This is a genomic window from Streptomyces sp. NPDC002463 (assembly GCF_042889835.1).
Classification (GTDB): domain Bacteria; phylum Actinomycetota; class Actinomycetes; order Streptomycetales; family Streptomycetaceae; genus Streptomyces; species Streptomyces nymphaeiformis.
The window spans coordinates 336,374-388,815 of the sequence record NZ_JBIARL010000006.1 but is presented as its reverse complement, the minus strand read 5'-3'; the positions used below and the strand labels follow the sequence as shown (position 1 = coordinate 388,815).

Genomic DNA, 52,442 nt, shown 5'->3' with positions numbered 1-52,442 from the left:
AGTCGGCGATCACGCGGGCGAACTCCGGCGAGGAGTCGAGCAGGGCCGTGGCCATGCCCACCCACTGCGAGCCCTGACCCGGGAAGACGAAGACGGCGCGCGAGGGGGACACACCGTTCTCGCCGTCGACCTCCCGGGCGGCCAGGGCGTCCAGGCCGGCGAGCAGCCCGTCGCGTCCTTCACCGCCGGGCAGCACGGCCCGGGACTCGAAGGCGGAGCGCCCGGTGGCCAGGGACAGCGCCACATCGGCGGGGCTGAGTTCCGGCCGCGCCCGTACGAAGGAGGCCAACTGCCCGGCGGCCTCGGCCAGCGCCTCGGAGGAGCGCGCCGACACCAGCCACGGCAGGCCCGCGCCCTCCGGGCCGGCCACGTCGGCCGGAGCCGCCTCGTCGGCGGGCTGCCCGGCCGGGGCCTCGGCCAGGATGACGTGGGCGTTGGTGCCGCTGATGCCGAAGGACGACACGCCGGCGCGCCGGACCCTGCCCTCCTCGACCGGCCACGGGCGGGGCTCCGTGAGCACCTCGACGCCGCCACCGGCCCAGTCCACGAGCTCACTGGGCTTGCTGACGTTGAGGGAGGCGGGCAGCTCGGCGTGATGGAGCGCCATGACCATCTTGATGACGCCACCGACACCCGCGGCCGCCTGGGAGTGCCCCAGGTTGGACTTGAGGGAGCCGAGCATCAGGGGCCGGTCCTCGCGCGCCTTGCCGTACGTGGCGAGCAGGGCCTGCGCCTCGATCGGGTCGCCGAGGACCGTTCCCGTACCGTGCGCCTCGACCGCGTCGACACCGGACAGGGGCACGCCGGCGTCCTGCACGGCGGCCCGGATGACGCGCTCCTGCGCCGGACCGCTGGGCGCGGAAAGGCCGTTGGAGGCGCCGTCCTGGTTGACGGCCGAACCGGCCACCACGGCAAGGACCTTGTGGCCCAGCCGCCGGGCGTCCGAAAGGCGCTCCACGACGAGCACGCCGACGCCTTCAGCCCAGGCGGTGCCGTCGGCGTCCGCAGAGAAGCTCTTGCAGCGACCGTCCGGCGCGAGGCCCTTCTGCTGCGAGAACTCCACGAAGATGCCGGGCGTCGACATGATCGTCACACCGCCGGCGAGCGCCAGCGAGCACTCGCCGGAGCGCAGCGCGTTGACCGCGAGGTGCAGGGCGACCAGCGACGACGAGCACGCGGTGTCCACGGTCAGGGCCGGGCCCTGGAGGCCGAGGGTGTACGCGACGCGGCCCGAGGCCACGCTCGACGTCGTGCCCGTCAGGCCGAACCCGGTGCCGCCCGCGCCCGCCTCGCCGAGGCGGGGGCCGTACTCCTGGGCGATGGCTCCGAGGAACACGCCCGTCTGCGTGCCGTGCAGCGATCCGGGCGTGATGCCGGCCCGCTCCAGGGCCTCCCACGACACTTCGAGCAGCAGTCGCTGCTGGGGGTCCATCGCCAGCGCCTCGCGCGGCGAGATCCCGAAGAAGGAGGGGTCGAACTCGGCCGCCCCCTGGACGAAGCCGCCGTCGCGGACGTACGACGTGCCGGAGTGGTCCGGGTCGGGGTGGTAGAGGCCCTCGAGGTCCCAGCCACGGTCGGTCGGCAGACCGGAGATCACGTCGCGCCGGTCGGCGACGACCCGCCACAGCGCCTCGGGCGAGTCGACCCCGCCCGGGTAGCGGCATCCCATGCCGACGATCACGATCGGATCGTTGGTGCCCGCCTCCAGTTCACGGACCCGCTGGCGGGACTGGTGGAGGTCGACGGTGAGGCGCTTCAGGTATTCGACGAGTTTGTCGTTGTCCGTTGTTGTCATGGTGATGTTGCCCCCGTAGACGTCGTCGAGCCGTGCGTGCGCGCGCTGCGGGCATGGCTGCCCGGGCGGCGTGCCGGAGCACGCCGCGCGCGTCGAACAGGTGGTGCGGAGTGAGGGGTCCGGCGGTGCGGACCCGGGATCAGAGTTCGGAGTCGATGAACGCGAGGAGTTCGTCGACCGAGGCCGACTCGACGCGTGCGGACAGATCGTCGGTGTCGGCCGGGGTCCGCTGGGCGGGCACCCGGGCCACGAGTGCCTGGAGTCGCTGGACGATCTCGGCCCGGACCTCGTCCCGGGTGTCGTCCGGCATCCCGGTGAGCGCCGCCTCCAGGCGGTCGAGTTCGGCCAGGCCGGGCAAGGCCGCCACGCCGGCGGAGTCCCCTGCGGATTCCTCTTCGGCCGGAGCCAGTTCGGTGTGCAGGTGGGCCACGACCGCCTGCGGAGTCGGGCAGTTGAAGAGGAAGGTGGCGGGCAGCCGCAGACCGGAGCCGGTCTGCAGTCGGTTGCGCAGCTCCACGAGGGTGAGCGAGTCGCAGCCCATGTCCTTGAAGGGCCGGTCGGCGGGGATGCCGGCCGCGGAGGACCGGCCGAGCACGGCGGCCGTCTGCACCCGGACCAGGTCGAGGAGCAGTTCCTCCCGCTCGGCCGGGTTCAGCACCGCGAGCCGGTCGCGCAGGGTCTCGGTCGCCCGGGGCGCTGCCGCCGCCGGCGAGACCTCCGCCGGGCGCGGGGCGGCCGGGGCCAGGTCCCGCAGCACGGTGGGCAGTTGGGCGCCGAGCGCGCCGAGAGCGGCACGGTCGAGAGGAGCGGGAACGAGCGTGGGGGAGCCCACGCGCAGTGCCGCGTCGAGCAGGGCCAGACCCTCGGCCCGGTCGATCGGCGCGAGGCCGGTCCGGGCGATGCGCACCCGGTCGGCTTCGGACAGCGAGCCCGCCATTCCGGCGGCGCCAGGCCTGCCCGCGGTGTCCGCCCACATGCCCCAGGCCAGGGAGACCGCGGTCAGCCCCTGGGCCTGGCGGTGCTGGGCCAGGGCGTCGAGGGAGGCGTTGGCCGCGGCGTAGTTGCCCTGGCCGGCGCCGCCGATGACACCCATGACGGAGGAGAAGAGGACGAAGGCCGCGAGATCCTGATCGGCCGTCAGCTCGTGCAGGTTCCGGGCCGCGAGGGCCTTGGCGGCGAGCACGGTGTCGAGACGCTCGGGGGTGAGCGCCGTGATCACGCCGTCGTCGAGCACTCCCGCCGCATGGACGACGGCCGTGAGCCGTACGCCGGCGAGCAGCTTCGCGAGCGCGTCGCGGTCGGCGGTGTCACAGGCCGCGAGGGTGACCTCGGCGCCCGACCCGGTGAGTTCGGCGGCGAGTTCCTCCGAACCCGGCGCGTCGGCGCCGCGGCGGCTGACCAGGAGCAGACGGCGGGCGCCGTGCTCGGTGACCAGGTGCCGCGCGACGAGGCCGCCCAGGGCGCCGGTGGCGCCGGTGATCAGGACCGTGCCCTCCGGGTCGAGGGCCGCGGGGAGCGTGAGGACGACCTTGCCGATGTGGCGCGCCTGGCTGACGTACCGGAAGGCATCCGGCGCCCGGCGGACGTCCCAGGTGCTCACCGGCAGCGGCTTGAGGGCCCCCGACGACAGCAGGGCCATGACCGCCGTGAGCATCTCGCCGATCCGCTCGGTCGGCTCCTGGAGCAGGTCGAAGAAGCGGTAGTCGACGCCGGGGTGCTCGGCCGCGACGAGGGCCGGGTCGCGCAGATCGGTCTTGCCCATCTCCACGAAGCGGCCGCCGTGCGGCAGGAGCCGCAGGGAGGCGTCCACGTACTCGCCGGCGAGGGAGTTCAGGACGACGTCCATGCCGGCGCGCTCGGTGGCCGCGCCGAACGCGGCCTCGAAGTCCAGCGTGCGGGACGACGCCAGGTGCTTCCCGTCCAGGCCGAGGGCGCGCAGGGCGTCCCACTTGCCGGGGCCCGCCGTGCCGTACACCTCGGCACCCAGGTGCCGGGCCAGCTGCACGGCGGCCATGCCGACACCGCCGGCGGCGGCGTGGATCAGGACGCGCTCGCCCGAGGTCAGACCGGCGAGGTCGACCAGGGCGTGGTACGCGGTGAGGAACACGATCGGCGCGGACGCCGCCTCGGCGAAGGTCCAGTCGGCGGGCATGACGGCGACCCGCCGGTGGTCGGTGACGGCCATCGGGCCGAACGCCCCGGAGAACAGGCCCATGACCCGGTCGCCGACGGCGAGTCCCGTGACCTTCGGGCCGACCTCCGTGACCACACCGGCCCCTTCGAGGCCGAGCGGGCCGGGATCGCCGGGGTAGAGCCCCAGCGTGCCCAGGACGTCGCGGAAGTTGACGCCCGCGGCGCGCACCGCGACGCGCACCTCGCCGTCGGCCAGCGGCGCCAGGGCCTCCGGGAAGGGTTCGAGGGCCAGGTGGTCCAGGGTCCCGCGCTCCCGCACCACCATCCGCCAGGCGGCGGTGTCGGCCGGGGGGACCAGGGCTCCGGCGGCCGTCACCGGGCCGAGCCGGGGCACGAACGGGGCCCCGTCCCGTACGGCGAGCTGCGGCTCGGTGACGATCAGCGGCAGTGCGGTACGGCAGTCCTGCGCCGTCTCCACGTCGAGGAGCCCGACGCGCCCGGGGTTCTCGGTCTGCGCCGAGCGTGCCAGACCCCATACGGCGGCGGTGTCCGGGTCCGCGTCGGCGTCCGGCGTCGTGGCCACGGCGTCCCGGGTGACGAGCACCAGGCGCGAGTCGGCGAGCCGGTCGTCGGCCAGCCAGGCCTGGAGGAGGGCGAGGGCACGGTGCACGGCGGGCGCGGTGCCGGACGTCGTACCCTCCGCGGTCTCCCCGAGCGGCGCGAAGACCACGTCGGGGGCGAGCAGCCCCTTGTCGACGGCCTCGCCCAGGGCCGCGAGGTCGGCGTAGAGCGGCCCGACGCCCAGGTCTGCGGAGCCGAGCGAGACGGCGCGCGGGGACGTTTCCGGGGCAGCCGCGGCCGGCTTCCAGTCCAGGCGGTGGAGCGAGCGCGGCACGGCCACGGAGTCGCTCACCGGGCGCAGGACGAGCTCCTCGACCTCGGCGACCACCGCGTGGGCCTCGTCGAGCAGAGTCAGCGACACCGCGTCCGGCCCGGTGGCCCGGATCAGTACGCGGGTGGAGCGGACGCCGGGCTGGTGGACGGTCACGCCGCGCCAGGAGAAGGGCAGCAGACGGCGACCGCCGCCGTCGAGCTCCGTGATGACGATCGGGTGCAGGGCCGCGTCGAGCAGCGCCGGGTGCAGCCCGTAGGAGGCGGCGTCGGTGACGGAGGCCGGCAGGGCGACCTCGGCGACCAGGTCGGTGCCGTGCCGCCGGGCGGCGCGCAGGCCCTGGAAGACCGGGCCGTAGGCGTAGCCCGAGGCGGCCAGCTCGGCGTAGCAGCCGTCGACGGGCAGCGGTTCGCCCTCGCCGACGGGCCGGGCCGCGGCGGGCGCGGCGGCACCGTCGTGCGGGGCGAGCGCGCCGGTGGCGTGCAGCGTCCACGGCTCGACGGCGCCGTCCGGCGTCTCGGTGCGGGCGTGCACGGTCACCGCGCGCTGGCCGTCCTCGCCGGGTGCGGCCACGACGACCTGCACCTCGGTGCGGCCCTCGTCGGGGATCACCAGGGGGGCGAGGAGCGTGAGCTCGGCGACCCGGGGCGTGCCCGTCTGCGAACCGGCGCGGGCGGCCAGTTCGAGGAACGCGGTGCCGGGCAGCAGGACCGAGCCGAGGACGGCGTGGTCGGCGAGCCAGGGGTGGGTACGGCGGCCGAGCCGGGCGGTCAGGACGGTCTGCCCGGATTCGGCGAGCTCGACGGCCGGGCCGAGCAGCGGGTGACCGGCCGCGCCCTCGGTGCCGCGCGCGGTCAGCCAGTACCGCTCCCGCTGGAAGGCGTACGTCGGCAGGGCGGGCGTCCGCCCCGGGCCGAACACGGCCTGCCACTCGGGGCTCCGGCCGCGGACGTGCAGGGCGCCGAGCGCGGACGCCAGGGTGCGGCGCTCGGGCCGGCCGCGGCGCAGCACCGGCACGAACGCGAGCCCCTCGTCGTCCAGGCAGTCCTGGCCCAGGGCCGACAGCACGCCGTCCGGGCCGAGTTCGAGGAAGGTCCGCATCCCGAGCTCGTGGAGCGCGGCGAGACCGTCGGACATCCGCACTTCCCGGCGGACCTGGCGCACCCAGTAGTCGGCGGTGATCTCGACGGGCCCGCCGGTGACGGTGGACACCATCGGGACGCGCGGCTCCGCGTACCGGACCGTCGAGGTGACGGCGGCGAACGCGTCGAGCATCCCGTCCATGCGGTGGGAGTGGAAGGCGTGGCTGACGACGAGCCGGCGGGTCTTGCGGCCGTCGGCGGCGAACGCGGCGGCGACCTCCTCGACGGCCTCGACGTCGCCGGACACGACGACGGCCAGCGGGCCGTTGACGGCGGCGATGCTCACCTCGTGCTCGCGGCCCACGAGAAGCGGGGCGACCTCCTCCTGCGAGGCCTGGACGGCCGTCATGGCGCCGCCGGACGGCAGGGCCTGCATGAGCCGGCCGCGCGCGGTGACCAGGGCGCAGGCGTCGGGCAGGGTGAGGATCCCGGCGACGTGCGCGGCCGCGAACTCGCCGATGGAGTGGCCGAGTACGGCGTCCGGGGTCAGTCCCCGGTGTTCCAGGAGGCGGAACAGCGCGACCTGGAGGGCGAAGAGGGCGCACTGGGTGTTCTCGGTGCGGTCGAGCGCCTCGCCGTCGTGGAACATCACCTCGCGGATCGGCGGCGTGCCGGGCACGGAGCCCCGGCAGGCGTCGAGTTCGGCGCACACGGCGTCGAGGGCGGCGGCGAAGACGGGCTCGGACTCGTACAGCTCGCGGCCCATGCCGACGCGCTGGCTGCCCTGCCCGGTGAAGAGGTACGCGAGACCCTCGTCGGTGCGCGCCGTGCCGAGGGCGAGCGCGGAGTGCGGCTCGCCGCGGCCCAGCGCGGTCAGGGCGGCGACGGCCTCCGTGCGGTCCTCGGCGGCGACGACCGCGCGGTGGTCGAGGGCGGTACGGGTGGTGGCCAGGGCGCGGCCGAGGTCACGGTCCGACACCCCGTCGAGGCCGTGGTCGCCGAGGGCGTCGACGAGTGCGGTGGCCTGGGCGCGCAGCGCCGGTTCGGTGCGTCCGGACAGCACCCACAGCGGTTCGGTTCCGCCGCCCTCGACGTCGGTCCCGGACGTGGAGGTCCCGACCTCGGGAGTCTCGGACGCGGGGGCCTCGGCGGGGGCTTCCGCGAGGACGACGTGGGCGTTGGTGCCGCTGATGCCGAAGGAGGAGACGCCGGCGCGGCGGGTCCTGCCGTCGGTGGCGGGCCAGGGGCGGGGCTCGGTGAGCAGTTCGAGGCCGCCGTTGTCCCAGTCGACGAGCTCACTGGGCGTGCCGACGTTGAGGGAGGCGGGGAGCTCGCCGTGGCGCAGGGCCATGACCATCTTGATGACGCCGCCGACACCGGCGGCCGCCTGGGCGTGGCCCAGGTTGGACTTGAGGGAGCCGAGCATCAGCGGCAGGCCGTCGCGCTCGCTGCCGTACGTGGCGAGCAGGGCCTGCGCCTCGATCGGGTCGCCGAGGACCGTTCCCGTACCGTGCGCCTCGACCGCGTCGACACCGGACAGGGGCACGCCGGCGTCCTGCACGGCGGCGCGGATGACGCGCTCCTGCGCCGGACCGCTGGGCGCGGTGAGGCCGTTGGAGGCGCCGTCCTGGTTCACGGCCGTGCCCGCCACGACGGCGAGCACCTCGTGCCCGAGCCGCCGGGCATCCGAGAGCCGCTCCACGACGAGGACGCCGACGCCCTCGGCCCAGGCCGTGCCGTCCGCCTCCGCCGAGAAGCTCTTGCACCGGCCGTCGGTGGCGAGCCCCCGCTGACGCGAGAACTCGACGAAGATGCCGGGCGTCGACATGATCGCCACACCGCCGGCGAGCGCGAGGGAGCACTCGCCCGACCGGATGGCGCGGACCGCCAGGTGCAGGGCGACCAGCGACGACGAGCACGCGGTGTCCACGGTCAGGGCCGGGCCCTGGAGGCCGAGGGTGTACGCGACGCGGCCCGAGGCCACGCTCGACGTCGTGCCCGTCAGGCCGAACCCGGCGGCACCCGCGCCCGCCTCGCCGAGCCGCGGACCGTATTCCTGGGCCATCACACCGGCGAACACGCCCGTCTGCGTGCCGCGCAGGGAGTCCGGGGCGATTCCGGCCCGCTCCAGGGCCTCCCAGCACACCTCGAGGTAGGCGCGCTGCTGCGGGTCCATCGCCAGCGCCTCGCGCGGCGAGATCCCGAACAGCTCGGCGTCGAACTCCGCGGCGCCTTCGAGGAAGCCGCCGTTGCGCACGTACGTCGTGCCGACGTGGGCCGGGTCCGGGTGGTAGAGGCCGTCGAGGTCCCAGCCGCGGTCGGCCGGGAAGCCCGAGATCACGTCGCGCTGCTCGGCGACGACCCGCCACAGCGCCTCGGGGGAGTCCACCCCGCCCGGGAAGCGGCAGCCCATGCCGACGATCACGACGGGGTCGTCCTGATCCCGTTCCTGATCCCGCGGCGCTTCGGGGGCCGAGGCCTCCTGCTGCGCGTCCGCGAGCTGTGCGGCGAGCGCGGCCGGGCTCGGGTGGTCGTAGACGACGGTGGTGGGGAGCTTGCGCCCGGTGGCGGTGACGAGCCGGTTGCGCAGCTCGACGACCATCGCCGAGTCGATGCCCAACTCCTTGAACGTACGCCGGGGTTCGATCTCGCCGACGGATTCGTAGCCGAGGACGGCGGCGGTGTGCGCCCGCACGAGCTCCAGGGCGGCCGGCCCGGTCAGCGAGCGGTTCGGCTCGGTCTCGGGGGAGTCGTCGGTGTCCTCCGGCAGCACCGCGGCCCGCGGCGCCGGCGTCAGGGCCCGGGCGGCGTGGGGCTGCCCGGAGATCCAGTGGCGGCGGCGCTGGAAGGCGTACGTCGGCAGTTCGGCGCGGGTGGTGCCGGCGGGCAGGACGGCGGACCAGTCCACCTCCGCGCCGTGGCAGAACGCTTCGCCGAACGCGAGCAGCAGCCGCTGCGGTCCGCCCTCGCCTCGGCGCAGGGTGCCGAGCGCGGCGACCGGCAGATCGGCGGCCTCCGCCGTCTGCTGGACGGCGAGCGCCAGGACGGGGTGCGGGCTCATCTCGATGAACAGCTCGTGGCCCGCGTCGAGGAGCGCGCGCACGGCGGGCTCGAAGCCCACGGGCTCCCGCAGGTTGCGGTACCAGTAGTCGACGTCCAGTTCGGAGCCGTCGAGGGCCGTGCCGGTGACGGTGGAGTGGAGCGGCACGTTCCCGGCGCGCGGCGCGATCCCGGCGAGCTCGGCGGGCAGCGTCTCGCGCACGGCGTCGACGTGCGGGCTGTGCGAGGCGTACGCGACGGGGATGCGGCGGGTACGGACGTCCTCGCCGTACCGCGCGGCCAGCCGGTCCAGGGCGTCACCGTCACCGGCCACCACGGTCATGCCGGGCGAGTTCACGGCGGCCACGCTCAGGCCCGGGAATCCGGCCAGGTCCTCGCGGACCCGGTCGGCGGGCAGCGCCACGGTGAGCATGCCGCCGCCGCGTCCGGCGAGCGCGCCGAGGGCGGTGCTGCGGACGGCGATCAGGCGGGCCGCGTCGTCCACGGTGAGGGCGCCGCTGACGGTGGCGGCGGCGATCTCGCCCTGCGAGTGGCCGACGACCGCGGCCGGTTCGACGCCCGCAGCCCGCCACAGCGCGGCGAGGCCGACCATCACGGCCCACAGGGCGGGCTGCACGACGTCGTCGCGGTCGAGGTCGGGCGCGCCGTCTCGGCCGCGCAGGACGTCGGTCAGCGACCAGTCGCGGTACGGGCGCAGTGCGCGCTCGCAGTCCGCCACGACCTCGGCGAACACGGGGGAGCTGTCGAGGAGTTCGGCGGCCATGCCGGCCCACTGCGAACCCTGACCGGGGAAGACGAACACGGCCTCGCGGACGGCCCGGTGGCTGCTGCCCTCGACCGCGGACGGGGCGACCCGGGCGTCGGCGACCGCGTCCAGGGCGGACAGCAGGTCGTCGCGTCCTGAGCCGGTCAGCACGGCGCGGTGGGTGAAGGCCGTGCGGTCGTGGGCGAGGGCCCGGGCGACCTCGGCGACGTCGAATTCCGGCCGTTCGGCGAGGTGCGCGCGGAGTCGGGCGGCCTGGGCGCGGAGCGCCTTGTCGCCGCGTCCGGAAAGCACCCACGCGACGGCGTCGGAGGCGACCGACGCCTTTGCCTCCGGCTTTGTCTCCGGCTCGTTCTCGACGGTCGTGGACGTCTCGCCCCGCCATTCGCCGAGGACCAGATGGCAGTTCGTACCGCCCATTCCGACCGAAGTGACACCCGCGACGAGTGGAACGTCGGGATTCGGCCACGGGCCGGTTTCGGTGGAGGCGGCGATCCGCAGTTCCTCGAACGGGATCTCCGGATTGGGGGTCTGATAGTTGAGCGTTGGAACGAGTTCCCGTTCCTTGAGGCAGAGAATCGTCTTGACGAGCCCCGCTATGCCGGCGGCGCCTTCGAGGTGGCCGATGTTCGTCTTGACGGATCCGAGCCGGAGCGGATTATCCGGCGTGCGGGAGGAGGAGAAAACGGCGCCCAGAGCAGAGGCTTCGATGGGATCGCCGACCCGGGTGCCCGACCCGTGTATTTCGACGTACTGCGCTTGTTCCAGCGGTATACCAGAATTCTTCCAGGCGTCGCGTATGACGCGTTCCTGGGCTTTTCCGTCGGGGGTGGGGAGGGTGGCGCTCGCGCCGTCGCTGCCGACGGCTCCGCCGTGCAGCAGACAGTGGATGCGGTCCCCGTCGGCGAGGGCCCGGCTGAGGAGTTTGAGCGCCACCACGCCGCCGCCCTCACCGCGGACGTAGCCGTTCGCCCGTGCGTCGAGGCTATGACATCGACCGTCGGGCGAGAGGCTGCCGAAGGCCGCGAGGGCCTGGGTGCTCTCCGGCGCGAGGTTGAGGTTGACGCCGCCGGCCAGCGCCGTCACGGACTCGCCGCGCCGCAGGCTCTCGCAGGCCAGATGCACCGCGACCAGCGAGGACGACTGCGCGCTGTCGATCACCATGCTCGGTCCCTGGAGCCCGAGGGCGTACGAGACGCGGTTGGCGATGATGCCGCGGTGCAGGCCGGTCACCGTGTGCGCGGAGGTGGCCTCGGGGCCGGCCGCGTGGGTGAGGGTCGTGTAGTCGTCGGTGATCGCGCCGACGAAGACGCCGGTGGCGGAGTCCGCGAGCGCGGCCGGGACGATGCCGGCGTCCTCGAGGGCCTCCCAGGCGAGTTCGAGGACGAGCCGCTGCTGCGGATCCATCGCCGCGGCCTCGCGCGGAGAAATACCGAAGAACTCGGCATCGAAGGTGTCGACACGGGGCAGAAAACCACCGGGGCGCGGCGAACCGTCGTCCCGGACGCCGAGGTGTGCGCGATCCGCAGGCGGTTCCGCTATGGCGTCGCGGCCATTCCTGAGGAGATTCCAGAATTCGGCGGGGTTCGACCCGCCGGGAAAGCGACAGGAGACGCCGACGACCGCGACGGTCCGGTCATCCATCACATGGGGCACTGCGTCGCCCGATGGACATTCCGTGTCGATCTGTGGTGGTGCCGCCTCAATCTGGGCATGGCGGATCATGGTGTTCTGCTCCCCCCGTAGAAGCACGATCAACGGCGTCGCCGACTCAGCAGCCCTGCCCGTCTCAATCTCGATTCGGACCCTAGCACCGAGGCGGCGCTCCGTAAACCAATGGCCAGAGTGGCGAGTTGGCAGGGAAAACGAATGTGACGGATAATCTGGACGACACTTGCGTGTGCTACAGCGGGGGATCTGTTTCACGCCATGTCGCAGGACGGCAGAAGACTTCCGGCCCGGTGACACCACCCCCGACAGGAGGGTGGCGTCAGGCCGGGCGGAAGCCGGGAGCGGCGGGGACTACTTGCCCTTCGCCGCCGGGTCGGCCTTGGTGAGCGTGCAGACGCCGTCCACGCACTGGCGCTCCAGGCGGCCCCGGGAGATGGTCTGCACGAGGCCGACCATCCAGCAGGTGGGGCAGCCGCGGAAGGCGATCAGGGCCAGCGGGGCCGCGAGCAGGGTGATCGGGCCGTAGGCGGGCACCAGCGCGATCGAGCCGATGATCAGCCCGAAGCCGATGACGCCGCGCGCCAGGTGGCGCGGGACGGACTTGCTGGCGAAGTTCGGCGCCGCGGGCGGGGTCTTGACCTCCGTCGGTGCGATGACCGGGGACTTCACGCCCTGAGGGGGCTTCACGATCTTCACGGTGTTCATGGTGAGTCTCCTTCGACTGGCTGGTCGATGGCTTGATCTGATGCCTGGTCGGTCGCTTCCAGCGCGTGACGCAGTGACGCGCGTGCCCTGTGCAGCCGTGACTTCATCGCGGCGGTGCTCAGGCCGAGCGTCTGGGCGACGGTCCTGCCCGGCAGGCCCTGCACGTCCCGCATGATCAGGACCTGCCGCTGCTCGCGGGGAAGGGCGCTGACCGCGGCCGCGATCCGCTCCACCTCCAGCCGGTACAGCACGGCCTCCTCGGCGGAAGGTTCCGCACACGCCTCCGGCTCGGCCGACCCCTCGTCGCGCATGGCGATGAGCAGCCGTACCTGCCGGAGGCACTCGTTGCGCACGATCCGGAACATCCATGAGGCAAGCGCGCCGGTGGCCCGCAAGGTGCCGATCTTCCGGTACAGGATGATCAGCGCCTCCTGTGCGGCGTCCTCCGCGTCCTGCGGCGAGGCGCACAGCGATATGGCGAACTTGCGCACATGCGGCTGCGATTCCATGACGACGGTGGTGAGCGACGTGACGTCGCCGTCCTGAGCGGCCTTGATCAGCCGCTCGTCGGGCCAGGGGAAGCGTTGGTTCATGTGCTACTCATACCGGAAGGCGCCCCGCGCGCAGGCGCTGGTCAGGTGCGGCTCTTGTTGAAGCGGCGCATCAGGTGCCAGCTGCACATACCCACGAGCACGACGCCGACCACGATGATGGCAGTCCACATAGTTCCTGTTCCCTCCGTGTTCCTCCGGCCCGTTCGGCCGGTACACACATAAGAGACGGGGAGGTGCCGAGAGGATTCGCGGTTCCGGGAAGTTTTTTTCGGGACCTGGTCAGGGGCCGGCCCGGACCCGGTCCGGAGCAGGTCAGGACCCCGGACCGGGTCCGGTCCCGGGCGCCGGCCGGCGCTCTCAGAGGAAGCCGCCGACCGCCCGGCCCCCTAGCGTCGTCCGTGTGACCAAGATGCTCAACTCCCAAGCGGAGGGCGCCGGTTCACGGCCGCCCCTGGTGACGCGGCCCCTGCTGCTGCGCTTCGTCTCGATCATCGGCGCCTCGACGAGCTTCTATCTGCTCCTGTCGGCCGTCCCCCTCTACGCCGAGGTGAGCGGAGGCGGCCACGGCGGCGCCGCCGGCCTCACCACCGGCACCCTGATGCTGGCCACGGTCGGCGGCGAGCTCGCGACGCCCCGGCTCGTCGCCCGGTTCGGCTACCGCCTGACGCTGGTGGCGGGGCTGTTCCTCCTCGGCGCGCCCGCGTTCGCGCTCGCCGCCTCCGGGAGCGCGGTCTGGATCGCGGCGGTCTGTGTGCTGCGCGGCCTGGGCTTCGCGTTCGCCGTCGTCGCGGGCGGCGCCCTGACGGCCTCGCTCATCCCGGCCGAGCGCCGCGGCGAGGGCCTCGCGCTCGTCGGCATCGTGACGGGGATACCATCGCTGGTGGCGCTGCCGCTGGGGGTGTGGCTGGTGGACCACGTGGGGTACGGGCCGGTGTTCGCCGCCGGGGCCGTGGCCGCGCTGGCCGCCATCGTCTCGGTACCGGGCCTGCCGGACCGCGAGGCCGGGTCGCCCGACCGCGAGACGGACCCGGAGCGGCCGATCGGGGTCACGGCAGGGTTCCGCACGCCCGCCCTTGCGCGGCCCGCTCTCGTCTTCGCGGCCACCGCGCTCGCCGCCGGAATCCTCGTCACCTTCCTCCCGCTCGCCGTGCCGTCGGCCTCCGCGGGCGTCGTCGCCACGGCCCTGTTCGCCCAGACGGCCGCGGCGACCGCGGCCCGCTGGGTCGCCGGCCGGCACGGCGACCGGCACGGACCGGCCGCGCTCCTCCTGCCCGGCCTCGCCGTCGCGGCCGGCGGAGTGCTGCTCACCGCCCTGACCCACAGCCCGGTCGCCGTCGTCGTCGGCACGGCCCTGTTCGGGATGGGCTTCGGCATCACCCAGAACGCCACCCTGACGCTGATGTACGCGCGCGTCCCCGCCTCCGGTTACGGCACGGTCAGCGCTCTGTGGAACTTCGCCTTCGACGCGGGCATGGGCGTCGGGGCCGTCGGCTTCGGAATCCTCGCCGGCCGGACCGGCTACCCCTGGGCCTTCGCCCTCACGGCCGTCCTGATGCTCACAGCGCTCGCCCCGGCCTGGCGCGACCGCCGGACGGAGGGCGCCCGCGCGTGACGCTCACATGTGCGGCTGGCCGTAGTACCGGGCGAACTGCTCCAGATAGCCGGGCTCTCCGTACTTCGCCTCATCGAAGTCGGGGGCACCCCTGATCTGGTCCTTCGTGCGGTCGACGTACACCTTCTCCTCGGCGGTGTCGATCAGTTCGATCGTCCCGGCGGGGAGGAGCACCCGCCTGCCGAAGATCCAGGCTCCGACGTCGACGACGAGGTGGGACGAGTCGACGTCCTCGGAGTGCCTGTCGATCTTCCCGATGGTGCCGTCGGTGGCCTCGACCTTGTAGCCGACGAGATCGGCGCCCTGCCGGTAGCCGGTGCTCGGTCGGTAGTTCCAGATGTCGAACTCGCTCATGGCGGCACCTCTCGTCCCTCCCCATCCTCCCGTGGCCGACCGGCGCACGCACGTCGTCACCCGCGGTGACCCGCACGGGCGAGGCGCGCCGGTGGCGATGGGGGTCAGAGACCTCGGCGTGACGGGCTGTGCACGGCGTCGACGACCAGGGCGAGCAGCCGGTCGGGCTGTCCGGAGTGCTCGTCGCGCGCCGTGGACAGGGCGATCCCGACGACCAGCTGGAGCAGGTCCTCGGCGGTGAGGTCGGCGCGCGCCGACCCGTGCCGCTGGGCCCGGGTGAGCAGGCCGGTCGCCGCGTCCAGGATCAGCCGGTGGCAGTCGAGGCCGGGCCCCGCGGCCTCCTCGACGAGGAGCGCGCCGCCCATGCCCTGGTTGACCCGGGCATGGGTGAGGAAGGCGCCCAGCCATTCGGCGAGGGCGTCGTCGGGGGAGTCCGCGGCGCGCAACGCCTCGGCCCGCGCGCACAGCGTCTCGATGCGGTCCCTGAGCAGTGCGGTCAGCAGGGCCGGGCGGTTCGGGAAGTGGCGGTAGAGGGTCCCGGGTCCGACCCCGGCCCGGCGGGCGATCTCGTTGAGGGAGGCGCCGGGGCCGGCCTCGGCGAACACCTCGGCCGCCGCCGCCAGCAGGCGCTCCCGGTTGGCGCGCGCGTCGGTGCGCCGGGCGTGCCCGGCGGGGGCTGGGGTGTCGGTCATCGTCCTGTCCTCCGTGATCTCCGGGGTGGCCAAGCGGAGAACCTCTCCGTATCATAGCGGGCGTCGAAGCGGAGAACCTCTCCGTTTCGTCTTTCCGTTGTGCTGCCCGAGGGGTACGGATGACTGTCGAAGCGCGGACCGGGCTCGGCCGGGTCGGAATCTGGACCTTCGCCTACGAAGGGCAGCCCGCCGGGCGCGTGCGGGAATCGGCCGCGGAACTGGAGGAGTTGGGATACGGAGCCATCTGGTTCGGGGAGGCCTACGGTCGCGACACCTTCGGCCAGGCCTGGCTGCTGCTCTCGGCGACCCGCCGGATCACCGTCGCGTCCGGCATCGCCAACATCGCCTTCCGTGAGCCGATCGCCACCGCCGGCGCGGCCCGCACGCTCGGCGAGGCCTTCCCCGGGCGGTACGTCCTGGGGCTGGGTGGCCACCGGGTCGACGACACCGTCCACGAGGTGGACGGCTACCCGGTGCCGACCCGGGGCAGGGCGCTGCACACGATGCGCGGCTACCTGGACGCGATGGACGCGGCACCCGCCCACGGGCCCGCGCCCGACCCGGCGCCGCGCCGGGTCCTGGCCGCGCTCGGCCCGAAGATGCTGGAACTGGCGGCCGAGCGCACCTGGGGCGCGCACCCCTACTTCGTCCCCGTCGAGCACACCGAGCGGGCGCGCCGGATCCTCGGGCCGCAGGCGTTCCTCGGGGTGGAGCAGGCCGTCGTCCTGGACGCCGACCGCGGCAGGGCCCGGGAGGTGGCCACCGCGCACGTCGCCGGATACGTCGCCGCCGCGGCGCACCAGGTGGCGAGCCTGCGCAGGCTCGGCTTCGGCGACGAGGACCTCGTGGGCGGACCGAGCCGCCGCCTGGTCGACGCGATCGTCGCGTACGGGGACGTGGACGCGATCCGTCGGCGCGTCGTGCAGCACCTGGACGCGGGTGCCGACCACGTCTGCCTCCAGGTGCTGACCGCCGATCCGCTCGCGCTGCCGGACCGGGAGTGGCGCGAGCTCGCCCCGGCCCTGCTCTGAAACCGGACAACTCCCCCGTGTGCAAGGGTGGTTGACGAAAGGTCTGGACCAACCTACGGTCTCCTGGAGCGCGCGCCATGCCCAGGATCCCCCACGTCCCCAGGAGCACACGCATGCCAGGCCCTCGGATCACCCGTGTCCTCGGAGCGGGGTTCGTCACCCTGCTCGCCGCCGCCGTCCTCGCCGGCCCCGCCGCCGCCCAAGGCGCGAAGGCCGCCGCCCCGTCCCCGTCGTCCGCCGCCGCGGACACCTGCGCCCTCAAGCCGAAGCCCGCCGGGAAGGTGCTCCAGGGGTACTGGGAGAACTGGGACGGCTCGGCGAACGGCGTGCACCCGCCGTTCGGCTGGGCGCCCATCGACGACCCCCGTTTCGCCGCCCACGGCTACAACGTCATCAACGCCGCTTTCCCGGTGATCCGTTCGGACGGGACCGTTCTCTGGGAGGACGGCATGGACAGCGGCGTCCGCGTCGCCACCCCGGCGGAGATGTGCCGGGCCAAGGCGGCCGGGGCGACGATCCTCATGTCGATCGGGGGCGCCGCGGCCGGGATCGACCTGAGCTCCCGCGCCGTCGCCGACCGGTTCGTCGAGACCATCGTCCCGATCCTGACCGCGTACAACTTCGACGGGATCGACATCGACATCGAGACCGGCCTCGTCGGCAGCGGCAGCATCGGCACGCTGTCCGCCTCGCAGGCCAACCTGGTCCGCATCATCGACGGAGTGCTGGCCCGCATGCCCGCAGGGTTCGGGCTGACGATGGCGCCGGAGACCGCGTACGTCACCGGCGGCAGCGTGGCCTACGGGTCGATCTGGGGCGCGTACCTGCCGATCGTCAAGAAGTACGCGGACAACGGGCGGCTGTGGTGGCTGAACATGCAGTACTACAACGGCAGCATGTACGGCTGCTCCGGTGACTCCTACTCCGCCGGCACGGTCGCCGGGTTCGTCGCCCAGACCGACTGCCTGAACCGCGGGCTCGTCGTCCAGGGCACCACGATCAAGGTCCCGTACGACAAGCAGGTCCCCGGCCTCCCGGCCCAGCCCGGCGCCGGCGGCGGATACATGGCGCCGACGGCCGTCGCCCAGGCCTGGAACCACTACGGCGGCTCGCTCAAGGGCCTGATGACCTGGTCGGCCAACTGGGACGGCTCGAAGAACTGGACCTTCGGCAACAACGTCAAGGCCCTCCAGGGCCGCTAGGTCCTGTCTTCCGGATCACGCCGGTGGCCTCGGACCCCTCGCCTGTTACTTGCCGGTAGGCAATGATGGTGGACGACCATCCACACGGCCGGGGGCTGAGGCAACGGTGAAGACTTTCGACGAACGGACCAGGGTGCACGTCTTCCGGGACGACGCCCTGGGGGAGCACGACGCCGTCGGGCTCGCCGAGGCGATCCGGCGCGGCGAGGTCGGCGCCGCCGAGGCGGCGCGGGACGCGGCCGCGCGGGTGCGGGCCGTCGAGGAGCGGCTCCACGCCGTCCAGACGCACGTCGACACCCCCGCGCCCGGCGCCGTGCCCGACGGCGCCTTCGCGGGCGTCCCGAGCTTCGTCAAGGACAACACCGACCACCAGGGCCTGCCCACCGGCCACGGCAGCGCGGCCTTCACCCCGAGGCCGGCGCGACGGCACGCACCCTTCGCCCGGCAGTTCCTGAGCAGCGGCGTCACGGTGCTCGGCAAGACCCGCCTGCCCGAGTTCGGCTTCAGCCCCTCCACGGAGTACGAGAACGCCGAGCCCGTCCGCAACCCGTGGAACACCGGCCACTCCGCGGGCGGTTCCTCGGGCGGCAGCGCGGCGCTCGTCGCCTCCGGAGCCGTGCCCATCGCCCACGCCAACGACGGCGGCGGCTCCATCCGGATCCCCGCCGCCTGCTGCGGGCTCGTCGGCCTCAAGCCGACCCGGGGCAGGGTCGTGCCGAACGCCCAGAGCCGCCGACTTCCCCTGGACCTCGTCGCCGACGGCATCGTCAGCCGTTCCGTGCGGGACACCGCGGCCTTCCTCGCCGCCGCCGAGACGTACTGGCGCAACCCGAAACTGCCGCCCCTCGGCCTGGTCGAAGGCCCCTCCGGGAAGCGGCTGCGCATAGGCCTCCTCCTCGACTCGCCGAACGGCGTCGCCTCCGACACCGCCACCCGCGAGGCCGTCACGGAGACCGCGACGAGGCTCGAACGCCTCGGCCACACCGTCGAGCCGGTCGAGATGACCATCGACCCGCGCTTCACCGAGGACTTCCTCACCTACTGGGGGATGCTCTCCTTCCTCCTCGGCGCCACCGGCCGGACCCTCGGCCCGGACTTCGACCGGCACCGCATGGACGGCCTCAGCCGCGGGCTGCGCGAGACGTACGTGGAGAACTGGCGGCGCACCCCGGGCGTCCTGCGCCGGCTGAAGCGCACCAAGGTGGCGTACGCGGCGGCGTTCCGCGGACTCGACCTCCTCCTCACCCCCGTCCTCGCCCACCCCGCGCCGCCGATCGGCCGGCTGGCACCGACCGTCCCCTACCCGGAGCTCGTCGAACGGATCCTCGCGTACGTCGCCTTCACCCCGGTCGACAACGTCGTCGGCACCCCGTCGATCTCGCTGCCCAGCACCCGGGCCACGGACGAAGGGCTGCCCATCGGCGTCATGTTCTCCGGCCGGCCCGGAAGCGAACGGACCCTCCTGGACGTGGCGTTCACCCTGGAGGCGGACCGCCCCTTCCGCCGGATCCAGGACCTCTGAGCGCGGAGGGCCGGATGCCGGCACCGTCGACCCGTTCGGCGAGGCGCGCCATGGCCCGCTCCAGTTCACGGCGCGCCCCGAACGGGACGATCGCGGCGCGCCCCGGGACGCGCACGCCGCCGGTGAGCGCCACCCTGGTCCGGCCGCCCTCGTCCACCGCCGCCATCCCGATGACCAGGAACCGGCTCTGCAGCCAGCACCAGCCCGGCCGCAGCACGCCGTGGAGACGGGCCCGGAGACCGTAACGGCTGCGGGCGAGGGCCTCCACCCGGTCGCCGTCCCTGCGCACGATCCGCACCGACCGCATGTCCGGCTGGAACTCCCCGAAGCCGCCCTCCAGATCCCCCATGACGGCCCACACCGCGTCCAGCGGCGCGGGCAGCACCCGCTCCACGATCCGCGCGCCCCGGACACCGGCGCCCATCACCCGGAGCCGCCGCACGTCGTCGATCATCGCCTCGTCACCGTTCACGCGGACCACGCCTTCCGGAAGCTCTTCCGTGCCCGGTGCAACCGGGACTTCGCCGTGCCGGCCGGCACCCCGAGGAGCGCCGCCGCGGCCTCCTCGTCCATCCCCTCGACGTCCCGCAGCACCAGCACCGCCCGGTGCCCGGGCGACAGCCGGGCCAGGACGTCGCCGATGTCGGCGGCCAGCTGCGGATCGCCCCGCTCCGGCACGTCCGGGAGCTCCGCGGGCCGCGCCCGCGCCGCCCGCTTGGCGACCCGCACCGCCTCCCGTACGGAGATCGCCCGCACCCACCCGTACAACGCCTCGGGCTCCCGCAGCGATCTGAGCGAGGTGAAGACGGCGACCAGGGCCTCCTGGGTGGCGTCCGGCCCGTCGTCGAGGGCGATGGGGCCGCAGATCCGGGCGATGTACGGGGTGAGGTGGTCGAGCAGGTCGTGCAGGGCCAGGGTGTCGCCCCGCCGCGCGGCCCGGACGAGCGCGACGCCCCGGTCGACGGGACCGGCGGCCTCAGCGGGCGGCACGCAGGGCCGTCCAGCCGAAGACCAGGGACAGCGGCGTGTACAGCAGGGCGTTCAGCCAGGGGAAGGCCGCCCCGGATCCGTCCCGGCCGATCACGATCCACACCAGACCGGCCGCCCCGCGCAGCAGCATCCCGCCCGCCACGGCGTACGTGACCAGGCGCGGGATCCGGCGGCCGCGGACACCCCGCGCGTGGGCCGCCACGGCGACCGCGGCGCACCCTTCGAGGACGGCCAGCGGCAGCACCACCGCGGGACCGAAGGACACGACACCGCCGAGGACGGCGAGCGAGAGGCTCCGCTCGTCGGCGGCGGGCCAGGTCAGGCCGGTCGCCCAGTAGACGTGCACGAGCGCGAGGACGGCGAGCAGCACGGCGACCGCACGCCCGCCGCCGGCCGTACGAGGCCGCTCGATGTCGATGACCGCCATGAGGTCCCCTCCGTATCGGGGTCGGAATGCCGCCGCCGAGGGGCGCCGACACCTGAAGGAGGACCCGGACCGGGCAGGGGTTCCCTGTGATCCGGATCACGTGCGACGGGCGGGCTGGTCACCGATCTCGACCACACGGGCCCACTCCGGCGGTCCGGCCGGCACGTGGTCGGGGTCGTCCTCGCTCCACGAACGGAACCTCCGCGCGCGGGGGAAGAGTCCCACCACCGTTCGGCAGGCGGGACGCGTGGCCGGCCACGGCGTCTGACCGTCGGTCAGGACCACGAGCACGTCGGGGCGCGGGCGCGCCCGCAGCGCCGCGGCGAAACCCGTGCGGAGATCCGTACCGCCGCCGCCCATCAGCGGGATGCCCTCCGCCTTGCACAGCGGGTGGACGATCCGCGCCGCCGCGTCGCACGGCAGCACGGTCACCAGATCGCGCCGGCCACCCAGCGCCCGGGAGATCGCCGTCACCTCCAGGAGCGCGCTGCCCAGTTCGGCGTCGCTCACCGAGCCCGAGGTGTCGATGACGACGGAGACCCGGGGCGGGCTGCGCCGCAGACTCGGCAGCACCGCCCCGGGCACCGATGCCGAGCGCCGCGACGGACGCCCGTACGAGTGGTCGTCCCCGGCACCGGAACCGTAGGCCGCCGACCTGACGGCCGCCCCGAGCAACTCCCGCCACGCCTGCGGCGGATGGAACGCCTCCTCCGCCCACCGCCGCCACCCCGCCGGGATGCTGCCCGGCCGGCCGGTGATGGCCTGGGTCACCCGGAACCGCACGGCGTCCTGCTCCTGGGTGCTCAGCCCGTCGGCGCCGTCCGCGCCGAGGTCCCAGGCCCGTTCGAGACCGTCGGCTCCGCTGCCGCAGTCCAGCCAGCCCGCGTCCCTGGTCCGCGAACCGAGCCGGAACTGCCGCAGGTACTCCTCCATCAGCTTTCCCTCGGGAAGGCCGAGGAGCCCGGGATGCACGGCCCCCTCCGGCATGGGGAGGCCGTCGCCGAACACGTCGTCGTTGATCTCGCAGTCCGCGGCGATGTTCATCCGCAGCCGCTCGCCCGAACCCGTCAGACCCCGCTCCCGCGCCACCCGGTCGCTGCGCCCGTGGTGGTCGCGGAGCAGATGCGTCACCTCGTGCACCCACACCCCGGCGAGCTCCTCCACCGGGGTCCGGTCGACGAAGCCCGGCGAGACGTAGCAGCGCCAGTGACGGTCCACCGCCATCGTCGGCACCTCCCGCGACTCCACGGTGTGCAGGGCGAACAGCGCCGTCGCCAGATACGGCCGGACCCGCACGGCGTGCAGCCGGGCCGCGTACAGCTTCTCCAGATCGAGCGCCGGGGCGCCCCGTGTCTCCGGACTCATCGCCCCGCACCCGCACCCGCGCCGGCCGCGACGCGGTCGCCCGCCCGGTCCGCGCGCCGGGACAGGGACACGACGCCGGCCAGCCGCTCGATCGACTCCGGAACGTCCCAGTCCTCCCGGCGCAGCCCCGCCAGCGTCGTCGCCGGTACGACCACCAGATCCGGAGCACCCGACTCGAGCGCGCGGACGAGCAGCGCCCAGGCCGCGTCCCAACGGGACTTCTCCGGGCGCCGGGAGACCGCCGCGACGACCCCCTCCAGAGCAGCCAGGCGGCGGTCGCCGCGCTCGGGCAGCTCGGCACCCTCGGGGTCGGCGAGGAGCAGTTCGGGATCGGGGAGGTCCATCCGGTCGAGCCAGGCGAGGAGTTCGAGCCCCGGCCCGTCCCCGACGACCCCGCGCACCAGCTGCGAGAGCACGTCCCGGGACACCCCCGCGGCGGTCGCGAAGGCGATGAGCCGCAGCGCCATCTCCCAGCTCCGGGGCGAGGGCCAGGCGCCGCCGCGCGGCGCCTCACCGCCGGGCAGCCGGTGCACGAGCGCCGGACGGGCCGTCAGCAGACCGCAGACCGCCCGCCGGGCGACGTCCACGGCCTCCGTCAGCCTCGCCGGGTCGAGGCGGGGGAGCGTGGCGCGCGGCCAGACACCCCCGAGGCCGCGGACCACGACCTCGGCGTCGTGCGTCCACCGCAGATGGACGAAACGGTTCGCGAGCGGCGGGCTCAGCTCCCAGCCGTCGGCGGCCGAGGACCGCGGATTGGCGGCGGCGACGATCCGTACGTCGGGCGGGAGGACGAGCGTCCCGATCCGCCGCTCCAGGACGAGCCGGAGCAGGGCCGCCTGGACGGCCGGGGGAGCGGTGGACAGCTCGTCCAGGAACAGCAGGCCCCGGCCGGCCCGTACCAGCCGCACGGCCCACTCGGGCGGTGCCATCGGCACGCCCTGTTCCGCGGGGTCGTCGCCGACGATCGGCAGTCCGGAGAAGTCGGTGGGCTCGTGCACGCTCGCGATGACGGTGGTCAGCGGCAGGTCGAGCGAGGCGGCGAGCTGCGTCAGGGCCGCGGTCTTGCCGATGCCCGGCTCGCCCCACAGGAGCACCGGAAGATCGGCGGCGACCGCCAGGGTCAGCGCCTCCAGCTGGGGGTCGGGCCGGGGCTCGGTGTCGGTGTCGCGCAGAAGGGACAACAGGGCGCCTGCGAGGTCGAGTTCGGCGGTGGGGGCAGGAGAGGAGGGCATGACTGTGGGCACGGGAGATCACCTGAGGAGAGGAGAGGAGAGGAGAGGAGAGGAGAGGAGAAGGAAGGGGAAGGGAGGGAACCGGGGGTCACACCGGCGGGAACGTGGCCTGCCGCGGGCGCGGGCCACGCGTGCGCGTGCGGCGGCTGTCCGGACGTGTGCGGAGGGTGGTCACGGAAGGGGGCGCGAGTTTCCGGCCGGGCGCGGGGCCGGCCAGCCCGGCCCGGTAGAGCCCGTACGTGACGCGGCGCCGCGCCGCCGTGTCCAGCGCGTCCCGGAGAGCGCCGTCGCGCAGCAGCGCGGCGGGCCCGAGGAGGCCTTCGACGACGGCCAGCGCACCGGCGATGTCGCCGTGGTCGAGCCGCTCGCGGACACCGGTGAGACAGTCCGGACGCCGGTGCGCCTCGTCGACGGCCCGTACGCAGGGGAGCGCCGTGCCGGTCAGGGCGACGAGGAGCTCCTCGCGCCGCAGCTCGGCCGGGTCGTGGTCGAGCGGTGTCAGCACGCCGTCGACCAGGCCGATCCGGTGCCGGGCGCCCCGGCAGTCGACGAGGCGCGGCGCGCCCGCCCGCTCGGGTGGCCGCGGCGGGCCGCTCGGCACGTGACCGGGTACGAGCGCGGCGGCGACCAGCGGGTGCAGTTGCCCGGCCTCGACGAGACCGGCGCGCAGCAGCTCCAGGTCGGGCGGCAGCCAGGTGGCCGCGTCCGGCAGGACGGGCGCCGAGGTGAGCGCCCGCCGCGCGGACGCGTCCCCGACGAGTGCCCCCGACGGGTCGGCGTCCAGGAGGAACCGCCGCCCCCTGCCGAGGCGTACGGCCACCGGGCCCGCCGGCCGGCCCTCGGCGCGCAGCAGGATCGCCGCCTCGGCCGTCCATCGGTCCACGGCACAGTGGAGTCCGCCTTGCGGCAGATCCGGCCGGGGGAGGTGCGAGGGCGGTCCGTCGGCCCCGGAACGGGTGCGCAGTTCGGCGGCCCGGCTCGCGTCCCAGAGATGGCGGTGCAGGTCGAGCCGGAACCGTGGGTGCGGGTGGGGATGCGGGTGGGAAGGCGCCGGGCCGGTGCCGGGCGCGTCCGGGCCCCGGAGCGCGAGGCTGATGCGCTGTCCGGCGTCCGCCCAGGCGGGCGCGGTCCGGGCCACCAGGTGCACGGGCCCCGTACCGTCGCGTCCCCCGGTGTCGTACCGGGCGAGGGCGACGGTGAGGCCCGGGCGCAGCAGCCCGTACGGGGCGATCCTCGGCATGTGCCAGCGCAGCAGGTCCGGGGCCAGGCGGCGCAGATCGGCCCGCACGCGGGACGCGAGTTCCGTGCCGTGACCGCGAGCCAGGGCGCGGAGGTCGAGATCGACGTCGACGTGGGCGGCGGCGCAGGCCCCCGCCCAGTCCCCGGCCTCACGGCGGGCGGTCGCGGTCTCGATCATGGAGGGCGGCACGGCGAACTCGCGCACGCGCAGCCAGCGGGAGAGGTGGGAATCCTCGTACGCGAAGGGAGTGGCCATCAGCACTCACCTGTTGCGGACGGGACCCCCGATCTGAGAGAGGAGTGAGTCGTCATCGCGAGCACCATACGACGTTTCCGCGGGTGGGGCCACGCTCTTTTCCTCAGGGGGCGGTGCTCAGAGGCCACCCGTCCCGTCCAGTCCGTCGCGCGCCCGGCCGTACTGCTCGGGATGGTCCGCGGCGTCGGGCAGGGACAGGGCGGTCCGGAACTCCTCGTGGGCCTCGGCTCGACGGCCCGCCGCCGCGTAGGTGCTGCCGAGACGGATACGGATCTCCATCTCCAGCCAGGTACTGGTGTGTTCGGTGAGCGTGGACAGGGCCTCGTGGTGGGTCTCGACGGCGGCGCTCAGCCGCCCCTGTCCGTGCTCGGCGGCGGCCAGCTGGGACAGCGCCGCCGCACGCAGCGTCATGTCACCCGCCTGGTCGGCGAGTTCGACGGCCCGTCGCAGCAGCCGGGCGCTCTCCGCGGGGCGGCCGAGCGCGTGGTGGGCGCCGGCGACGAAGCACAGGGACTGGGCGATCGTCCTGGGCCGGCCGTTCTTCTCGGCCAGGGCGAGGGCGGCGCCGTACTGGTCGAGGGCCTCCTCGTGCCGTCCGCGCAGGGCGTGGATCGCGCCGAGGTTGCAGGTCGAGACCCCGGTCAGCCAGTCGTCGCCGAGCCCGGCGGCCAGCTCCAGGGCCCTGCTCAGCAGGCCGACGGCCTCCTCGACCCGGCCCAGCGGCCACAGCGCGACGCCCGTCCCCGCGATCGCGCGGGCCTCGTTCCGCGGGTCCCCCTGGTCGCGGGCGTGCCGCAGGGCCTCGGCGAACCAGGCGTGCGCCTGCCGGAACCGGCCCCGGTGGACGTCGACGATCCCCATGCACGCGCGCAGCGCCGAGGCGAGGCGCCGGTCGTCGGCCGAGTCCGCGCACGGCAGCGCGAGTTCAAGGGCCGCGCGGGCCTCGTGGTGCAGGCCTCGGCAGAGCTGGTGGTCCACCAGGGCCTCGGCGAGCAGGCAGGCGTGGTCGTACTCGCCCGAGGCGGCCGCGGAGGCCACCACGTCGAGCAGCTCTCCGCCCGCCGCGTCCAGCCACTCCGAGGCCTCCCGCCGGCCGCCGAAGGGAGACCCGGTGATGCCCGGCTCGGTCGGGAAGGTCTCCGGGCCCCAGTCGCCCGCCATCCGGCCGGCCGCCGTGTAGAGACGCAGGAGGGCCCGTCGGTCCGCGGCCGCCTCCTCGGGTGCGGCGGCGGCGAGCCGCCGTGCATGGGCCCGGACGAGATCGTGCAGCCTGTACCGGCCGGGATGCGGCTCCTGGAGCAGGCTCGCGTCGACCAGGTCCTCAAGGACCGCATCGGCCTCCGCACGGGGGCGGCCGAGGACGGCGGCCAGACCGAGCCCGTCGAAACGGACCGTCGGGACGACCCCCAACGCCCTGAACCCGCGCCTCAGTTCCGGTTCGAGGCGATCGTACGAGAGTCGGAAGGCGGCCTCCACGCTCCGGTCCTCCACCCGCAGCTCGCCGAGGCCCCGGAGGTCGTCGGACATCCGGCCGGCCAGGAACGCCAGGGTCCAGGACGGGCGGCTCTGCAGCCGGGCGCTCGCGATCCGCAGCGCGAGCGGGAGACCGGCGCACCGCCGCGCGAGCTCCAGGGAGGCCTCGGGCTCACGGTCCGCCCGGGACGCCCCGAGGAGCGTGCGGAGCAGGCCGACCGCGTCGTCGGTGTCCAGCGGTTCCACGGTGAGCCGCGCATCGGCGTCGAGGCCGGGCAGACGCTGCCGGCCCGCCACCAGGACGCGGCTGCCGGGCCCCGCGGGCAGCAGCGGACGGACCTGCTCGGCGCTCCGGGCCCCGTCCACGACCAGCAGCAGCCGCAGCCCGCTCGTGGCCGCGCGCCAGGCCGTGACGAGGTCGGTCAACTCGTCCGCCTCTGTGGGCGGTTCCTCGTCGCCGCCGCCCCGCACCGTGCGGAGCAGCCTGCGCAGGGCCCGGTGCGGGCCGGCGGCGCCGTAGGCCTCCAGGTCCACGAACAGGCACCCGTCGGGATGGTCGCCGGCGAGCGTCCAGGCGGCGCGCACGACGAGAGCGGTCTTGCCGACCCCCGCCGTCCCGTCCACGGTCATCACGGACACCGCTCCGGGGTGGACGGGACCGGTGAGGACGGCGAGTTCCGCCTCGCGCCCGACCAGGCAGGCGGTGTCGCCGGGGAGTTCGTTGTGTCGGGGGAGAGGGACGCCGGCACCGGGGCGAACGAGTCCGTCGCCCTCGCCGGCCCGCACGGGTCCGCCGGTGTGGCCGGCCCCGCTCGCGAGCACCGCCTCGTCGTCGTCACCGGCCCCGCCGGGGTGCCCCGGCCCGTCACCCGCGTCGCCGCCCTCACGTCCCCGGCGTTCGGGCTCCGCCGCCCGCACCGCCCCCCGGCCGAGCAGCAGAGCGTCGTCCCGGCGCAGGACGGCCTGGTGGACGCGGCGGAGGTCCTCGCCGGGTTCCACACCCAGTTCGTCGAGGAGCCGGTCGCGGGTCTCGTGGTAGACGGCGAGCGCCTCGGCCTGCCGGCCGCTGCCGTAGAGCGCGCGCATCCGGAGCGCGGCGAGGGGTTCGTCGTACGGCAGGGCCAGCGGCGCCGCCATGAGGCCGTCGAGGGCCTCCGGGTGGCGTCCGAGCAGGACGAGGCACTCCGCGTGCTCCTGGTGCAGGGCCCGGCGCAGCCGGGTGAGCCGCTGCCGCTCGGTGTCGGCGAGGGGCCCCGGCAGGCCGGGCAGGGGCTCGCCGTGCAGCAGCGCGAGGGCCCGGCCGCCCGCGTCGAGGGCGGTGGCGAGGTCGCCCGAGGCCTTCGCCCGCCGGGCGCGGGCCGCCTGCTCGGCGAGCTCGGCGAGGTCGGTGCGGGTGCCGGCGGGCTCGAAGCGGTAGCCGCCGCGACCGCCGTCGATCACCGACCGGCCGGGGCCGGCGTCCGGCGCGTCCAGTGCCCTGCGGAGCGCGTACACGTAGCTGGGCAGGACGCGGTGGCCCGTGCCGGGCGGTTCGGCGCCCCAGACGTCGTCGAGGAGCTGCCGGTAGGTGACGAAGCCCGGTGCGCGCAGGACCAGGGCGGCGAGCACCGCCTGCCGCCGGACCGGGCCGAGGACGACCGGGACGTCGCCGCGCAGGGCCCGGACGGGCCCGAGCAGGTCGATCCGCAAGGGCCCGCCCCGGCCCGCCGGCTCTCCACTCACGTCCCCGCCCCCACGTCCCCGTACGTCCGGTGCCCGCACCGCTGCCCATGACCTTCGCTTCAGCAGCATTTCATCGGCCTTGCAGCGGGCCGCGCCAGGGTGGCCGCGTCGGGCCGGCTGCCGCCGTGGGGGCGGCAGCCGGCCCGCGTCGTCGCACAGTGGAGGAGACACCGTCATGTCACAGGCCGGCAGCCCGCCCGGCGCGCGGCCTACCCGCCGCGCGGGCCGATGGGAGAGCTACCGCGTGACGCACCCGTTCTCCGCGCGGGACCAGGCGGGTCTGTGGGGTGCGATCGTGGGCACCGTCGGCCTCGCCGTCCTGCTGGGCTGGGCGCTCGACATGAAGGGCGGCGTCGTCCTCGTCGCGGCGGTCCCCTTCATCGTCTCCTGGTACGAGAACCGGCGTACGGCCTTCCGGTTCGACGCGGCAGGCGTCCGGTTCGGCACCGTGCCGCTGCCGTGGAGCGACGTCGCCCAGCTCGTGGTGGCCACACCGGACGGCGGCGCGCACGCTCTGATCGGCGCGCGGCTGCGTCCCAGTGTCTCCGTCCCGGCGGGCGCGGACCTCCCGGCGCCCGACCCGGCCATGCCCGCGCCGGTGCATGTCGCCGTCCTCCGTGACACGTTCGACCTGCGGAGGATGGTGGACAAGTCGCGCAGGTACGCGCCCTCGCACCTCCGGATCGTCGTCGCGGACCCGTCCGGCGAACGCGTCGCCTCCTAGGCCACCGTGAACGACAGCCGTGACGACCGTGGTTCGGGTGATCCCGCGCGGGACCCCGACCGCCCCAACTATGGTACTGACGTGGACCAGTTGATCACCGAAGACCCGACCCGCATCGGCCCGTACCGTCTCATCGCCCGCCTGGGCGCCGGCGGGATGGGACTGGTGTACCTCGGCCGGTCCGAGGCCGGCCGGACGGTCGCCGTGAAGGTGGTGCAGGCCGAGCACGCGCAGCACCCCGAGTTCCGCCGGCGCTTCGCGCGCGAGGTGGAGGCCGCCCGGCGGGTGGGCGGGGAGTGGACGGCGGCCGTGCTCGACGCCGACACCGAGGCGCCGGTGCCGTGGGTGGCGACGCAGTACATCCCCGGGCCCGACCTCACGACCGTCGTCGCGAAGGACTTCGGCCCGCTGCCCGAGCACTCGGTCCGCGTCCTCGCCAACCGGCTCGCCGTGGCGCTGCAGTCCGTTCACGCGGCGGGACTGATCCACCGTGACCTGAAGCCGTCCAACGTCCTCGTGACCGTGGACGGGCCGCGCGTGATCGACTTCGGCATCGCGCGGGCCATGGACGGCCTCGGCGGGGACAGCCTGCACACCCGCACGGGCATGCTGATCGGCTCTCCCGGCTTCATGTCGCCCGAGCAGGTGCGCGGCCTCGAACTGACCCCGGCCAGCGACGTGTTCTGCCTGGGTGCGGTCCTCGTGTACGCCTCCACCGGCCGACTCCTCTTCGGTGCCGCCGACACCGGGCTGAGCGCGCACCTCTTCCGGATCGCGGAGGACGAGCCGGACCTGACGGGCGTGCCGGACTCGCTGATCGATCTCGTACGGGCCTGTCTGCACAAGGACCCCGCCCGGCGGCCGACACCCGCGGACGTGGCGGCGCGCACGGCGGCGGACCTCTCCGAGGAGTGGCTGCCGGGGGCCGTACTCGCTCAACTCGGGCGTCACGCGGCCCGGTTGCTGGACTTCGCGCCCGAGACGCGGGCCACACCGCAGGATCCGAGGATCCCGGCCCAGTACGCCGCCGGTCCCCAGCCGTTCCCTCCGCCCCCGGCGTACACCCCGACGGCGCCGGTGGGCCAGGGCCCGGTGCCTCCGGGCTTCGGACCGGCCCTCGGCACCGTGCCCGGCGCCTGGGGGGTGCCCACCGCCCCGGCCGGCCCGTCGGGCCCGTCGCCCCGGCGGTGGTGGGGCCTGGTCGCTGCCGTCCTCGCGCAGTTCCTGGTCGTCGTCGGGGCGATGAGCACGAACGTCGCGCTGCCCATCATCCAGGCCGACCTGCAACTCTCGTTCGACGACCTCCAGCTGATGTCGTTCTCCTACGTCATCGCCTTCGGTGCCCTGTTGCTGCTCGGCGGACACCTCGCCGATCTCCTGGGCCGCAAACGGATGGTGATCATCGGCCTTGCGGGCTTCGCCGTGGTCTCCGCGGTCGGTGGAGCCGCCCCGGCGGCCGGTGTGCTCATCGCGGCGCACGGCCTCCAGGGCGTGTTCGCCGCGCTGCTCTCCTCGGCCGCGCTCTCCCTGGTGGCCGGCGGCTTCACCGACCCCAAGGCGCGCGGCACGGCCTTCGGGATCTACGCCGTGTTCGCTGGCGGCGGCCTGGCCTTCGGCGGGTTCGTGGGCAGCTGGCTGGCCTACTACGTGAGCTGGCGCTGGAGCCTGTACGCCGCGGTCCCGCTCGCCCTGATGGCCGTGGTCCCCGCCGCCCTGGTCGAGGACGACCGGTCGGCCCGTGCCCCCGCCCGCCCCGACGTACCGGGCCTCCTGCTCGGCACCGGCGCACTGGCCGCCCTCGTCTTCGGCTTCCACCAAGTCGAGGAGCCCGACGGCTTCTTCGGCCCGGCCGGTGGCGGCTGGTCCTCACCCCTGGCCGTGCTGCTCCTGCTCACCGGCGCCGCCCTCCTGGCGACCTTCGCGTGGCGGCAGACCCGGACGAGCAGCCCCCTGGTCCGTCCCGGGCTCTTCCGGGACCGTGACCGCGTGGGCTCCCTCCTCGCGCTCCTGCTCGCCGGCGTGGGCACGCCCACCCTGTTCCTGACCCTGTCCCTCTACCTCCAGAACGACCTCGACTACACCCCGTACGACCTGGGCCTGGCCCTGCTCCCCCTGGGCGGCGCCGTCCTCGTCGCCACCCAGGTCGCCGGCCACCTCCAGGGCCGGGTCGCGCCCCGGCTCCTCGCCGTCCCGGGCCTCGTCCTCGCCGCCGCCGGCATGGGACTCCTGGCTGGCCTGGAGCTCGACGGCTCGTACGCCTCCGTCGTCCTGCCCGGCACCGTCCTCCTCGGCCTGGGTATCGGCACGGCCCTCGGGCCCCTGCTGGCCACCGCGACCGGAACGAGCGGCTTCCAGGGCTCCGGCGGCACGGCCGCGACCGTGCTCGCGGCCCAGGGCTTCGGCGGCTGGCTGGCCTTCCCGCTCCTCGTGGGCATCGCGCCCCTGGGCGGCTACGCCGCCGTCCTCTGGACCGTCGCCGGATTCCTGCTCCTCGCGAGCCTCCTGGTGGGTCTGATGGTCAGGACGAGCGCCCCGTAGCGGGACCGCTGAGGGTGAGGCCGCCGTCGGCGAGGTCGTACGCCGCGACCTCGCCGAGTCAGCGGCCCGGTCCCGGGAGGAACTTCGCCGACTTCTCCGCGAGGACGCCGGCGAGGAACTCGGCGGCGTCCTCCGGCCGCATCCGGGCCAGCGTGACCATGCCCGTGATCACCGCGTCGGCGACCTCCTCCTGGACGTCCTCCCAGCTGTGGCTGCGGCCCTTCCGGGGGTTCGTCGCCCGGACGCCGATGACGGCCTGCGCGGCCTCGCCGACCTCCTCGGAGAGCTTGAGGACCTGAAGGGTCCACTGCTCCTCCGACGGCAACCCGCGCTCGGAGTCCAGGCGCGTGAACAGCGCGGCGAGCGAACCGATCGTGTCCCACGGGGTGTTGTCCTTCATGAGCCCTCACGTACCCCGAAGGACGGCTCCTCACCGGGCCACGACGGCGAGGCGCCGGGAGCCGCCCGCTCAGCCGCCGCGGCGGATCTTCGCCGCCCGGCGTGCCTCGGCCGTCTTGCGGGCCTCGGCGGCGCGCCGGGACTCGTTCTTCGCGCGTCCCGGACGTCCCGGGACGGTGCCGATGCCGCGGAAGGCCGCGCCTCCGCGCTTGACGCCCTCCTGGCTCGGCGCGTTGCCGGCGACCGGCACGCCCGAGGGCTTGCGGGCGCCGGTGATACGGGTCAGCTCGGCCTCGCCGGAGCGGACCCTGGTGACGCGGGGCCTGATGCCCGCCTCCGCCATGAGGCGGGCCACGTCCTGGCGTTCGTCCGGCGTGACCAGCGTGACGACGACGCCCGACTCGCCGGCGCGCGCCGTGCGGCCGCCGCGGTGCAGGTAGTCCTTGCCGTCGGCGGGCGGGTCGACGTTCACGACGAGGTCGAGCTCGTCGACGTGGATGCCGCGCGCCGCCACGTCCGTGGCGACCAGCACGTTGACCTCGCCGGTCCTGAACCGGTCCAGGGTCCGGGTCCGCAGCGGCTGCGACTTGCCGCCGTGCAGCGCCGCGGCCCGTACGCCACTGCCGAGGAGGTGCTTGGTGAAGCGGTCCACGGAGGCCTTCGTGTGCAGGAACATGATCACGCGTCCGTCGCGGGCGGCGATCTCCGTGGCGGTGGCGAACTTGTCCGGCCCGTGCACGTGCAGCACGTGGTGCTCCATCGTGGACACGGCGGCGGCCGGGGGGTCGACGGAGTGCTCGGCCGGGTCCTGGAGGTAGCGCTCGACCAGCGCGTCGACGTCACGGTCGAGCGTGGCCGAGAACAGCATCCGCTGGCCGCCCTGCGGCACCAGGTCGAGGAGCTCCGTGACCTGGGGCAGGAAGCCCATGTCGGCCATCCGGTCGGCCTCGTCGAGGACGGTGACGGCCACCCGGTCGAGACGGCAGTCCTTGCGCTCGACGAGGTCCATGAGCCGGCCCGGGGTGGCGATCAGGACCTCGGACCCGTCGCGCAGCGCCGTCGCCTGCCGTCCGATCGACATGCCGCCGACCACCGTCGCCAGGCGCAGCCTCAGGACCTCGGCGTACGGGGCGAGGGCGTCGGTGACCTGCTGGGCCAGCTCGCGGGTGGGGACCAGGACCAGGGCGAGCGGCCTGCGCGCCTCGGCCCGGCGCCCGGCGGTGCGCGCGAGGAGCGGCAGGCCGAACGCGAGCGTCTTGCCGGATCCGGTCTGCCCGCGGCCGAGGACGTCGCGGCCCGCGAGGGCGTCCGGCAGGGTCGCGGCCTGGATCGGGAAGGGCGTCTCGACACCCTGGCGGGTGAGCTCCGCGAGCAGCGCGGCGGGCAGGTCGAATCCGGCGAAGGTCACGGCCTCGGCGGCGGCGTCCTTGGGGGGCGTGGTGGTCATGCGGCACCTGGTCCGTGGAGAAGTCTGGGAAAAGCGACGGGCCGGTGTCCCCACCACAAGGGTGGGGACACCGGCCGCGTCGGACGTGTCAACGTCAGGCGGGGAGGATGTTCTCCGCCTGCGGGCCCTTCTGGCCCTGCGTGACGTCGAAGGTCACCTTCTGGCCTTCCTGGAGCTCACGGAAGCCGGAGGTGGCGATGTTGGAGTAGTGGGCGAACACGTCCGGGCCGCCACCCTCCTGCTCGATGAAGCCGAAGCCCTTTTCCGAGTTGAACCACTTGACGGTGCCGTTGGCCATGACATATCTCCTTCGGGGCGTAGCCCTGGAAGTCGCACTGTGCGACTCCCGGCGTCGCCGTGATGATTGCCCCGTCCGGAAAACTGCACCGAAAACACATCAAGTGCCTGACGATGTCGAATCGCCGAAGGCACTTGTAAGTTCAATGGGAACCACGACTGCAACTGAGGTCGACTGTAGCACGGCATCGGCGGCCATGCATGAAAAATGTCCGATTCTCCCGATTCTCGTGTCGGGCCGTCAGGACGAACATGACCGTGATGAGCAGCGCCCAGGCGCCGAACTTCGCCAGGGAGACCGGCCGCCAGCCGTCCAGCTGGTCCGGATAGCTCCAGGCGCCGACGTAGGTGGCGGCGTTCTCGGCGACCCAGAGGAAGAAGCCGATCAGGACGAAGGAGAGGGCCAGCGGCATCCGCAGGTCGCTCTCGCCGACCCGGAAGCGCACCCAGGTCCCCGCCGTCGCGGCGAGCAGCAGCGCGGCGAGCGCCCAGCGGGCGTCGGGCAGCCAGTGGTGGCTGAGGAAGTTCAGGTACACCGCCGCGGCGAGGACCGCCGTGATCCGGGGCCGGTAGCCGGTGAGCCGCAGGTCGAACAGGTGCCAGGCCCGGCAGATGTAGCTGCCGACCGCCGCGTACAGGAATCCGCCGTACAGCGGCACGCCGCCGATCTTCGTCAGGGCGTCCTCCGGGTAGCTCCACGAGCCCATCCGCACCTTGACCAGCTCGAAGAGGAGGCCGATGGCATGGCATCCGGCGATCACGGCGACGTCCCGGCCGGTGTCCCAGCCGAGCCGCCACGACAGGACCGTGAGCCCGACGCCGTACAGGAGCAGCAGGTCGTAGCGGGCGACCGGCAGGTCGGGCAGGAGGGTCGAGGCGGCGATGCCGCCGACGAGCGCGACCGCGAAGGCGCAGCAGCGCGCCTCCAGGACCGCGAAGCGCAGCAGCTGGCGTATCCCGTGGGTGAGCGTGTCCATGGCGGAAGGGACGCCGGCGGGCCGTGAGCGGTTCGCGGGCGGTGCCCACCGCGAACGGCGGAGCGCCGCGTCCCCGGACGGAAACGGCGGAGCGCCGCACTCCCCGTCCGGGAAGTGCGGCGCTCCGCCGTGCTGTCGCTGCTCGCGGGAGGATCAGACCGCCGGAACCGGGAAGGTCGGGTACTCCACGCCGGAGACGTGCTGGACGACCCGGATGACCTGGCACGAGTAGCCGAACTCGTTGTCGTACCACAGGTACAGGATCGCGTTGTCGCCGTCGACCTTGGTCGCACCGGCGTCGACGATGGACGCGTGGCGCGAGCCGACGAAGTCCATCGAGACGGCGTCGGGGGCCGTGGTGAAGTCGATCTGGCGCTTCAGCGGCGAGTGCAGCGAGACGTCGCGGAGGTACTCGAGGACCTCGTCGCGGGTGGTCTCGCGGCCCAGGCGCAGGCTCAGGATGGCGATCGAGACGTCCGGGACGGGGACGCGGATCGAGCTGCCGGTGATCGGCGCCTTCAGGTCGGGCAGTGCCTTGGCCACGGCGGAGGCGGCACCCGTCTCCGTGATGACCATGTTGAGCGGCGCGGAACGGCCGCGGCGGTCGGCCTTGTGGTAGTTGTCGAGCAGGTTCTGGTCGTTCGTGAACGAGTGGACCGTCTCGACGTGACCGCGCAGCACGCCGTACTCGTCGTCCATGGCCTTCAGCGGCGGGACGATGGCGTTGGTGGTGCAGGAGGCGCAGGACAGGACGCGCTCGTCCGGCTTGATCGTGTCGTGGTTGACGCCGTGCACGATGTTCGGCACGTCACCCTTGCCGGGCGCGGTCAGGACGACCTTGTCGATGCCGGGGCGCAGGTGCTTGGAGAGGCCCTCGCGGTCGCGCCACTTGCCGGTGTTGTCGATCAGGATGGCGTCGTTGATGCCGTACGCCGTGTAGTCGACCTCGGAGGGGTCGTTGGCGTAGATCACCTTGATCGTGTTGCCGTTGGCGACGATGGTGCTGTTCGCCTCGTCGACCGTGATCGTGCCCTGGAACTGGCCGTGGATGGAGTCGCGGCGCAGCAGCGAGGCGCGCTTCACGAGGTCCTGCTCGCCACCGCCGCGGACGACGATCGCGCGCAGGCGCAGACCGTTGCCCGAACCGGCCTTCTCGATGAGGAGGCGGGCGACGAGGCGGCCGATGCGGCCGAAGCCGTAGAGGACGACGTCGCGTCCGTCACGGCGCTCGATCTTGTTCTCACCGGTGGCGCCGGCGACGGCCTGGGCGGTGAACTCCGCCACCGACAGACCGCGGTCGTCGGTCTTGTAGTCCGCGGCCAGCACACCGATGTCGATCTGGCAGGGGCCCAGGTCGAGGGTGGTGAGCGTCTCGAGGAACGGCAGGGTCTCGGTGACCGAGAGCTCCTCGCCGTCGATCTGCCGGGCGAAGCGGTGGGTCTTGAGGATGCTGACCACCGACTTGTTCACCAGGGAGCGGCTGTGGACCAGGACGGTGACGTCCTGCTCCCGGTGCAGCTTCCCGATGATCGGGATCATCGACTCCGCGATCTCCTCGCGGTTCTTCCAACTGGTGAACGAGTCGTCATTGACAGTCACAAGATTATCTTTCGAGCTAGGCGGCGCTCATATGGTAACCCGCGGCCGGTTTGATCAATCAAGGGGTCCCGAACCGTACGATGGGACACGTCGGGATCCGCCGTAGGCGGGCGGGCCCGCCTACCTTGAGCGGGGGCATGGTGGTGAAGTTCGGGCTGCTCGGACCACTCGTCGTCCACGACGGGACGGAACTGCGGCCGGTGACCGGCCCCAAGGTCCGCGTCCTCCTCGCCGCACTGCTGCTCCGGGCCAATCGCACGGTGTCCCGGGACACCCTCAAGGAAGCCCTCTGGGGCGCCTCGGTCCCCGCCAGCGCCGACGCCTCCCTCGCCAACCACCTCACCCGGCTCCGCCGCGTCCTCGCCGCCGCCGACGGCGGGACCGAGGAGCGGCTGCGCACGGTCGCCCCCGGCTACCAGCTGACCGTCCACGAGGGCGAACTCGACGCCGACGTCTTCGAGGCCCGGGTCCTGGCCGTCCAGCAGGCGCACCGGCGGGGCGACTGGGAGGCGGTCCGCCGGGAGACCGGCCTCGCCAGGACCCTGTGGCGCGGCACCCCCCTCGCGGACCTCGCCCCCTTCTCGGACACCGAGGCGCCCGCGCTCCGCGTCCACCAGCTCGCGGAGGCGCGCCTCCAGGTCCTCGAATGGAGCTTCGACGCCGAGCTCGGCCTCGGCCACCACCACGAGGCCGTCGCCCCGCTCACCGCCCTGGCGGGGGAGCACCCGCTGCGCGAGGGGTTCCACCGGCGCCTCATGCTCGCCCTGCACCGCTCCGGCCGCCGGGCCGAGGCCTTCGCCGTCTTCCACCGGCTGCGCCGGGACCTGGTCGACGAACTCGGCACGGAACCCGGCGCAGCCGTCCACGAGGCCTACGCGGAGGTACTCGCCGGAGAACCCGCGCCGGGCCCCGCGCCCCGCGCCGCCTCGGTCCCCGCGCCCTTCCAACTCCCCTGCGAGGGCGAGGCCTTCACGGGCCGCGAGGCCGAGGCCGCGACCGTACGGGCGCTGCTCGGGGTGCCGCACGAGGCCCCGGGAGAGGCCGCGGGCGCCGACGCGGCACCCGGGAGCGGGCCCGCCCACGCGCGGGCCGTCGTGATCTCCGGCATGGGCGGCGTCGGGAAGACCGCGCTCGCGATGCACGTGGCCCACCGGGTGCGCGACGCCTTCCCCGACGGCGCCCTCTACGCCGACCTGCGCGGCTACTGCTCCGGCGGGGCGCGCACGGCCCACGAACTGCTCGCCCGGTTCCTGTCCGACCTGGGCGTCCACCAGGACGCCCTGCCCGAGGACACCGACGACCGAGCCACCCTCTTCCGCTCGGCGCTCGCCGAGCGCCGGGTGCTCCTGGTCCTCGACAACGCGCGGAACGCCGCCCACGTCGCGCCCCTGCTCCCGGCCGGCGGGCACAGCGCCGCCCTGATCACCAGCCGCCAGCTGCTCGCCGACCTGCCGCGCTCCGCGAAGGTCCCGCTGTCCCCGCTGCCCGAGTCCGACCAGCACGCGCTGCTCGCCAGACTCGCCGGCGCCGAGCGCGTACGGAGCGAGCCCGAGGCCCTGGCCGACATCATGGCCGCCTGCGGGGGCCTGCCGCTCGCCCTGCACATCGTCGGCGGCCGGCTGGCCTCCCGGCCCTCCTGGCCCCTCGCGCTCCTGGCGAAGCGGCTCACCCCTCACCAGGGCCGGCTCGACACCCTCGCCATGGGGCACTTCGACGTACGCCGCACCTTCGCCATGAGCTACGTGGCCATACGGGACAGCGAGCAGCCGCTGGAACGCGAGGCCGCGCGGGCCTTCCGGCTCCTCGGCCGGGTGTGGTCGGCCCACGCGGTCACCCCGCAGTCCGCCGCCGCGCTCCTCGACGTCACGGAGGCGCGGGCCGCCGCCGTCCTCGACGTCCTCGCCGACGCCCACCTCCTCCTCAACCCCGAGCCCGACCGCTACCAGCTGCACGACCTGCTCGGCGAGTACGCGGCGCAGCGGGACGACGAGGACACCGAGGAGGAGCGGACGGCAGCCCTGCTCCGGCTGCTCTCCTGGTACGTCGCGGCCCTCGCGGCCGCGACGGTGGCCGCCACCCGCGAGACGCAGTCCCCGCCGTTGCTCGGCGGGGACGCGGTGAAGAACATGTCGCTGCCCGAGTTCGCGGACGACGACGAGGCGATCCGGTGGACCGCGCGGGAACTGCCGGCCGTCCGGGACGCCCTCACCCGCGCCGGGGAGCTGGGCCGCTCCGACATCGCCTGGCGGCTCGCCGTGGGCCTCTTCGGCCACGCGAGCACGCACTGGTGGACGGGGGAGTGGGACGCCTGCCTGGAGCAGGCCATGGACATCGCCCGGAGGCACGACGACCGGCTCGGGCAGGCCTGGCTGCACCGGCGCACGGCCGTCGCCCACGGCATGGCCTACCGCAACGAGGCCTGCCTGGAGCACCTCCGGATCGCCCTGGACCTGTTCACCGAACGCGCGGACCTCGCCGCCCAGGCGTCGATCCTCGGCAACATGTCGGCGGTGTACCTGCAGATCGAGGACTCCGAGCAGGCGCTCGCCCACGCCGAGCGCTCCCGCGACCTCTACCGCGCCACCCGGAACACGAAGGGCGAGGCGCTGCTCCTCAGCCGGATCGCGGACGTCCACAAGATGCGCGGCGAACCGGATCGGGCGGCCGCGGACTACCGGCGGGTCATCGACCTGATCAGGGGGAGCGGCCACGGGGTCTTCCTCGCCACCGCCCTCACCAACTACGGCGACACGCTGCGCGTCCTCGGCGACCGCGACAAGGCCTTCGAGGTCCTCGCGGAGGCGCTCTCCATCCGGCTCCGGATGAACGACCAGGGAGGCACGGCCGACTGCCTCGTCTTCACGGCCCGGGCCCACCACCACTTCGGGGAGTGGGACGCGGCCCGCGAGACCTGGGAGTCGTGCCTGGAGCTCGCCCGCCGGCACAACCTCGGCATGCGGATCGACGAGTGCCTGGAAGGCCTGAAGGCCCTGGCGTCCCAGGTCCTGACGGAAGAGAAGCCCTGAGGTCCCGTCACCCGGCGCCCGTCCGGTGGATCACGACCGGGTCCGCGAGGGCCCGGGCGTCCCGCCGGACGCGCGGCGCTCCCGGACGCCCGCCAGGCGCGCTTCGAGTGCCGTCCGGCGCTCGGGCCACTCCTCGGCGATGACGGAGAAGACGGCGGTGTCCCGGAGGCGGCCCTCCTCGCCCGGGACCCAGGAGCCGGCGGAGTTGCGCAGGACGCCCTCGAAGCTCGCGCCGACGCTCGCGATCGCGGCCCGCGAGCGGGCGTTGCGGGCGTCGGTCGTGAGGTCGACGCGGGCCACGCCCCAGTTCTCGAAGGCGTGCCGGAAGAGCAGGTACTTGGCCTCGGTGTTCACCCCGGTGCCCTGGGCGGACGCCGCGAGCCAGGTGAAGCCGATCTCGATCGCGCACAGACCCTCCCCGGAGGGCCAGGGGCGCGGCTCCCAGAAGGAGGTCGCGCCGACGATCCGGCCCTTCACCCGGTCCACCTGGACGTACGGGGCGAGCCTGCCGTCGGCGGCGCGGCCGAGCTGGGTGTCGATGTACGCCCCGACCTGCTCCCGGCGCGGCACCCACGTGTAGCGGTACGAGTCGCGGTCCTCCTCCGCCGCCTCGGCGAGACCGTCGGCGTGGTGGTGTCCCAGCGGCTCCAGGCGTACGAACGCGCCCTCCAGAACCGGCCCTTCCAGCGTGAATCCCATGGCGTGCAGGGTCGCAGAGCAGGGGTCGGGCCCGCACCTCGATTCCTCACGGCGGTCAGCCGAAGGCAAGGGTCCGGAACACGTCCCTGACCCGCGCCAGCGGCCCGGGGTCCCGGGTCAGCCGGAGCCGGTTGGTGAGCAGGACGGCCCACCGGCCGTGCGCGGGCGACACCCACAGGGCCGTGCCGGTGAAGCCGAAGTGCGCCCAGACGTCCTCCGCCGGTTCCGTGCCCGGCGCCGGATGCCAGAACAGCCCGCGCGGCGGGACGAGCGGGCCCGTGTGGACGCGCAGCGACGCGGCGGTCCAGTCGGCGGAGAAGGCGCCCGGCTCCGGGAGGAGCAGATGGCGCAGGAAGCGGCCGACGTCGGCGGTGGTGGTGAAGACCCCCGCGATCCCGCAGGCCCCGCCGAGGAGCCGGGTCGAGAAGTCGTGGACGGTGCCCCGCAGCGGGGCACCGCTCTCCTCGTCGCGCTCGGTGGGCGCGCACCGCTCCCCGAGCTCGGCGGGCAGCGGCCCGTACCGGGTCTCCGTCATGCCGAGGGGCGTCCAGATCCGGTCCGCGGCGAGCCGGCGGAGCGGCTGCCGGGTGAGGTGCTCGGCGAGGTAGCCGAGGATCAGCGCCGCCCGGTCGGTGTACGCGACGGCCTCCCCTGGCCGGTGCCGCAGCGGTTCGGCGAGGACGCCGTCGCGGACGTCCTGCGGGTCGGAGCCGTACAGGTGCCGGAGGTTGGCGCGCAGCGGCAGGCCCGCGGTGTGGGTGAGGAGGTGGTGGGCGGTCGCCCCGGCGAGCGGCCGGCCCGCGGCCTCGGGCCAGTACGAGCCGAGCGGGGCGGTCAGGTCGAGCTTCCCGGCCTCGACGAGGGTGCCGGTGACCGCCCAGACCACGAGGATCTTGGTCAGGCTCGCCACGTCGAAGAGCGTGTCGGGGAGCGTCGGTTCACCCGGGCGCTCCGGGTCGAGCACCCCGACCGCCCCGGACGAGAGGGTCGTACGGGCGTCGCCCACGGCCCATGCGGCGCCCGGGTACGTGCCCGCGCGGGCGGCCTCGCCGAGGAGCCGCTCGAAGGGGTCGCTGCGATGGGCCAAGGCGTGCCTCCGACGGTCCGGGGAGGTTCGGGGGCGGACCGTCGGATTGCCGGCGGACCGCCCTCCGAAGACATGCCCCGGCCGAACGGGAAGACACCCTTCCGTCAGCTGTGGCCGTCGCCCTTCTCGCCGGTCGGCTTGCAGGTCACCTCGTCGCGCGGGGTGTAGTGGGTCTTGTACGTCTCCCGCTTGACCTCGACGCCGTTGTTCTTGAACACGCGGTCCACCGTGGTGTCGAAGCCCTCCAGGGGCGGCTGCGGCACACAGGCCTCACCGGTGCCCTCGCGCTTCACGGGCTGCGTGATGTTGGTGCGCGGTCCGGCGACCGCCTCCACGGAGTCGTACTTCTTCGTGCCGAGGAAGCTCACCGTGACCGAGTGGTCGGTGGCGCTCGCCTTGATGTAGATCGGCTTGCCCGTGTCGTTGCGGAACTTCAGGTCGAGCTGGCCCCAGGCGACGGTCGCCTCCCGGCCGGCCGGGTAGCGCTCGATGTAGAAGGAGTGGGCGCCGTGCTCGACGGGCTGCACCCCCGCGAAGAACATGGCGTTGTAGACGGTGGTGGCCATCGCCGACACGCCGCCGCCGGGCGCCGAGCGGTACGAGCCGTCGAGGATCATCGTGCCGTCGACGAAGCCGTTGTCCGGGGTCCGCTCGCCGACCGTCTTGTTGAAGCTCCACACCTCGCCCGGCTGCACCAGCGAGCCGTTGATGAGCTCGGCCGCCCGGCCGATGTTCGTCGTCCGGTACGGAGCGGTGGGGAAGTTCACCGTGAACGTCGACATCTGCTCGGTGATGCCCAGGCGGGCCAGCGAGGCGGAGGACAGCCCCGGCTCCGTCACCTTGGTCGCCACCGGAGCCGTACGGGCCGCGTCGCCCGACTTCGTGAGCAGCGGGCGCACGGCGTCGCCCAGGGCCTTCGCGGTCACCTCGTGGCCCGGCCGGCCCTCCGACTCCACGACGACCTTGCCGTCGCGCACCCCGAGGGACGCCTCCACCGGCGCGCCCGTCAGCGAGGCGAGGGGACGCGCCACGTCCGGGTCGCGCAGCAGGGCGTCCTGGTCGAGGGAGGCGGTGAGGCGGCCGCCGTCGTTCTTCACGGTGAGGTGGTCGGAGAGCGTGGCGGCGGAGATCCGCAGCCGCTCGCCGCCGGCCGTGAGCGTCACGGGGCCGGAGACGGCGGGCTTCGCGTACGTGTCGAGGAAGCGGGACACCTCGGCGGCGGGCAGCCTGGGCTCGGTCACCTGGACGGGGAGCGTGACCGCGGCGGCGCCGGTGGCGGCGGGGTAGGCCGCGCGCAGCGACTCGGCGGCGCGGCCGGTGTCCAGCTTGCTGCCCGTGACGGGCTGGGTCGCGACGGCCTTGCCGTCGCGGAAGGCGACGGACCCCTCGCGGACCGCGCGGTCGTTCTGCTCGGCCAGCTCCGCCACGGCGGTCCTGGTCTTGGCCTCGTCGTAGGCGTACACCGGCCGGACCTCGCGCTCACCGGGGGAGAAGAGCCGTCCGATGACGGTGACGGGGTCACGGGACGGGTCGGCCGCCCGGTCGGCGGTCTTCGCGACGTCCACGGTCAGACCGGCGGAGGCCGGGTCCACGGTGGCGGCCCGGTCGCCGACCTTCACGGGTATCGGCGCCTTCCAGGCGGCCGGGGCGGCGGCCGTCAGCCTGGCCTCGGCCTCGGAGCGGCTCATGCCGCCGATGTCCACGCCGTCGACCCGGGTGCCGGCGGATATGTCGTCCCCGGTGGCGACGAGACCCGCCACGTACAGTCCGCCCGCGGCGACGGCGACCACACCCGTCGCGATCGCCGCCGTCCGAAGACGCGGACGGCGCCCCTCGCGGGGCGTCGGGTCAAGGTCGGTCGTGGAGCGGGGCACACGCTCTCCCGGGGCGTCGAGGGAATGGGCAACCACACGACCGTACGCCGAAAGAGTGTCTTATGGACATAAAGGTGATATCCCCTACAGGGCTACGGAGCGGGGTTGAACAGACGCACAGTGTGCGGCCGTGCAGGTCCCGCCGTCCCGCCTAAGCTGGACCGATGCCCCACACCCCCGGCCCCCAGTCCGTCGACCGCGCCCTCGCCGTGCTCGACCTCATAGTCGACGCGGACCGGCCCGTCGGGGCGAAGACGCTGGCGCGTCGGCTCGGGTGCGCGCTCTCGACCGTCTACCACCTCACCGGACCCCTCCTCGCCCGCGGCTACCTCGTCCGTACCGCCGAGGGGTACGCCCCCGGCCCCCGCGTCCCGGCCCTGCACCGCTCCCACCAGCGGCACCACGGGCTCGGCGCCGGGACCGGCGAGCTCCTGGGCCGGCTGCGGCGGGCGACCGGCGCGGAGGCATACCACACCGCGTACCGCGACGGCCTGATCACGGTCGTCGACACCACCGCCCCGGTCACCGACGCCGACCACCCCTTCACCCCGGGCCCCGAGGCCCGCGCCCACGCCACCGCCCACGGCAAGGCGCTGCTCGCCGCGCTGCCGCGCCCGCTGCGCCGCCGCTATCTGGCGGAGCACGGCATGGCCCGCTTCACCGAGCGGACGATCACCAGCGCGGAGCGCTTCGAGGCCGAGGTGGACCGGGTGCGGGGCCAGGGCTTCGCCGTGTCCGTCGGGGAGGCCGACCTCGCGTACACCTGTCTCGCCGTCGCCCTGCCCGAGCGCGGCGACGGCATCGTGCACGCCCTGTCGGTCTCGCTCCCCACCGCCGAGTTCGGGCGGCGGCAGGGCGAGATCCGGGCCGCGCTGCACCGCTCCGTACCGGCGTTTCCGGCCCTGCCGGAATCCTGAGCCGTCCCGCTCGCCCACCGGGACCGGCGGCCGTGAGGGTGGACGCATGATCTTCATCGCCGTCCGCTTCACCGTCCGCCCCGACCACGCCGACCGCTGGCTCGACCTGGTCGACGACTTCACCCGCGCCACCCGCGCGGAGCCCGGCAACCTCTTCTTCGACTGGTCCCGCAGCGTCGACGACCCGAACGTCTTCGTCCTCCTGGAGGCCTTCGCCGACGCCGCCGCGGGCGCCGTCCACGTCGCCTCCGACCACTTCGCGGCCGGCCTCTCCGCCATGGCCGGTGCCATCGCCGCCACCCCCGAGATCATCAACGTCGAGGTCCCGCAGCAGGGCTGGGGCGCCATGGCCGAGCTGGCCCCGACCGGCGCCTGACCCGTCCCGCCACGGCCCCCGGCGCGCCCGGCCCCGCCTGATAGGTTCGCGTCAGACGCAGGCGGGGGCGGCGCCCCGAGGGGAGAGGCGGCACATGGCGGCGAGCGGACGGCAGACCGGCAGGCCCACCCTGGAGGAGGTCGCGGCCCGGGCCGGAGTCGGGCGCGGCACGGTCTCCCGGGTCATCAACGGCTCCCCGAAGGTGAGCGAACAGGCCAAGGCCGCCGTCGAACGGGCCGTCGCCGAACTCGGCTACGTCCCCAACCGGGCCGCCCGCGCCCTCGCCGGCAGCCGCACCGACGCCGTCGCCCTCGTGATCCCCGAGACCGAGGCGCGGCTCTTCGCGGAGCCGTACTTCCTCGACATCATCCGCGGGGTCAGCGCCGAACTCGCCGACGCCGACAAGCAGCTGCTGCTGACCCTCATCCGCAGCGAGCAGGAGCGGCAGCGCTTCGAGCAGTACCTCGCGGCGCAGCGCGTCGACGGCGTCCTCCTCGTCTCCGTGCACGCCGACGACCCGCTGCCCGACCAGGTCCGCGCCCTCGGCCTGCCCGCCGTCCTCAACGGCCGACGCACCCAGGACGAGCGCGTCGCCTTCGTCGACTCCGACAACACCGGCGCGGGCCGGGCCGCCGTCGCCCACCTCGCCGCCCGCGGCCGGCGCACGATCGCCACCGTCACCGGACCCCTCGACATGTACGTGGCCCGCTGCCGCCTCGACGGCTACCGCGAGGGCCTGACGGAGGCCGGACTCGCCCCCGACGAGACCCTCGCCGCCGACGGAGACTTCACCGAGGAGGGCGGCCGGCGGGCCATGCGGGAGCTCCTCGACCGCCGGCCCGACCTGGACGCCGTCTTCGCCGCCTCCGACGTGATGGCGGCCGGCGCACGGAGCGTGCTGCGCGAGGCGGGCCGCCGCGTCCCCGAGGACGTCGCCCTCGTCGGCGTCGACGACTCGGCGATCGCCCGGCACATGGACCCGCCGCTGACCAGCGTGCGCCAGCCCATCGAGGAGATGGGCCGCACCATGGCACGGATGCTCCTGGCGGAGATCGCCTCGCCCGGCGACCCGGACGAGCAGCCCCGCCGGATGCTGCCCGTCGAACTCGTGGTCCGCGCCTCCTCCTGACACCGGCCCCCGGCCCCCGGGCGCCCCGCCGGTGCCGAGATGCAGCCCTCCCGGGTGCCCCGGAGAATGGACACTCACAGGGCCCGTATCCGCGAACAGGGCGCTCCCGGCGGCGTCCGACCCGGCAAGGGGGCGGTGGACGATGTCGTTGAGCCGGCTCAACCGGCCGCCCACCGCGTCCGCGAAACTGCGCTTCTGGACCCTGATCTACGTTCTCGTCGTGACCCTGCTGACCGTCGCGTACCTGGAGGTCCCCTCCCGGCACACCACCCTGTGGGCGCTCATCGGGCTCAGCGGCGTCATCGCGATCCTCGTCGGCGTCCATCTGCACCGGCCGTCCCGGCGCTGGCCCTGGCTGGTGCTCGCCGCGGCCAACCTCACCTTCGTGAGCGGCGACACCGCGTACAACGCCCTGGAGGCCTTCTTCGGCCAGACCAGACCCTTCCCGTCCGTCGCCGACGCCCTCTACCTGGCCACCTATCCGCTCTTCGCGATCGGCCTCTTCGGATTCATCCGCTACCGGGCCGTCGGCCGCGACCTCGGCGTCGTCCTCGACGCGCTGATCCTCACCTCGGGGCTCGCGCTGCTCTGCTGGGTCAACCTCATCACCCCGCTCGCCAGGAGCGAGGGCATGACCTGGGCCGAGAAAGCCATCTCCATCGCGTACCCCCTCGGTGACGTGCTGATGCTCGCGATGCTCGCCCGACTCCTCGTCCCCGGCGGGCTGAGATCCAGATCCGTACAGCTCCTCACCCTCGGCACCTGCGGCATCCTCGCGTCCGACGTCATCTACGGCATCCTCCAGCTCAGGGGCACCTGGCAGGTCGGCACCCCCCTGGACCTCGGCTGGGTCGTCTTCTTCACCGCCTGGGGCCTCGCCGCCCTCCACCCCTCCATGACCGGCCTCACCGAGCCCGTCCCCGAGCCGCCCCCGCGCGTCGCCGAGCGGCGGCTCGCGCTGCTCGCCGGGGCCTCCCTCGTCGCCCCCGGCCTGCTGCTCCTCCAGTCGCTGCGCCACATCCAGAACAAGGACATCGCCGTCATCGCGATCTTCTCGGCCCTGATGTTCCTGCTGGTCCTCGCCCGGCTCTGGGGCATGATGAGCGACCACGGCAAGGCCGAGGCCCGCGAGCGCAGCCTCCGGCTCGCCGCCGCCTCCCTCGTCGCCGCCCTCAGCCCCCGCGAGGTCGCCGGAGCGGTCGAGACGGCCGCCGCCACCCTCTTCGGCCCCGGCACCTCCCACCAGGTCCTCCTGCTCACCCGGGACCGCCGCGGCGGCCTCACCGCCGTGGCCACCGCGGAGCACCCCTGGAGCTGCCGCACCGACGAACTGATCCGGCCCCGCGGCACCTCCTGGTCCGAGCTGGTCGCCGAGGGCGCCCGGCTGCTGCCCCTGACCCGGCTCGACCCGTCCGTCGCCGCCGAGATCACGCCCGAGACCCACGTCCTGCTCTGCCCCCTGGAGCTCCAGGCCCCCTCCGGCGGCGAACCGCTGCTCGGCGTGCTGCTCTTCGCGGGAGCCGAACGCAAGCTCGCCGAGATATCGGGCCCCGCCCAGTCCCTCGCCTCCCAGGCGGCCCTGGCCCTCGAACGCTTCGGGCTCAGCGAGGAGGTCAACCGCCGCACCAGCGAGGCCTACTTCCGCACCCTCGTGCACAACACCTCGGACGTCATCCTGATCCTGGACGACGACGACACCATCCGGTACGCCAGCCCCTCGGCCGAGTCCATGTTCGGCCGCTCCCTGCTCCCCGGCACCCCGCTCACCGACCTCCTCGCCCCCGCCGACACGACGACCGCGCTGCGTCTCGTCGCCGACGCGCGCGCCCGCGGCGCCGCCGACGCCCGGGACGACTGGAAGCTGCTGCGCGGCGGCTCCGGGGAGCTGGAGGCCGAGGTCCGGTGCAGCAACCTGCGCGACGAGCGCACCGTCCACGGCCTCGTCCTGACCCTCCGCGACGTGACCGAGCAGCGGAAGCTGGAACGGGAACTGACCCACCGGGCGTTCCACGACTCCCTCACCGGCCTCCCCAACCGGGTCCTGCTCCTCGAACGCATCGAGCGGGCGCTGCTCCGCGGCCGCCGCGAGTCCACCCTGACCTGCATGCTCTTCGTCGACCTCGACGACTTCAAGGTCGTCAACGACACGATGGGGCACTCCGTCGGCGACGAGCTCCTCGTCGCCGTCGCCCGCCGCCTCACCTCGGTCCTGCGGCTCACCGACACCGCCGCCCGGCTCGGCGGCGACGAGTTCGCCGTCCTCATCGAGGGGGCGCGCGAGCCCCGCGACGCGGAGGCCCTCGCGGCCGAGATCGTGCACACCCTCAGCCAGCCCTTCCACCTCACCGACGGCGCCGTCTCCGTATCGACCAGCGTCGGCATCGCGACCGTGCTCGACAGCGCCCACGCAGAGGAGCTCCTCGGCCACGCCGACCTCGCCCTGTACGCGGCCAAGGCCGCCGGCAAGAAGCGGTGGCGGCTCTTCCGCCCCGAGCTCCACTCCCGGCTCGTCGCCCGCCACGAACTCCAGGCGGGCATGGACAAGGCCATCGCCGACCACGCCTTCGCCCTGCGCTACCAGCCGATCGTCGAGGTGGACGGCGGCGCGCCGGCCGGTCTCGAAGCGCTCATCCGCTGGCCGCACGCCCGCCGGGGCATGGTGCCGCCCGACCAGTTCATCACCCTGGCCGAGGAGAGCGGCCACATCATGCCGCTGGGCGCATGGGTCCTGGAGCACGCGGCCCTCGACATCGCCCGCTGGCAGCGCGCCCACCCCGGCCGCGCGCCCCTGCGGGCCAATGTGAACGTCTCCGCCCGGCAGTTCCGCGACCCCGGCTTCCTCGAAGAGGTACGGCGCGCCCTGCACTCCTCCGGGCTCGCGCCCGGCTCGCTCTGCCTGGAGCTCACCGAGACCGTCCTCATGCGCAAGGACGTGCAGATCAGGACCACCATGGCCGCCCTCAAGGAACTGGGCGTCGCCATCGCCATCGACGACTTCGGCACCGGATTCTCCTCGCTCAGCTACCTCCGCGAGTTCCCCATCGACGTCCTCAAGGTCGACAAGTCGTTCATCGACGACATCACCACCGACCCGCAGCAGGTGGCGCTCGTGGAGGGCATCGTGCGCATCGCCGACGTCCTCGGCCTCCAGGTCGTCGCCGAGGGCATCGAGCACGAGGAGCAGCGGGCGCTGCTCGCCGGGATGGGCTGCCGGTACGGGCAGGGCTACCTCTTCGCCCGCCCCATGACCGCCCACCAGGCCGAGTCCTATCTGCACCGCGCCCCGCCCGCCGCAAGCCGGCCCGCGGCCCGGCCGCCCGCCCGCCAGGCCGTACGGATGGCAGGGCCCGTCCCCGCCGTGCGCACCACCGGGCCCCCGCGCGAGTCCCGGTGGCGGGACCTGGAGCACCTCCAGCGGACCAGCCTCATGTGCGACGCCGTCATCGACGAGGTCGACGGCCGCCGCATCCGGGTCGGCGACGACTGGCTCGTCGACTTCGCCTCCTGCAACTACCTCGGCTTCGACCTCGAACCCGAGATCATCGAAGCCATCGAACCCGAGGTCCGGCGCTGGGGCACCCACCCCAGCTGGTCCCGGCTCATCGGCAGCCCCCGGATCTACCCCCGCATCGAGGAGCGGCTCACCGAACTCCTCGGCGCCCCCGACACCCTCCTGCTGCCCACCATCACCCTCATCCACCAGTCCGTCATCCCGCTCCTCGCCGGCACCGGACAGGTCTTCGTGGAGGCGCAGGCCCACCGCACCGTGTACGACGGCTGCGTGGGCGCGCGGGGACAGGGCGCCGAGGTCCACCGCTTCCACGCCGACCGCCCAGACGAGCTGGCGAGCCTGCTGCGCGGCGCGCCCGCCGACTCGGGCCGGCTCGTCTGCATGGACGGCGTCAACAGCATGACCGGCAACTTCCCCGACCTGCCCGTCCTCGCCCGGATCTGCCGGGAGAACGGCGCCCTCCTCTACATCGACGACGCCCACGGCTTCGGCGTCATCGGGGAGCGGCGTGCCGACGAGACCAGCCCGTACGGCTCGCGCGGCAACAGCATCGTGCGCCACCTGGGGGAGACGTACGACAACCTGGTCCTGGTCGGCGGCTTCTCCAAGGCCTTCTCCTCGCTGCTCGCCTTCCTCGCCGTACCGAGGTGGCTCAAGGACCACCTCAAGGTGGCGGCGGCCCCGTACCTGTACTCGGGGCCCTCGCCGACCGCCTCCCTCGCCACCGCCCTCGCCGGACTCGACCTCAACGACGAGCGCGGGGACGAGATCAGGGCCCGCCTGTACCGCAGGACGACCCGCGCCCTCGCCCACGTACGGAGCCTGGGTATCGGCACCCCCAACACCGACGGCCTGCCGATCATCGAGATCCCGCTCGGCGACGCCGGAGACCTCGACGCCGTCGCCACCTTCCTCTGGGAGCGCGGCATCTACGTGACGCTCGCGTCCTATCCGCTCGTCCCGCGCGACCGGGTCGGCTTCCGCATCCAGATCACCGCCGCCAACACCGACGAGGAGATCGAGCAGCTGTGCGCCGCCCTCACGGAGCTCGCCGCGCGGTTCACCCTGCAGCCCGCCGCGCCCCCCCGTCCCGTCACGGCCGGCCCGCCCGCGGAGCAGTGATGGACCGGACCCCGCAGGCCTCCCCGGCGACGGGCCGGGTACGCCGCAACCGGGACGCCGACTGGGACGACTGGCCCGTCGCCGACTACCTCGCCGAGAACTACCGCAGCCTCCACCCCTGCGACATCGGCGTCATCCGCCACCACTCCGCCGTCTACCGGCGCTTCGCCCCCGGCGCCCTGGCCCGCACACTCGAACTGGGCGCCGGGCCCAACCTGTACCCGCTGATGCTCGCCGGCGCCGCCGGCCGAGCCGTCGACGCCCTCGAACCCAGCGCCGCCGGCGTCCGCTACCTGCGCGAACAGCTCACCCACGGCATCGACGACAGCTGGCGGCCCTTCTACGCCCTGTGCCGTTCCCTCGACCCCGCCCTCCCCGAGGACTGCGCGGAGGCGCTCCGCCGCGTGCGCGTCGTCCGCGGCACCGCCGACGACCTGGTTCCCGGCACCTACGACCTCGCCTCGATGAACTTCGTCGCCGAGAGCGTCACCGAGGACTTCGGCGAGTTCACCGTCCTGTGCGAGGCCTTCGTCCGCGCCGTCCGCCCCGGCGGCACCCTCCTGGCCGCCTTCATGGAACGCATGCCGAGCTACCGCATCGGCGACGGCCCGGTCTGGCCCGCCTGCCCCGTCGACGAGACCGCCCTGCGGTCCGTGTTCGCCCCACGCACCACCGGACTGCGGATCGGCAGGGTCGAGAAGGACCTCACCCTGCCCGAGTACGGGGACACGGGCATCCTCCTGCTCACCGCGGAGGCGCTCACCGCCGGGGCACAGGCTCCCGCGCCCTCCCGACAGCAGCCCTCCTGACAGCAGCCCTCCTGAGAGCAGCTCCCGCCCTCATGACAGCAGCTCCCGGTAGAGCGCCGCGTACCGGGCGGCGAAGCGCTCGGGGCCGAAGTGGTCCTCGACGAGGGCCCGTCCCCGCTCCGCGAGCATGTCCCAGGAGCGCGGCTGGTCCAGCAGCCACGCCAGCTGCTGCCCGGTGCGGCGCCCGTCGCCCGCAGGGGCGCGCAGCACGGCGTGCCCGAAGTCGGCGAACTGCGGGAGGTCGCTGAGGATCGACGGGCGGCCCGTGGCCAGTGCCTGGAGCACGGTGAACGGGATGTCCGGGTTCCCGCCGAGTACGACCGGCGGGTACAGCAGCACCTGGACGGAGGCGAGCAGGGCGTGCATGTCCTCGACGTATCCGCGCACCTCGACGTCCGGCAGCCCGGCCGCGCCGGCGCGCTCCCGCAGCGCCTCGTCGAGGGTCGCGGTGTCCTGCCCCGGTCGTCCGCGCATCGCGAGCACCAGACGGAACCTGGCTCCCTCCCGGTGGGCCTCCGCGGCCGCCTCGATCGCGGTCTCCGCCCCGCCGTGCGGATCGTGGTGCCCGGCGAAGAGGACCGAGGGGAACCCCTCGGGACGCGGCAGGTACGGCCACGCGTCCAGAGCGATCATGGGCGGGACGACACGGACGTCGCCGAAGTCGGCGGCCCGCAGCCGGCGGGCCATCGACTCGGACAGGGCGACCGTCGTTCCCAGGGAACGGCCGTGGGCCGGAAAGCGGTTGTCCGGGACGCCGGGCACGGTGTGCACGACGGGCCGTCCGCCGAACAGCAGCGGGCGCAGCCGGGACAGGAGCGGGAAGGTGCGGCCGACGGTCAGGAAGACGTGCACGAGGTCGACGCGGCGGGCGAACAGCGCCCCGGCGAGCGCGGACTGCACCCGCGCGGGGACGCCCGGCACGTCCCGGGACAGGATGCGGACCGGCCGCCCGCGCTCCGGGGCCTCCTGGCGCCGGTTCGGCCACCGGGCGAACCATACGAAGTCCACGTTCGGCAGCGCCCCGAGGACGTCGCCGGCGAGCCGTACGGCACCGCCCTCCGCCCCGTCCAGCGGACCGCCGGTCAGGAGCAGGACACGGGGTCGCTCACCGCGGCGCATCGAGCACCTCCGCGGCGGCCGGTCCCGGTGCCCGGCCCTGTGCCCCGGTCACGGCACACCGCCGGCCGTCCGGGTCCTGGTGCCGCGCAGCCGGGCGGAGCCACGGGAGACGGCCGTGTCACCGGCCCAGGGCAGCAGGTACACCTCGGGCGCGCGGGGGATGAGGCCCCCGGGGAACAGTGCGTCGGCCTGGGTCCGGTAGCCCCGGATCAGCTCCGCCTTCCGGTCGAGGTCCCGCTCCCAGGAACGGGCCACAAGACGGTGCCGGCCGGTGAACTCCGCGTCGGCGGAGGCCGTCTGGTTGTACGGGAAGTCGCTGTAGTACACGACGCGGCGGCCGCTCCGCTCGGCGGCGGTGCGGGCGAGCACGTGGTCGGCGTGCCCGCCGATGCCGAGGGGCGCGAGCACCAGGCCGCCGGAGCGGGCGGGCAGCAGCGTGTCGATGGTCTCCCCGGCCACGCGCAGGGTCTCGGCGTCGTGCGCGGAGACCCGGCCCCGGGCCAGGTGCAGCCGGTACGTCGGGTACACATGCTCCAGTTCGGGCAGCAGCGGGGCGAGCCGTCCGAGGCCGGGGCGGGACCGCGGCAGCCGCCGGAACAGCCCGTCGACCAGTCCGACGTGACGCCAGTCCACCCCGAGCAGCTCCAGGACCCGCCGGTCCTCCGCGCGCCGGTCCGCGTACAGCCGCTCCGCGTCGCAGGCCCGGGTCTGCCGCAGGTACTGCCGGGCGGAGAGGGTGTACGGCGGCGGCGCGGCCTCCGTGAACAGCGTCGCGACCGTCACGGGGGCCCGCCGCCCCGCCCAGCCGAGCAGCGCGCCGCAGGACAGCACGGCGTCGTCCAGGTGCGGAGAGAGCACGATCATCGGGACACCGGTGCCGAGGACGGTCCGGACGAAGGCGGTCAGCGGGTCGTCTGCCATGACGACGCACCCCTCTTCCCCGGCCGCCGCGCGGCGGCGGGTGAGTCGAGAAGCCGGTGGGCCAGGGCCAGGTAGCGGCCCGTCATCTCGTCCCACGCG

At 74.2% G+C, this 52,442-nt stretch carries 36 protein-coding genes (1 of these 36 cut by a window edge); 12 read left to right on the top strand and 24 right to left on the bottom strand.

What is annotated here, in order from left to right; translation table 11 throughout:
* The 4 genes from ACFYX3_RS15725 to ACFYX3_RS15710 form a co-directional block, all read right to left on the bottom strand.
* Window positions 1-1,795, bottom strand: a 1,795-nt coding sequence (locus ACFYX3_RS15725; RefSeq protein ID WP_389013183.1) for a type I polyketide synthase, incomplete at its 3' end; no start/stop codon positions are given.
* A 139-nt stretch (window positions 1,796-1,934) separates the two neighbouring features.
* Window positions 1,935-11,369, bottom strand: coding sequence for a type I polyketide synthase (locus tag ACFYX3_RS15720; RefSeq protein WP_389013180.1), 9,435 nt, complete (start codon window positions 11,367-11,369; stop codon window positions 1,935-1,937).
* A gap of 378 nt (window positions 11,370-11,747) precedes the next feature.
* Window positions 11,748-12,101: a hypothetical protein gene (locus tag ACFYX3_RS15715; RefSeq protein ID WP_376594374.1), complete on the bottom strand. Its 354-nt coding sequence runs from the start codon at window positions 12,099-12,101 to the stop codon at window positions 11,748-11,750.
* Window positions 12,098-12,694, bottom strand: a complete 597-nt coding sequence (locus tag ACFYX3_RS15710) for an RNA polymerase sigma factor (protein WP_116162630.1) — start codon at window positions 12,692-12,694, stop codon at window positions 12,098-12,100. The genes ACFYX3_RS15715 and ACFYX3_RS15710 overlap by 4 nt, the downstream gene beginning before the upstream one ends.
* Window positions 12,695-13,064: 370 nt before the next feature.
* Between ACFYX3_RS15710 and ACFYX3_RS15705 the strand changes: the two genes are divergently transcribed.
* Window positions 13,065-14,267, top strand: a complete 1,203-nt coding sequence (locus tag ACFYX3_RS15705) for an MFS transporter (protein WP_389013237.1) — start codon at window positions 13,065-13,067, stop codon at window positions 14,265-14,267.
* 3 nt (window positions 14,268-14,270) lie between these two features.
* Here ACFYX3_RS15705 and ACFYX3_RS15700 read toward each other — a convergent pair whose 3' ends face one another.
* Together ACFYX3_RS15700 and ACFYX3_RS15695 are read right to left on the bottom strand one after the other, a co-directional pair.
* Window positions 14,271-14,621: a PRC-barrel domain-containing protein gene (locus tag ACFYX3_RS15700; protein ID WP_376594372.1), complete on the bottom strand. Its 351-nt coding sequence runs from the start codon at window positions 14,619-14,621 to the stop codon at window positions 14,271-14,273.
* A 104-nt stretch (window positions 14,622-14,725) separates the two neighbouring features.
* Window positions 14,726-15,313, bottom strand: coding sequence for a TetR/AcrR family transcriptional regulator (locus ACFYX3_RS15695; protein WP_389013175.1), 588 nt, complete (start codon window positions 15,311-15,313; stop codon window positions 14,726-14,728).
* A gap of 119 nt (window positions 15,314-15,432) precedes the next feature.
* Here ACFYX3_RS15695 and ACFYX3_RS15690 point away from each other — a divergent pair, with 119 nt between their 5' ends.
* The 3 genes from ACFYX3_RS15690 to ACFYX3_RS15680 all read left to right on the top strand — a co-directional run bounded on the left by ACFYX3_RS15690 (window position 15,433) and on the right by ACFYX3_RS15680 (window position 19,068).
* Entirely contained in the window at window positions 15,433-16,344 is a 912-nt protein-coding gene (locus ACFYX3_RS15690) for a TIGR03620 family F420-dependent LLM class oxidoreductase (RefSeq protein ID WP_389013172.1), read from the top strand.
* 113 nt (window positions 16,345-16,457) lie between these two features.
* On the top strand, window positions 16,458-17,546 hold the full coding sequence (locus ACFYX3_RS15685) for a chitinase (RefSeq protein ID WP_389013169.1): 1,089 nt from the start codon (window positions 16,458-16,460) through the stop codon (window positions 17,544-17,546).
* 106 nt (window positions 17,547-17,652) lie between these two features.
* Window positions 17,653-19,068 (top strand): amidase, encoded by a 1,416-nt coding sequence (locus ACFYX3_RS15680; RefSeq protein ID WP_389013166.1) that lies wholly within the window; start codon window positions 17,653-17,655, stop codon window positions 19,066-19,068.
* Here ACFYX3_RS15680 and ACFYX3_RS15675 read toward each other — a convergent pair.
* The 7 genes from ACFYX3_RS15675 to ACFYX3_RS15645 all read right to left on the bottom strand — a co-directional run bounded on the left by ACFYX3_RS15675 (window position 19,022) and on the right by ACFYX3_RS15645 (window position 27,772).
* Window positions 19,022-19,540, bottom strand: coding sequence for a hypothetical protein (locus tag ACFYX3_RS15675; RefSeq protein ID WP_376594367.1), 519 nt, complete (start codon window positions 19,538-19,540; stop codon window positions 19,022-19,024). The two genes, ACFYX3_RS15680 and ACFYX3_RS15675, sit on opposite strands and share 47 nt — an antisense overlap.
* Window positions 19,537-20,058, bottom strand: coding sequence for an RNA polymerase sigma factor (locus ACFYX3_RS15670; protein ID WP_389013162.1), 522 nt, complete (start codon window positions 20,056-20,058; stop codon window positions 19,537-19,539). Before ACFYX3_RS15670 ends, ACFYX3_RS15675 begins: the two co-directional genes overlap by 4 nt.
* Window positions 20,045-20,485: a DUF3995 domain-containing protein gene (locus ACFYX3_RS15665; protein ID WP_389013159.1), complete on the bottom strand. Its 441-nt coding sequence runs from the start codon at window positions 20,483-20,485 to the stop codon at window positions 20,045-20,047. The genes ACFYX3_RS15670 and ACFYX3_RS15665 overlap by 14 nt, the downstream gene beginning before the upstream one ends.
* Window positions 20,486-20,581: 96 nt before the next feature.
* The gene (locus ACFYX3_RS15660; protein WP_389013156.1) at window positions 20,582-21,850 is read right to left on the bottom strand and encodes a VWA-like domain-containing protein; all 1,269 of its coding nucleotides are present in this window, start codon (window positions 21,848-21,850) and stop codon (window positions 20,582-20,584) included.
* Entirely contained in the window at window positions 21,847-23,082 is a 1,236-nt protein-coding gene (locus ACFYX3_RS15655) for an AAA family ATPase (protein ID WP_389013234.1), read from the bottom strand. The genes ACFYX3_RS15660 and ACFYX3_RS15655 overlap by 4 nt, the downstream gene beginning before the upstream one ends.
* An 88-nt stretch (window positions 23,083-23,170) precedes the next feature.
* Entirely contained in the window at window positions 23,171-24,577 is a 1,407-nt protein-coding gene (locus tag ACFYX3_RS15650) for a hypothetical protein (RefSeq protein WP_389013153.1), read from the bottom strand.
* Between the two features lie 117 nt (window positions 24,578-24,694).
* Entirely contained in the window at window positions 24,695-27,772 is a 3,078-nt protein-coding gene (locus ACFYX3_RS15645) for a BTAD domain-containing putative transcriptional regulator (protein WP_389013150.1), read from the bottom strand.
* A 244-nt stretch (window positions 27,773-28,016) separates the two neighbouring features.
* On the opposite strand from ACFYX3_RS15645, the gene ACFYX3_RS15640 reads away from it, so the two are divergent.
* Both ACFYX3_RS15640 and ACFYX3_RS15635 read left to right on the top strand, forming a co-directional pair.
* Complete coding sequence (locus tag ACFYX3_RS15640; protein WP_389013147.1) at window positions 28,017-28,496, top strand: hypothetical protein; 480 nt, start codon at window positions 28,017-28,019, stop codon at window positions 28,494-28,496.
* An 81-nt stretch (window positions 28,497-28,577) separates the two neighbouring features.
* Window positions 28,578-31,034 (top strand): MFS transporter, encoded by a 2,457-nt coding sequence (locus tag ACFYX3_RS15635; protein ID WP_389013145.1) that lies wholly within the window; start codon window positions 28,578-28,580, stop codon window positions 31,032-31,034.
* A gap of 58 nt (window positions 31,035-31,092) precedes the next feature.
* Here the strand turns inward: ACFYX3_RS15635 and ACFYX3_RS15630 are convergent, their stop codons facing one another.
* The 5 genes from ACFYX3_RS15630 to ACFYX3_RS15610 form a co-directional block, all read right to left on the bottom strand.
* Window positions 31,093-31,434 carry a MazG-like family protein gene (locus tag ACFYX3_RS15630; RefSeq protein WP_389013142.1) on the bottom strand — a complete coding sequence of 114 codons (342 nt, stop codon included), beginning with the start codon at window positions 31,432-31,434 and terminating at the stop codon, window positions 31,093-31,095.
* A gap of 69 nt (window positions 31,435-31,503) precedes the next feature.
* Window positions 31,504-32,880, bottom strand: a complete 1,377-nt coding sequence (locus ACFYX3_RS15625) for a DEAD/DEAH box helicase (RefSeq protein WP_389013139.1) — start codon at window positions 32,878-32,880, stop codon at window positions 31,504-31,506.
* Between the two features lie 94 nt (window positions 32,881-32,974).
* On the bottom strand, window positions 32,975-33,178 hold the full coding sequence (locus ACFYX3_RS15620; RefSeq protein ID WP_015031667.1) for a cold-shock protein: 204 nt from the start codon (window positions 33,176-33,178) through the stop codon (window positions 32,975-32,977).
* 142 nt (window positions 33,179-33,320) lie between these two features.
* Window positions 33,321-34,154 (bottom strand): DUF817 domain-containing protein, encoded by an 834-nt coding sequence (locus ACFYX3_RS15615; RefSeq protein ID WP_389013135.1) that lies wholly within the window; start codon window positions 34,152-34,154, stop codon window positions 33,321-33,323.
* A 153-nt stretch (window positions 34,155-34,307) separates the two neighbouring features.
* Window positions 34,308-35,753, bottom strand: a complete 1,446-nt coding sequence (locus ACFYX3_RS15610) for a glyceraldehyde-3-phosphate dehydrogenase (RefSeq protein WP_376590955.1) — start codon at window positions 35,751-35,753, stop codon at window positions 34,308-34,310.
* Window positions 35,754-35,890: 137 nt separating this feature from the next.
* Here ACFYX3_RS15610 and ACFYX3_RS15605 point away from each other — a divergent pair, with 137 nt between their 5' ends.
* Window positions 35,891-38,779: a BTAD domain-containing putative transcriptional regulator gene (locus ACFYX3_RS15605; protein WP_389013131.1), complete on the top strand. Its 2,889-nt coding sequence runs from the start codon at window positions 35,891-35,893 to the stop codon at window positions 38,777-38,779.
* 30 nt (window positions 38,780-38,809) lie between these two features.
* Here ACFYX3_RS15605 and ACFYX3_RS15600 read toward each other — a convergent pair whose 3' ends face one another.
* The 3 genes from ACFYX3_RS15600 to ACFYX3_RS15590 all read right to left on the bottom strand — a co-directional run bounded on the left by ACFYX3_RS15600 (window position 38,810) and on the right by ACFYX3_RS15590 (window position 42,439).
* A complete protein-coding gene (locus ACFYX3_RS15600; protein ID WP_389013128.1) occupies window positions 38,810-39,478 on the bottom strand; it encodes a GNAT family N-acetyltransferase in 669 nt (222 codons plus the stop codon).
* A gap of 55 nt (window positions 39,479-39,533) precedes the next feature.
* Window positions 39,534-40,565 carry a serine hydrolase domain-containing protein gene (locus ACFYX3_RS15595; protein WP_389013125.1) on the bottom strand — a complete coding sequence of 344 codons (1,032 nt, stop codon included), beginning with the start codon at window positions 40,563-40,565 and terminating at the stop codon, window positions 39,534-39,536.
* Between the two features lie 104 nt (window positions 40,566-40,669).
* Window positions 40,670-42,439: a VanW family protein gene (locus ACFYX3_RS15590; RefSeq protein WP_389013123.1), complete on the bottom strand. Its 1,770-nt coding sequence runs from the start codon at window positions 42,437-42,439 to the stop codon at window positions 40,670-40,672.
* A 164-nt stretch (window positions 42,440-42,603) separates the two neighbouring features.
* Here ACFYX3_RS15590 and ACFYX3_RS15585 point away from each other — a divergent pair, with 164 nt between their 5' ends.
* The 5 genes from ACFYX3_RS15585 to ACFYX3_RS15565 all read left to right on the top strand — a co-directional run bounded on the left by ACFYX3_RS15585 (window position 42,604) and on the right by ACFYX3_RS15565 (window position 50,303).
* Window positions 42,604-43,356: an IclR family transcriptional regulator gene (locus ACFYX3_RS15585; protein WP_389013120.1), complete on the top strand. Its 753-nt coding sequence runs from the start codon at window positions 42,604-42,606 to the stop codon at window positions 43,354-43,356.
* Between the two features lie 46 nt (window positions 43,357-43,402).
* Window positions 43,403-43,732: a putative quinol monooxygenase gene (locus tag ACFYX3_RS15580; RefSeq protein WP_352028013.1), complete on the top strand. Its 330-nt coding sequence runs from the start codon at window positions 43,403-43,405 to the stop codon at window positions 43,730-43,732.
* 94 nt (window positions 43,733-43,826) lie between these two features.
* The gene (locus ACFYX3_RS15575) at window positions 43,827-44,861 is read left to right on the top strand and encodes a LacI family DNA-binding transcriptional regulator (protein WP_389013117.1); all 1,035 of its coding nucleotides are present in this window, start codon (window positions 43,827-43,829) and stop codon (window positions 44,859-44,861) included.
* A gap of 142 nt (window positions 44,862-45,003) precedes the next feature.
* Window positions 45,004-49,494 (top strand): aminotransferase class I/II-fold pyridoxal phosphate-dependent enzyme, encoded by a 4,491-nt coding sequence (locus ACFYX3_RS15570; RefSeq protein ID WP_389013114.1) that lies wholly within the window; start codon window positions 45,004-45,006, stop codon window positions 49,492-49,494.
* The gene (locus tag ACFYX3_RS15565) at window positions 49,494-50,303 is read left to right on the top strand and encodes a class I SAM-dependent methyltransferase (RefSeq protein ID WP_389013111.1); all 810 of its coding nucleotides are present in this window, start codon (window positions 49,494-49,496) and stop codon (window positions 50,301-50,303) included. The genes ACFYX3_RS15570 and ACFYX3_RS15565 overlap by 1 nt, the downstream gene beginning before the upstream one ends.
* A gap of 30 nt (window positions 50,304-50,333) precedes the next feature.
* On the opposite strand, the gene ACFYX3_RS15560 is transcribed toward ACFYX3_RS15565, so the two are convergent.
* The 3 genes in view from ACFYX3_RS15560 to ACFYX3_RS15550 are tightly spaced (at most 48 nt apart) and all read right to left on the bottom strand, a layout consistent with a single transcriptional unit that may run on beyond the window.
* Window positions 50,334-51,422 (bottom strand): glycosyltransferase family 4 protein, encoded by a 1,089-nt coding sequence (locus ACFYX3_RS15560; protein ID WP_389013108.1) that lies wholly within the window; start codon window positions 51,420-51,422, stop codon window positions 50,334-50,336.
* 48 nt (window positions 51,423-51,470) lie between these two features.
* The gene (locus tag ACFYX3_RS15555; RefSeq protein WP_389013105.1) at window positions 51,471-52,343 is read right to left on the bottom strand and encodes a PIG-L deacetylase family protein; all 873 of its coding nucleotides are present in this window, start codon (window positions 52,341-52,343) and stop codon (window positions 51,471-51,473) included.
* Window positions 52,325-52,442: the final stretch of a glycosyltransferase gene (locus ACFYX3_RS15550; RefSeq protein ID WP_389013102.1), read on the bottom strand. It continues 1,733 nt past the right edge of the window; only the last 118 of its 1,851 coding nucleotides appear in the window; its start codon lies beyond the right edge, outside the window — the gene reads right to left on this strand; the stop codon is at window positions 52,325-52,327. The genes ACFYX3_RS15555 and ACFYX3_RS15550 overlap by 19 nt, the downstream gene beginning before the upstream one ends.

Excerpts from the sequence above, each read along its gene's own strand:
- ACFYX3_RS15720 (WP_389013180.1), bottom strand. The coding sequence starts at position 11,369 with ATGGATGACCGGACCGTCGCGGTCGTCGGCGTCTCCTGTCGCTTTCCC.
- ACFYX3_RS15715 (WP_376594374.1), bottom strand. The coding sequence starts at position 12,101 with ATGAACACCGTGAAGATCGTGAAGCCCCCTCAGGGCGTGAAGTCCCCG.
- ACFYX3_RS15710 (WP_116162630.1), bottom strand. The coding sequence starts at position 12,694 with ATGAACCAACGCTTCCCCTGGCCCGACGAGCGGCTGATCAAGGCCGCT.
- ACFYX3_RS15705 (WP_389013237.1), top strand. The coding sequence starts at position 13,065 with ATGCTCAACTCCCAAGCGGAGGGCGCCGGTTCACGGCCGCCCCTGGTG.
- ACFYX3_RS15700 (WP_376594372.1), bottom strand. The coding sequence starts at position 14,621 with ATGAGCGAGTTCGACATCTGGAACTACCGACCGAGCACCGGCTACCGG.
- ACFYX3_RS15695 (WP_389013175.1), bottom strand. The coding sequence starts at position 15,313 with ATGACCGACACCCCAGCCCCCGCCGGGCACGCCCGGCGCACCGACGCG.
- ACFYX3_RS15690 (WP_389013172.1), top strand. The coding sequence starts at position 15,433 with ATGACTGTCGAAGCGCGGACCGGGCTCGGCCGGGTCGGAATCTGGACC.
- ACFYX3_RS15685 (WP_389013169.1), top strand. The coding sequence starts at position 16,458 with ATGCCAGGCCCTCGGATCACCCGTGTCCTCGGAGCGGGGTTCGTCACC.
- ACFYX3_RS15665 (WP_389013159.1), bottom strand. The coding sequence starts at position 20,485 with ATGGCGGTCATCGACATCGAGCGGCCTCGTACGGCCGGCGGCGGGCGT.
- ACFYX3_RS15660 (WP_389013156.1), bottom strand. The coding sequence starts at position 21,850 with ATGAGTCCGGAGACACGGGGCGCCCCGGCGCTCGATCTGGAGAAGCTG.
- ACFYX3_RS15655 (WP_389013234.1), bottom strand. The coding sequence starts at position 23,082 with ATGCCCTCCTCTCCTGCCCCCACCGCCGAACTCGACCTCGCAGGCGCC.
- ACFYX3_RS15650 (WP_389013153.1), bottom strand. The coding sequence starts at position 24,577 with ATGGCCACTCCCTTCGCGTACGAGGATTCCCACCTCTCCCGCTGGCTG.
- ACFYX3_RS15630 (WP_389013142.1), bottom strand. The coding sequence starts at position 31,434 with ATGAAGGACAACACCCCGTGGGACACGATCGGTTCGCTCGCCGCGCTG.
- ACFYX3_RS15625 (WP_389013139.1), bottom strand. The coding sequence starts at position 32,880 with ATGACCACCACGCCCCCCAAGGACGCCGCCGCCGAGGCCGTGACCTTC.
- ACFYX3_RS15620 (WP_015031667.1), bottom strand. The coding sequence starts at position 33,178 with ATGGCCAACGGCACCGTCAAGTGGTTCAACTCGGAAAAGGGCTTCGGC.
- ACFYX3_RS15615 (WP_389013135.1), bottom strand. The coding sequence starts at position 34,154 with ATGGACACGCTCACCCACGGGATACGCCAGCTGCTGCGCTTCGCGGTC.
- ACFYX3_RS15605 (WP_389013131.1), top strand. The coding sequence starts at position 35,891 with ATGGTGGTGAAGTTCGGGCTGCTCGGACCACTCGTCGTCCACGACGGG.
- ACFYX3_RS15600 (WP_389013128.1), bottom strand. The coding sequence starts at position 39,478 with ATGGGATTCACGCTGGAAGGGCCGGTTCTGGAGGGCGCGTTCGTACGC.
- ACFYX3_RS15585 (WP_389013120.1), top strand. The coding sequence starts at position 42,604 with ATGCCCCACACCCCCGGCCCCCAGTCCGTCGACCGCGCCCTCGCCGTG.
- ACFYX3_RS15580 (WP_352028013.1), top strand. The coding sequence starts at position 43,403 with ATGATCTTCATCGCCGTCCGCTTCACCGTCCGCCCCGACCACGCCGAC.
- ACFYX3_RS15575 (WP_389013117.1), top strand. The coding sequence starts at position 43,827 with ATGGCGGCGAGCGGACGGCAGACCGGCAGGCCCACCCTGGAGGAGGTC.
- ACFYX3_RS15570 (WP_389013114.1), top strand. The coding sequence starts at position 45,004 with ATGTCGTTGAGCCGGCTCAACCGGCCGCCCACCGCGTCCGCGAAACTG.
- ACFYX3_RS15565 (WP_389013111.1), top strand. The coding sequence starts at position 49,494 with ATGGACCGGACCCCGCAGGCCTCCCCGGCGACGGGCCGGGTACGCCGC.
- ACFYX3_RS15560 (WP_389013108.1), bottom strand. The coding sequence starts at position 51,422 with ATGCGCCGCGGTGAGCGACCCCGTGTCCTGCTCCTGACCGGCGGTCCG.
- ACFYX3_RS15555 (WP_389013105.1), bottom strand. The coding sequence starts at position 52,343 with ATGGCAGACGACCCGCTGACCGCCTTCGTCCGGACCGTCCTCGGCACC.